The sequence below is a fragment of the Streptomyces sp. NPDC059718 genome, assembly GCF_042733315.1.
Taxonomy (GTDB): Bacteria; Actinomycetota; Actinomycetes; order Streptomycetales; family Streptomycetaceae; genus Actinacidiphila.
Genome location: NZ_JBHWGA010000020.1, coordinates 111,863 through 163,497, shown reverse-complemented (window position 1 = coordinate 163,497; position 51,635 = coordinate 111,863). Strand labels below are relative to the sequence as shown.

Genomic DNA, 51,635 nt, shown 5'->3' with positions numbered 1-51,635 from the left:
ATGGAACTCCTGCGCGCCGTCGTCCACAGCGAAGGCGTCACCGCCCTCGTCGCCACCCACGACCCCCAACTCCTCGCCCTCGCCGACCGCGTCCTGGAACTCCGCGACGGCCACATCCTCACCACCGACTGACCCACACCCCGGGGCCGCCGCGCGACCCGACGAGTTGGCCGCCTGGTACTGCGGCGCCGCCAGCCGTGGCGAACTGGCCTGCTCATCGTCACGTTCAGGCACGGGATCACCGTGATGGCACCCGCCGCCGACCGTGACCCACATGGCCTGGTGGGCCATGTCCCGGCCTCGATGCGTCGTTAACCGCGATACGTCCGTCGACGCGGCGCCGTCGTACGACTCGGGTTCACGGGTGGTCAGCCCGCGGAATGCTCCCTCAACGAACCGGGCCATCATGTCGGTGCGTTCTTCGAAGAACAGTCCGTGCACGGCGGCCTCTTTCGCTGCCCGGCTGCAGTCGATGCACTGCTCGAGCGTCCCGGCCTCGGGGACACGCTCCGGGTCCTCACTCCGTACAGGTGGCAGATCACGCTAAGGCGTGTATCGAAAGTATTTCCGGAGCGGTTGTCGTGTCGCTCCGCTACGGTGCGGCCATGGTGAACTTCGTGCTGGTTGCAGGTGCGCGGCTCGGATCGTGGGCGTGGGACGAGGTGGTGCCGTATCTGGCTGCGGCCAGCCACGGAGTCCACCTGTTGACGCTGTCCGGTCTCGCCGAGAAGCAAGGCGTGCCAGCCGGGCAGCAGACCCACGTCCAGGACATCGTCGGCGAGGTCGAGCACCAGGATCTGCGCGACGTCGTCCTGGTTGGTCACAGCTACTCGGGCATCCCGGTCGGTCAGGCCGCCGAGCAAATTGGCGACCGGCTGGTCCACGTGGTTTTCGTCGACGCCAGCGTTCCGACCGATGGCGAACCGTTCGTCTCCGCCTGGCCGGACGGCGGGGCGATGATGAGGGCATCGATCGCCAAGAACGGGGGATTCTGGCCGGTCGCGGCCGCGGCCCATTACGAGGGCCACGGTCTCATCGATGAGCAGATCGCACGGATCGTAGCCCGATCGACGCCGCATCCGGGCGCCACGCTGACTGAACCCGCCGCCCTGGCACGGCCACTCGGCGATCTCCCGGCGACTTACATCAAGTGCACGCTCGGTGACCCAGAGCCGAGCGACGACGTGGCCAAGCTGCTGACCAGCGAGCACTGGCGGCTGATCGAGATGGACACCGGCCACTGGCCGATGCTCTCCGAGCCACGTGAACTGGCGCAGATCCTCATGAACATAGCTACGGCATGACGGCAGATCCATGTTTGCGGACTCCTTGCCGACGTGCATCACGTGCGCTGGTCACAGCCACTCGTTGATGGCTGCGACGAGGACGGTCGCCTCGTAGCGGACCGCGAGCTTGTCGTACCGCGTGGCCACGGCCCGGTTCCTTTTGAGGCGGCTGATGCCGCACTCGACTGCGTGCCGCTCGTGGTAGTCCACCGGGCCGAACTTCGGCGGCCGGCCACCGGACGAGCCCCGTTTCTTGCGGTTGCGCGCTTGATCGGTCTTGTCCGGGATGGTGCAGCGGATGCCCCGCCTCCGCAGATAGACCTTGTTGCTCGTCGGGTTGGCGAGGTCGGTGAAGAGAAGTACGTGTTCCGCACCGGCGTTGCGGGCTGCTTGGGACACGGCTGCGGTGACGGCGGAGCCGTAGCCCCGGCCGCGATGTTCGGGCAGCGTGTAGACGGGGGTGAGGCGAGCCGTGCCGGCCACCACCGACGTCATGGCGGCCATGGCCACTGGTTCGTCCCCGACCGTCCACAACCGCCAGCCGCCCCGGCTCATCCGCTCGTCGATGAATGCGTCGAGATCCGCTCCGAGTGAGCCCACTTCCGTGACGAAACGGGTGCACCAGTCGTGGAGAAGAGCCCTGTCACCGTCGGTCGCCGTCCGCGGTGCCCCCGGCGGTGCGACGCCAGGGCTCACAAGCCGGCCAAGACGATGGAGGCGCAGGTGTGGTCCACTCTTCGGCGCGGAGCCGGTGGTCGTCCGCCACGCTTCGGCGAAGGCACGGACCGATGCGTCGTCGGCCAGGAGCTGTGTAAACGGCTGAGCTTGGGTGAACAGGAGCCTGCCAGGTGCGTTGCCGCCGCCTGGGAAAGGCGGCTCGCGGTCAGCAGGTGCGGTGGCATCCACACGAACGCGGCCGTCGTCGCTGCTTCATCCGGTTCCCGCCACCAACCCAGCACCGTGGGCGGGGTTTTACCCCCGGACCACAGCTGCTCGATCGTGTCGAGCCCGGACAGCAGCATGGTGTGCAGGTCGGGACGTGCAGCGAGAAATGGCCCCGCCTCGGAGCGAAACACTTCGGGCTTGTCCGTAATGAACCAGGTCACGAGAACGCATCTCCTGCTTGCCCACGAGAGCGGCAACCCGCGGAGCCGTGGGGAAGCGGTTGGGGGCCCGCCGGCCGTAGCAGACGCGGCTGGCGGGCAGTACGGACCGCCGGGCTCACGCTCCGGCGGGAGTCCGCGCCGACCGGCTCAGGGCAGGCTGAGTTCGTGCCTGATGAGCTGGGCGAGTGCGGAGGGCTGCGACAGGAAGGGCGAGTGCGAACTGTTCAGCCGCAGCGTCCTGTCGGCGCGCTTCGCGAAGAGTTCCTGGACGAAGGGCGGGATGGCGCCGTCTGCTTCGCAGATGATGTATGTGCTCGGAATCTTCTGCCAGGCGACCGCGGTCAGCTTCTGGGTGGTGGAGGCGTAGGACTGGTAACCCAGGGCTGCCGCCGCCTTCTCGGCAACGCTCCTGGCCACGTCGCCGTAGAACACGTCGACCGGGTTCGCGACGGTCAGGAAGTCACCGGCACCCTCCTGCTGGTGGAACTCCCACCAGAGTGCAGGGTCGCCGCCCGCGCTCGACAGCAGCGAGTCCCCGGCGTCGAGCTGGAACGCGGCGAGGTAGACGATGCTCTTGACGTTGGGCGCCTCGGCGAGTGCCTGGGTGGTGGGGACGCCGCCGTAAGAGTGCGCGACGACGACCACGGGCCCACCGATCGCCTCGACCGCGGCCCTGATGGCGGCCGCGTCGGAGTACATGTCGCCCAGCGCCTTGGGATCATCGCCACACGAGGTCAGGGCCACGGTGTGGACATCGATACCGGGCAGGTCATCGATGAGGAGTTGCAGATGCTCGGGCTTGTGCCACGCTCCGGGCACCAGCAACAGCGACGGCAGGGCCATTCGAACCTCATAGGGCAGGTGATGCGTTGGGCATGATGTGCGGGCCCATCATGTAGGCCCTCACTACACAGCGTCCACGTGATAGATGTCACCAATTATCTATAAGGCGGAATCCGGGCCCGCCTCCGCGAGAGGCAGTCCCCGCCGGCCCGCTTGCAGCGCGGGCGGACCCGGCGGCGTCGATCCAGGCCCGGCGCGACCACTTCGGCGCCCACACCTACCGTCGCACCGACCGCCCCGGCTCCTTCCACACCCGCCGGGACACCGATCGCACCAAAGAACCCATGCGCCGAGGGCGGTTCGCCGGCAGCACCTCATGCCGCAAGCGCCGAGGTGGGCAACCATGAGCCCTTTAGATTAAGCTCACTATCTAACGCGTGAAATCTACTGAGGAAAGAGGACGACCATGTCCACACAGAAGGTCGGGACGGCGCTCGTTACCGGCGCGACCGCAGGTCTGGGTGCCGCTTACGCCGAGGAGCTGGCGGCGCGGGGGCACAACCTGCTGCTCGTCGCCCGCGATCAGGCGCGGTTGGAATCTTCCGCAGCGAACCTTGCGGAGCGTTTCGGCATCGGAGTCTCGGTGCTGAGCGCCGACCTGGCCACGCCGAAGGGCATGCGGAGCGTCGAGGACCGACTGGCGGCCGACCCCTCGATCGACATGCTGGTGAACAACGCGGGCAGCGCCCTGTTCGGCCCCCTGTCCGCGGCAGACCCGGACCGGCTGGAGTGGCTGGTCACGTTCAACCTGACCTCCGTCACCAGGCTCGCGGCCGCCGCCGCGAAGGCGTTCTCCAGCCGGGGCTCGGGCACGATCGTCAATGTCTCGTCCGCCCTCGCCCTCAACATCCTGCCCGTAGGCGCCGTGTACAGCGGGACCAAGGCATATGCGATCGCGTTCACCCAAGCTCTGGCGGAGGAGTTCGCCGGTTCCGGTGTCCGCGTGCAGGTGGTGGTACCGGGAGCGCTGGAGACGGCGATCTGGGACGGCTCGGGCATCGAACTCGACCAGCTGCCCAAGGAGGCCGTCATGGCACCCCGCAATGCCGCGCGGGCCGCGCTCGCCGGTCTCGACGCCGGCGAGCTGGTCACGATCCCCTCGCTGCCGGAGTACGCCAGGTGGGAGGAGTACGAGAACGCCCGCCGGGAACTCATCCCGGGACTGTCCCTCACGCGCCCCGCCGAACGCTACGCCGGCTGACATCCGGGGCAAGCACGCTCTTCACCAGGGCCGGGGGCCAACCGCCCCCGGCCCGCCGCAACGGCGGCCGTTCCCGGGGCTGTCGCCTCCGCCGGGCCGCACGCACTGCCGGACCCGGGGCCGCCGCGCCCGACGGCGACGGAACCACGTCACGGCCAGGAGCAGCCGGGGAAGGGGTCATTCACCCGCCACCGGTCGCGATGACGGCCAAGCGCGGGCCCGCCGGGTCAGGGGCGGCGGGACAGGCCACGAGCTCAGGACGCCGTACCGCGGGTCGGCGCCGCGGGGCAGGCGGCGCGGGGCGCTGCGCATACGGCGCACCCACCCCTGCGGGGCGGCAAACGGTTCAGGACACTGGGGTGGCGTACACGTCAGCCGGTTGCCGGCTGACCACTGTCGGCAGCCCTCGCCACCGCTGCATGTGCCGCCTGCAGGATCTGCTCCGACAAAGGCGTCCCTGCGGTGGCACGGGCAAGAAGTATGCCGCCGACGAGCGTGGCATAGGCGGCCAGGCCGGCGTCGCCGGGCGCGATCCACTCCGCGAGTTCCTGGACGCCCCTGGAGTACGTCTCCCTGTGCTCGGGCTCACGCGCAATGTCGCCCGCGAAACCGGCGGCGGGACAACCGGTGCCAGGGTTGTCGCGATGCTCGACGGAGAAGTAGGACTCGAGCAGCGACTGCCACGCCGCCTGGTGCCCTCCAGCCTCGTGGTCGAGAGTCACAAGGTCTTGCAAATTGTCGGCGAACGCCTTGGTGGTCGCCTCGTCGACGAGCGCGGCTTTGGAGGCGAACTGCTTGTAGAAGCCGCCTTGAGTGAGTCCGATCGTCTTCATCACATCCGCGATGCCGACCTTGGCGACACCGTCCTCACGGAACAGCCGAGAGGCCGCGGCCACCGTTCGCTCCCGGTTGACCTTCGCTTCCGCTTGCGAGACGCGACTCATTTATCACCCTCCGTAATGCCGAATGGCCATCTTCCCCGTACCGGGCTGTTACGACGACCAGCGGGCTGGCACCCTGACTCTAAGATTATGCCTGCTGTCTATCGCTTGCCATAGCCGCCCGTCGGCCGCAATTCCGGCCGGCACGCCCGACCGGAGTCCCGCGGGCGGCGGCCGATCGGCGAGAGCGCGGACGGCGGCCCGCATGTAAGATGGTGTTCACAATCTAACATTCGCGTTGCCGTCGCCAGGCTCCCGGGCACCACCGACGACAAACACGGAGCCCTGGAGGCATCCCGCGGCCGCTCGGGCGGAACAGCCCTCACCCACGGGTCGTTCCGCCATCATGCCGCGGCGAAGAGGACCTCGTCACCGGAGGCACGGAAACGACGTTTCTCACCGCGGCCGCCCGGGGACGGTCTACCGTGCCATGCGTTCGGCCCGCACGACACCGAAGGCTGTTGCCCACAGGTGCCGTTGAGGCTGCCCGTCATCGTCGGCGTCCGGCCGGCCCGAGTCGCATGCGAAACCGCCATGGCCACACCAGCCCTCAAGGCGGCGCGACCCAACCCGTCACCCAACCTCGGCAGACCCTGGCGTCGCTCAATTGCCTTTCAAAATCCCCGCAGTGAAGCGTGATTGGATGCCAGGTCGCGCCTGCTGTGCCGGGCCGGACGAGAGGGAAACGGATCGCTTGACGTGCCGAACCGCACGTCGCACAGTTGAATCGCATGCCGGTAAATAACTTCCACTATGCGGAAAGCGAAGGGCGGCTGAGCTGTGATCCAAACAGGGCCGCACAAATACCGAAGACGTCACAGCACCGGCGTGGACCCTCACCCGGTCTGCCTGCCTGTCTGGGACACACACCAGCCCGACCTCTTGCGCGCTGCGAGTCGTAGTGAGCGGCCGACGCACCGGGGAGCCGCTGCCCGGGCTGTCCTGCCGGCCGGACTATCACCGGTTTAACCGCCGTCCCGCCAAAAGGGCCGCTCGCCGGGGGCGCACCACCGGCGAACTCACTGGGCCTCAACTCACCCCTCCACGCCGCGATGGCACGAAAGCCGCGCCATGTTGATACGACGCAGCCCTTCCAGGAAAACCAGGTCACTCCCCCGACTCGTGATGCACCTCTTCCCGCGCATTCCCGTCACCAGGCGCGCAACCGATGACGGGGCCTGCTTGCTCCGAGCATTCAGCCCCGAAGTCCCCAAGCGGCCGAAAGCACATGGCCGCGGCACCGGGCCCTTGGGTATGCGCGGCCACGCAGTACCTCCGCTCCTATTGATCGCGGCCATCACCTCGGGTGCGTCATTCGCCCCCCTTGCGGTTCACCTGTCCCCACTGCTCGTGGCGGCTCCCACGTGCACGGGAACGTTCGCACGAACACGCTTCACGGCCGTCGTCGCACTCATGGCAGCCGCGGCAGTGGTTCTCGTGGACCGTCACGACGGCCTGCTCCACTCACCGCTGCTGCCCATTCACATCGGCGCGGTGCTCATTGTCTCCGCGTTCGTCATCGCCTCCCGGGCGCTGCATGACCGCGACTTGCGGGAACTGGCCCAGGTACGGGCTGTCTCCGAAGCAGCCCAACGAGTGCTGCTTCGGCCGATCCCCCGGGAGCTGGGCCCTTTCCGCGTCGCCTCGATGTACCGCGCCGCGGCGGCACACGCGCTGGTGGGCGGTGATCTGTACGCAGCCGCCCGCACCGGCCACGCCACACGCGTCCTCATCGGAGACGTCCGCGGAAAAGGCCTCCCGGCCATCGACGACGCCTCCGCCGTCCTGGGTGCTTTCCGTGAGGCGGCCCAGCAGCACCGCACACTCCCAGAACTTGCGGCCTCCCTGGAACGCAGCGTCCGCAGGCACCTGGGCGAGCTGACCCGTATCGCCCCCGACAGCAACGAGCGGTTCATCACCGCCCTGCTGATCGAACTCCCCGACGATGAAGACATCGCCAGAGTGGTCAGTTGCGGGCACCCGGCACCTCTGCTGCGCCAGGGCAACCAGGTCACCCTGCTGCCCGTCACCCGGCCCGCCCCGCCGCTGGGGCTCGCAGCAGACACTCCCAGCGCCTTCTGCCTCGACACTGTCGCCTTCGGCCCCGGAGACACCCTGCTTCTCTACACCGACGGCCTGGCCGAGGCCCGCGACTCCGCCGGCGAGTTCTTCCCCGTCCTCGACCGTGCCGATACATGGACCTGGGACTGCCCCAGCCGCCTCGTACAGCACGTCAGCGTCGATGTGGACCGACACGCGGGCAAGAACCTCCAGGACGACCTGGCCCTTGTCGCTGTCCATCATCCAACGCACCCCGTCCACGCCGGACAAGCGCCACCGTGAACATCCACAGGCCGAAAACCCGCACGCCGCGCAAAGACCCCGACCCTTGCGCCACCAACATGCGCACCGTCTCGCAGGCACTGCGCACCACATCAGAAGGGACGGTGACGAGGATGGCCACACCCAGACCCCTCCTGCTCCGGCACCCGAGCGCACTGCTCGCCGTCTATCTCGCCGCGACCTGCGCACTGCAACTGGATGCCTCTGCGGTCGGCTTGGTCCGCTGGTCGGACTACTCGGTCCTGGCCCCGCTGATGGCGGCAGCCCTGCTACCCATCAGGCACACCTTGATCGTCGGAGCTTCCACGCTGGCGACCAGTGTGGCCATCTACGGTTTCGCGATTCCAGGCGTGTCGGAGGGAGGCCGGACGGTTGTCATCACCGCAGCTCTCCTGTCCCTGGTCATGAGCCTGCTCATCTGCCGAGTACGGCTCCGCCAGAAAGCCGGGTGCGTCTTCGCTGCACGCGCCAGAAACGGTGAAGAGACAGGCCGCCGCGTCCTCTCTGCACCACGTCAGGTCACCGGCGATCCATGCGCCTCCCTGGCGGGTGGACCGCCGCCCGGGCGCTTGCCGCAACCCGCCGCCGTGGAGCTCGCATACTGTCGGGCTGACGACAGAAGGCCGCAGGCCCATTGGCTGGACGCGATCCCGCTGTCCGGAGCCCGGGTGGCGCTGGTCGCCGGCAGCGTGGCCGAGGGCGGAGTCCCAGCCCCCACTCTGGTGCCCGAACTTCGCGCCGCGGTGCGGACGCTGGCGGACATCGACGTGCAACCGGACGAGGTGCTCAGCCATCTTCACGACGTCATTCGTCGGTTGCGGCCGGACGAGAGTGCCCGCGACGTTGTGGCAAGCTGCCTGTACGCCGTCTACGACCCCGTCACTGCAGAGTGCGCCCTCGCTTGCGCCGGGCATCCTGCGCCCACCGTCATCGCCCCCGATGGCGCGATCACTGCCGTCGACCTTCCTGCTGGAGTACCGCTTGGCCGCGCGCGAGCGAAGGTCGAGACCGCCGACATCCGGCTGCGAACAGGCAGCGTGCTCCTGCTGCACACGCACTCCACCAAGCCACCCGATTCCGAGACGAAGACCGACGGGCTCAAGGTGCCCGAACACATCATCGAGCCGGAATCCCCGCTCACAGACACCTGCCGTGCTGCTGTGGAGGCCCTTGTGGCAGCGGGAGCACCACGCCAGTTGCGCGTGCTCGCCGCCCGTACCCGCACGCTCGACGGCACCACCGTGGCGACCTGGAACCTCCCGGCCGACCCGGCGGCCGTCTCTGCCGCACGAAAGCACGTCACGGCCAAAATGACGACATGGGGCCTGGAAGGGGCCACCCCCACCACCGTCCTCATCGCCAGCGAGCTGGTCACCAACGCCATCCGCCATGCCCAGCCACCGGTACGTCTCCGCCTGATCCGCTGCGCCACGGGCCTGACCTGCGAGGTCACCGACGGCAGCACCACATCCCCGCACCTTCGACGCGCCCGCACCTTCGACGAAAGCGGCCGGGGACTGTTCATCGTTGCCCAGCTCACCCAGCGCTGGGGAACCCGCCATCACCCGCAAGGCAAGACCATCTGGGCCGAGCACTCCTATAAGGCCGACGAACTCATAGAGGAGGAAGGACAGGCCCTGCAGGCCGGGCTCGCGTGATGACCCCCGCCCACCAGGCGGCGGCATCGAACCCGCATCCACTTCAGGCACCCGCCTCCGCGGGGCAGGATGTGCTCCTGCGTGACGCGCTCCGCAGGAGCGGCCGGACCCCGGCGGGCAGCAGAGCTCGCGCCACTGCCTGCGCCTCGCCACCCCGCAGCACTCTTGAAGGGCCCGCCGGGACCCCTGGGGACCGGGCAGACGCGTCCGGCCCCCTGGCCCCGACACTGGTTCCGGTCCCGAAGGCCGAACGTCGTCAGCCGGGCAGGATGTTGTGGTTCACCCGGAACATGTTGGTCGGGTCGTATGCCTTCTTCGCGGCGGTCAGACGCCGGTAGCGCTCAGCGCCGTAGACCTCGCTCAACCGTTCGGGGTCGGTTGCCTCTTCGACGGAGAGGAAGTTGACCATCCTGCGCCTGTCCGCCCAGGGCTCCATCGCGTTCATCACCTCGTCGAGTGCGGCGCCGAGGAACTCGGCCCGATCCGGGGTGCCCACGCCGAAGCCGAAGAGGACGAAAGGCAGCCCCCGGAACCACCGACTCCTGGCGGGCACCCCGGGCCAGGCCGCCCCTGCGCAGGCAGAGCCGGGGCAGGACTCAATCGGTGACGCCCACGCCGGACCTCACACGGGTGTCACCGGTCGTACTTGTCGGTGTACTGCGGCCCGTCCGTCTCGGCCTTGCACCCCTCGCCGCCCGCGGGCATGCCATGGGAGAGCACGAGGGCGTAGGACTGCGGGACGAAGTCGCAGCCCTTGCCGGACCACTGGGACGCCAGGAAGGTCCAGCCGACGGCAGCGGCGGCGAGCGTGTACTTGGTCTTGACGTTCATACGAGATCGCGCCTCGGTTACGTAGGGTAATCGTGACCCGACTAGGGGTTTATGCGCAAGTATGACCGGATTGGGATCATGTGCGCGACTCCGCCTTGAGGGCAGCGCACCCGAGGGCAGTCAGGGCGCGGGGCTCGGAAAGTCATCGCTGCAGGTCAACCCACATGGCGCTACCCAGTGAGGACGCCACCGGGGATACGGGCGCGCAGGACTCCGCGGCCTTCAAGCTCGTAAACGATGAAGGGCCGCAGGCCGGGCCGGTGGGAGCGGTGCTCCCTGGTCGCAGGCTCCAGGCGAGTTGCTGCAGCGCCGACGGTGCGCACGGCAGGACCTCGCGCCGGCGACGACGGGTTCTCGGTCGGGCAGTGCCGCCGGCCGGCATCGGCTCGCGAGCTCGCAGCGGACCGGGTCGGCGATCTGATCGCGTGACACCGGGTTCTCGTGACGGAACACGGGCGGCTCGGCGTCCTGGGTGGTGTCACGGCACAACGCGCCCCCAGGAGGGCGCTCGGGGCGCCTTGGGCAGCGGCGAATCGGTTAGGGGGGCGTGGTCCCGGCCGAGATGGCGCTGGCATTCCGGTCTGCGGCAATGGCGTTCCGAGTCGGTCAGGGTCTTTCCCGCCGGCCCTGCCGCGGCAGGCTCGCCCGGGAGCAGCCCGATGTTCTCGCCGGACTCGGGATGTGCTGGTCGCCGTGGCGCGGCGGGGGCTCCGCGCGGCTGGGGGTGGCGGTTTCGACCAGGCCCTTGCGGCGGTGGACAGCAGGCCGGGGGGGGATCCCGTTCGGGAGGGCCCGGGTCTGTCGCCGGGTTCGGGTGTTCGGTGGCAGGCAGGGCTGGCGGTACGGGGTTCGTCGAGGTTTCGGCCGCCGGAGGCCAGGGTCGGATGTCCTGGCCCCGAATGCACACAAGAGGAAACACGGGGTTCCTGGTGGTCCCTGGCCTCTGACGGCCTGTGAGCCCCGTGTCAGCGGCCGCTTACGGTCGAGGGGTTGCGCCCAGAGGAGAAGACGAGACCCGGCCGGGCCCGCGTGCAGGCGGGCGGCACGGCCCGTCATGACCGCCGATGCGCCGTGGCGCAGGATCGCGTCACCGTGATGCATGACGCCCCGACACCGGCCGACCGGCCGCGGGGTGCCAGGTCACTGTGCCGCCTGCTGAGCGACTTGGTACGCGTCCCACAGCGGCTGCACGACCGTGCACTGGCGGGCAGCCCCGTCCCGGCACGTGGAGCACGAGGTCGCGTGGTCCAGCCACGCCCGGTACGCCGCCTGCACGGCCTGGTTCACCTGCGTCACACGAGCCCTTACCACGGCACCGGGCCCCGAGCCGGTCTCCAACCAGCGCTCCGTGAACCCGGACTCCCCCATGACCAAAAACTCCTCAACCCCGCCGGACCCTGCATCCGGCCCGCCCCAACAGCAGACCCCCAATGTATCCACACGCCGCACAGCACATCCCGAACTGCCACATCATCAGGACGACACCACCGACTTGGACACACAACTGGCCGGAACCATACGACCCGCAGCACCCGCGGCGACCGGGGAACCCAACGCCCGTCAGATGGTGGAGCCCGCGGCCCGCAGCTCCCGCACCAGAGCGCGTACGACGGTGGAGCCGGCGAGCTCCGGGGTGGTCACATAGCCGACACGGCGCGTCGGGCGCTCCGGACCAAGATCGGTGATCTCGATCGAGTCCGCTGCTCCGACCAGGGAGAGCGCGGGCATGATCGCCATTCCGTGCCCCCCACTCACGAGCGAGAGCACTGCTCCGTCGTCCTCGGCCTCGATCATGGCCCTCGGGATCCAGTCCTGCGCGCCCCACCAGGCGCGGGTGTACGAGCCGCAGTTCTCGACCCAGTCGACCAGCGGCAGCGAGCGCGGAGCCGGGTGTCCGGCCGGATGCACCAGGGAGTAGCTCTCTTCGAAGAGTGCGCTCGCCACCAGTCCCGCCGGCAGCTGCGCTCCGTCCAAGGTGGCAATGGCGAGATCCGACCGCCCGTCGGCCACCTCGCCCGCCGTGCCGCGCCCGAGCTCGCGGACGATCCGCACCTGCGGCTCGATCCCGGGATACCGCGCGCGCAGCCGCTGCAGGACCGGCGGCAGCAGGTGCAGCGCGGTGCTGCGGAAGGCCGCGATCCGCAGCGGGCCCTCCGGCCCCTGCGTCGCCTCGGACCGGGCGGCTTGCCGCGCCTCGGCGACGAGCACGTCCAGCAGCCGCAGGGTACGGCGCGCATGTGCCACAGCCTTCTCCCCCGCCGGAGTGGGTGTCGCACCGCTGCGACCGCGTTCGAACAGAACGGCGCCGATCTTGCGCTCGCTGCAGCGCACCGAGTGGGAGACCGCGGACTGTGTTATGCCGAGTGCCTCAGCCCCGGCCGAGAAGCCGCCGGCCTCCGCAACCGCCACCAGGATGCGCAGTTCGTGCGGAGCGAGATCGGTGTCGGTCGTGCGGGCCACAGGGCGCTCACCTCGAGGTATGAGAACTGCTCATGGAACCGGGCGTCCACATGAGCCCAACCGCCTGCCCGAGGGCTCCATTCCCGTCCTACGGTCGCGTCATGACCGAGAACGCGATCACCGTCCAGCAGACCGCCCGCCCCCACGGTTTCCCCACCACCAAGGATTTCGCCTTCGTCGAGTCCGCGATTCCCGATCCTGCGGTCGGCACCGCGCTCGTGGAGAACCTCTACTGGTCCGTCGACCCGTACCACCGCGAGATGATGGACGACGTGCCCGGCGGCTTCGCGCTCCACACACCGCTCGAGGGCCGTACCCTCGGGCGCGTCGTCGCCTCGCGGACGCCGGAACTGCCCGAGGGCGAGATCGTGTTCCACCGGCAGGGCTGGCGCACGCATTCCGTGGTCCGAGCCGAGGAGATCCGCAAACTCCCCCGCTTCGACGGGGTCCCCCTGACGGCCTACCTGAGCGTCCTCGGCGGCACCGGACTGACCGCCTACGTGGGCCTCACCCGCATCGCCCGACTCCGCGAGGGCGACGACCTCTTCGTCTCCGCCGCAGCCGGCGGCGTCGGTACGGCCACCGGACGGTTCGCCCGGTTGCTGGGCGCCGGCCGACTCGTGGGCAGCGCGGGCTCGGCGGCCAAGGTCCACCACCTGACCCGGGAGGTGGGCTACGACACGGCGTTCGACTACCGCGACGGCCCCGCCGCTGAACTACTCGCCAAGGCTGCACCGGACGGCATCGACGTCTTCGTCGACAACGTCGGCGGCGAGCAACTGGCCGCCGCGGTGGGCGCACTGCGCGAGTTCGGGCGCATCGTCCGGATCGGCACCATCAGCCGCTACAACACCCCGGACGAGCGCCCGCCGCACTTCAACTACTCGGACATCGTGGAGAAGAGCCTCCGCATGGAGGGCTTCCTGGTCAGCAACTACCGCGACCTGCAGGACGAGCTGTACGAGTTCGCGGTCCCCCATCTGCAGAGCGGCCGGCTAGCGCTGGACCAGACGCTGGTGGACGGATTCGAGCACATCGTGGACGCATTCCTGGGCATGCTGCACGGCAAGAACACCGGAAAGATCATCGTGCGGAACCACGCGTAGGCCTGGTCCGGCCGTCGCGCGCGTGCCGCATCACTTCGCCGGCCGCGCACCGAAGCCAGGCATGCCAGGTCAGATCAGAGCGGATTCCCGGACCCTGGTGGCGGGCTCGTCGACGGTCAGGCGGGCCGTATCGGCGTCCAGGCCGGTGCCGCGTAGAAGGTCGCCGAGCATCCGGGCGTGCCCTCCAGCGAGTCCTCGATGTCCTGCTGGCTCGGCTCGCGGTTCTTCCCGCCTGGCGCATACGTATCGGGGTGGAGCGACGTGCGCGCGGGTTCTCTTCCTGATGGGTCGCGTCCACATCTTCGGACCATCCGTGCTGGTCATCGCGCTTGAATCGGCTTGCACCCTTACCCTGCCGACCTTCGCCGTGCTTCGTGTCCCACCCGGCACCGACGACACGCCGGCCGTCACGGCGCCGGGGGTTCGGTGATCAGCGCCAGGAGACCGGCGATCTCGTGGTCGGACTCGGCCGGATGACGGAACATGGCGCCGGGAACGATCTCGTACCGGTTGCGCCGGCCCTCGCGGGACCGGACCAGGTATCCGCCCTCCTCAAGGTCGGAGACGATGCCCTGCACTGTGCGCTCCGTGAGGCCGCTGGCGGAGGCCACGTCACGGAGCCTGATGCCGGGGTCGCGGGCGATCATGATCAGGACCCGCGCGTGACTGGTGAGGAAGGTCCACTTCTGCTGGTCCCGGTCCTGTGCACCTTCGTCCATGCGCCCCATCATGCGCTCCCCGTTTCCGGATAATCAACCCACGAAAAATATTTCGTGATTCATTTGACGTACGTCGCCGGTCTGAGCATCATCACAGTTGACAGGAAGTCCCCCTGGTCGAGCAGCGGGAGCCCACGATGTCGCGGCCGGACCACACCCACGAAGACGACGGCACCGCCCCGGCCCCCTGGGCGCTGCCCGTCTATCTGCCTCCCGGAGGCACGCGGAGCTTCGCCGGCCGGGCCACGCTGAGCCTCGCCACCCGCGGAACGGACGGAGTGGTGGCGGTGATCACCGGGGAAGTGGACGCCGGGTGCGCCGCAGACCTGGAACGCTGCCTCATCGCGGCCATGCGGGCGCATCCCGAAGGCCTCGAGCTGGACCTGTCCGGGGTCACCTTTTTCGACTGCTCGGGCCTCAACGCGCTGCTGGAGGCCAGGACATTCGAGGGCCGCGGCGGCGGCAACCTGACGATCAGGGTCATGAGCCCGCGCGTCGCGCGCGTCCTCGACCTCACCGAGACCCGGGCACTGCTCACCCGCGGCAGCTGACATCGGTGGGCACGGTGCGTAGCGGACGTCGGCGGAAGCTGGTGTGCGGGGGCCCCGGTTGCCAAGCTCGAAGGTAACCAGGCTGGTCTGGTGAGCGACTCGCGTCGCCATCCGTCACCAATGCTGCCGGCGGAAGGTTTGGCCGGCCTCGCTCGGAGCTGGACCGGGAGGAGGGACCATGGGCGTCGCCCACCAACAGACCGCATACCACGTAGGCAGGCCGAATAATGCACAAGAGAGGGGCCTACCGCTCTGCAATGAAGCGCCGTGGAGCATTCCGGCGACGCCGTCTTGCCGGAGGATCCACACGGGCCAGCGCGGCGTGTCCACCCGTGCCGCGTAACCTGGCAGAGCCGCACTTCAGACGAGTTGGCTGCCGCGTCATTCGCCGGGGCCATGTCCTCATGGGATCCCGGACCAGGCATGCCGCCAGGTGGGGACGGGGGTAGGGCGGGCCGTGGAGGCAGTTGATTTCCAGGCCGAGATCAGTACGCGATCTCCGACCGGGCCGCGCTCGGGTTGGGGCGCCCTGCTCAAGGACCTCGACAAGGCTGAATGGGGGGCAAATGCTGTCGGATCTGGCCGACCGCCAGGCAGAGCGATGGGAGCCGGGGATGAGAAGTCAATCGCCTCGGAGGGTCTGGGCTGGCATCATCCCTGGCATGATCAAGAGAATCGAGTCCTCCGTCCACCGGTGAGCGCGACGACCGAGCGTGGTCCGCTCGGATCCCGGACGACACTGTTCGAGCACGCTCTGCGTCTGCATCGGCAGGATCCTGACAGTGCCCTACTGCGGGACGGCGAGCCCTATCCGGACCACGACCTCCACCGTCGCCGGCAACCGCCCCACCCGCCAAAAGATCAGCGCCTCAGGGGCGTCGAGGTCGCCGTCATTCTCGACGCGTACTTCTCCACGGCTGATGCACCACCCAGCCAACTCGCCGATGCCTTCCATGATGTCGACGTCCCGATCCACCGCAACGAGCACATCGCCGCTGCGGCGCTGCGCGCGGACAAGCAGCGGGTGCGACAGACCGGCCGGTGGCTCGTGCGGCACAGCACTGATCGATGCGCTGTCACCGTTGGTCTTGCACTGCTCGCCACGGGCCGGGCGGAGGAAGACATCCCGCTGATCCAGACCATAGGTCTGTTGTCGGACCAGTTCGGTGCGTTGGCCGCTGATGCGCTGCGACGTCGCCGCGGCGGCGAACGAGCATTGATGTGGCTCGCCCAGCGAGTTGCCGGCTGGGGCCGGGTCTACGTCATCGAGGCCCTCTGCCGACACCCGACGTTCGAATCCCGCCGGTGGCTGCTGCGCCATGCCTGCGACGGCGACTTCCTCAACGGCTACTTCGCCGGCCAGGTCGCCACCGCCGCTCACCTGCACGAAGCGATCGTGGGCACGGAGGTCGATGACGACCTGGTCGACCACACCGGTCGGCTCATGAGGTTGATGGCCGATTGCGGCGGCATGGGCATGACCCTGGAGCACTATCCGCCGGCGCCCATCGTGCTCGCCGCGCATGCCGCGAAGCTTGGTCGGCAGGCACCGACCGCGGGTAGATACGTCGACGCCGCAATCCTTGTCGACCACCTGACGGACAAGGCCCCGGAACGAGGCGGGTGCACCGCCGAACAACGTGACCGCATCGTGCAGCACTACCTTGCGGTACTCGACGGGCAGGACTGGTGTGACACGGTCCGCGAGAACCTCGACGCGGACAGCGACTTCTTCGGCTGGTTCACCAACAATGTGGCAGCACGGCTGCACCTGCGAGCGTTCGCTGACCTGACGGGTGGTGACGACCGATGAGTTCTGCGGACGATCAGCGCCTGATCGAGGCGGTGCGGGCCGGTGACGACGGGCGTACGCTGACCCCCGCCATGAGGGCGTTGGAGCGGCGGGAACAGGTCCCTGGTCCACGCCTCACCTCGGGGTAGGGGGTCCAGGTGACACTAACCGAACTGTTCCCTTACGCCGACGGCACGCTGGATGGTGATCCGTGGCCGCTCGTGCGGGAGTTGGCCGTGAGCGGTGATCGCTCGGCGGCAGCGTCCGTGCAGGTCGCGCTGGAAAGCTACGCGCGCAAGCGCAACTGGTACGGCCGGGGCCTGATGGCACATGTCTTGGCCGGACTCGCCGGGGCCGAAGCGTTCCCGCTGCTCCTGCGGGTCTTCGCCGGCGCACTGCGCAGCGAGGACGACGATGACGGGGAACAACTGGGCATGGCGTTGAGCGCTGTCATGCGAGCCGATCGGGCCGAGTGCCGGGCCGTCATCCTCCCGGTGCTCGCCGGTGACGATCCCGACGTGCGCAGAGCCGCGCTGTGGGCGCTCCGCGACGTGTTCGAGACGCCCGACATGGGGGTGCTGCGCGAGGCGCTGGCCGACCCCGATCCGACGATCCGGCGAACCGCCCTCAACTCACTGCCGAGCGTGAACAACAACCCGCAGACATATGAGCTTGTGGTCACGGCCTTGCAGGATCCGGACCCCTGGGTCCGGCACGATGCCGTGCTCCTGCTGGCCTGGTCCGCCCCTTCGGGGGCCGTCGATCACCTGGTTCCACTTACCTCCGATCCCGCCTGGTACGTCCGTTCGGTGCTGGGCGAAGCGGTCGGCCGCAGGGCCGCGAACTCCGATCGCGCCCCGGCCGCGACCGCAGCCCTGCGCGAACTGCTCGCCGACTCCGAACCGTCCGTGCGGGCCGGGGCGGCCCGCGGCCTCGGCATGCTGGGTGTGTCGCTCGATGCCCTGCAGTCCAGGACGGACGACCCGGACTGGTGGGTACGCGCCGCAGTCGCGGATGTCCTCGCCGCCAGCCTGCGGCACTGGCCGCCAGCGCGTCCGCTGCTAGCCCAACTAACCGACGACACAAATCCGACCGTGCGGGAAACAGCGGCAAGAGCACTCCGCGCCTTCGAATAACACCCGCCAGAACTCGGGCGTGTATCAAATGTGCTGGTCACAGCTATTCGCTGATGGCGACAACGAGGACGTCCCCCCGTAGCGGAGCGCGAGCCTGTCGTGGATCGTGCGCAGGGCCCCGGACCAACGCGGATTCCAGGTCCAGCCCAAGGCCACCGGCAGGCCCAGCGATGGGAGCCGCGGATGGAACGCCTGTGGTGGACAGCCGTCGAGATGGTGCTGGTGGAGTTTCTGCACACACCGCAGCACCTGAGCGACTTCCTGTGCGAGCCCGATCCCGCATACACACGGATCATCGAAGAAGGCTGCGAACATCTGCCATTTCCGGCCTCGGTGCCGTTCGCTTGACAGGCCGCGGCAGGCACCGGTAGCCCCGAGGCTATGAGGTATGCGCAGGGGGGCGGGCGACCCAGAGCCGCAAGAGCCGCGCGGGAGCGGTCACCTCCGGACCGCGGAAGGCTTCGAGGCGCTGGTGCGAGGAGACGCTGCCGGGGGTGCTCGTAGACCGGGGTTGCCGGGTGTTCAAGGTCGCGACCATCACGGGGACCACGCCCCGCGCTCTGTCGATGTCGAGGAGCTCCTTCCCGAACTGCCCACCTTCCGAGAGCCGACGACTCGAGTTCTGACTCAACTTCTGCGGTCCGTGACTGTGGGTGACCGGTTAGACCTCGAAGAGGACCTCCGCTTGCGGCGCGATCGGAGGGTCAAGGACGTCGCGAAGGCGGGTGACGTCCTGGCGCAACTTCGAGCCGTTCACAGCTTCAGCCCACAGCTCGGCGAGTTCGGACAGCTCGGAGAGCACGTGGTCCAGAGCGTCGACGGCGAGCGTTCGTAGGTCCGCGGGCAACTCCGGTAGCGGCTCTGATGGTCAGTAGTTCGAACACGCCGGCTCGCCGTCAGGGTGCTGTGCGACAACCAAGGCGGCCTCCGGCTCATGAGGACGCGACGAACCACCCGACGGCACGCTAGCCGGAGCCTTCACGGAATCGTCCCTGACTCTTCGGGAGAATCGAAGCCCCCGACGCCGACAACAGAGAAGAGAAGAGACGTGATGCACCGCCCGGCCAGTGGGACGTCGCTTCACCCCTGGTTCCGACAGGTGCGGAACTGCCGCGCCCCACGCCTGCGACTCATCTGCTTCCCGCACGCGGGAGGGTCGGCCGGCTTCTTCCGTTCCTGGGCCGGACTGGTTCCCGACGATGTCGAACTGCTGGCCGTCAGATACCCGGGACGGGAGGACCGCTTTGCCGAACCGCCGGCCCAGCGCATGGAGGAGCTCGCCGAGCCGATCGCCCAGGCATGCGCGAAGCTCGCCGGCAGTCCGCTGGTCCTCTTCGGCCACAGCATGGGCGCTTCCGTGGCATTCGAAGTCGCGGCACGCCTGACGGCGACTCCCGTCGCGACCGGACTGGAGGCATTGTTCGTCTCGGGTCGGCCCGGGCCGGAGAAGATGCGCTCGCGGAATCTCGCCGACGCGAGCGATGAGGAACTGGTCGAGGAACTGGTCGCCATGAGCGGCACCAACGCGGAGGTGCTCGCGAACCCGGAGCTCCGGGAGCTGTTCCTTCCGATGATCCGGGCCGACTACCGCCTCCTCGACGCGTACGAGGCCACGGTCCCGCCACCGACTCTGGCCGTTCCAGTCGTCGCCTACTACGGCGACCAGGACGAGCACGTCGACGAGGACGCGGTGAACGCCTGGTCCGCGGTGACCCGGTCGGGCTTCGCCACACGCTCCTTCCCCGGCGGGCACTTCTACCTCGAACAGCACGCGGCACCCCTGGTCGCCGATCTGTTCGCCCGCTTCGACACGAACGCACCGCACGCGGACCAGGGCTGACACGCCGAACAGGCACGCGGGCCTTGTCCACGCCTACCCACGGGCTCGGTTCCGGGCGGCGGTTCAGGCTGAGGAGTGCTGCGCCCAGTCCTGGTCCAGGCGCTCGGCCAGGCCCGCGGCGGTAAAGGCGGCCTCCAAGTCCTCGCGACCCTCGGTGAAGTGGGCCCAACTGTCGTGGTGAACCGGGACGACACGGCGGGCGTCGAGGATCCGGGTGGCCTCGGCGGCCTGCGCGCTGTCCAGGACGATCAGGTTGCCGTCGAAAAGCATGGGAAATCGAGGTGCGCCGGCAAACAGGATCGCGGTGTCCACCGGAGCGAAGCGCTCGGCGATCTCCTTGACGGCGTCGAGGGAGGCGTTGTCGCCGCTGACGTAGACCGTGGGAAGGCCCTCTCCGGTCAGCACGAAACCGACGACCTGGCCGGTGAAGGGCTCGACCTCCTCGCGCGGGCCGGGGCCGTGGATGGCGGGAACACCGGTGACGGTGACAGTGCCGCCGCCCGGGCGCTCCAACTCGACCGTCTCCCAGTCGGCCAAGCCCTTGGCCTTCTCCCCGAGGCGCTCGCCTCCGCTGGGGGTGGTCAGCGTGAGGGCGACGTCGGCGAGCAGGGCACGGCCGGAGGTGTCCAGATTGTCGGGGTGCTCGTCGTGCGAGAGCAGGACCACGTCGATGGGGCCGAGATCGCCAGGGGTGCCGGTGGAGGGGGCGGTCTTCGTCAGGACCGGGCGGCCGGGCCGGCCGTAGTCGCCGGGGCCGTCGAACGTCGGGTCGGTCAAAAACCGCAGGCCGCCGTACTCGAACAGGGCGGTCGGGCCGCCGTACGTGCGGACCGGGAACTGATCGGCATTGAGCTGGGACATCACGTCTCCCTGATTCCTCACGCAAAAAATCTGTGTTTAACGTGACACCAGGCTAGGCAGGCCTCACGGAAAAACGCAACCGCTACCATGAGAACCATGGACGACACCCTGGCCGCCGACACAGCGCAGATCGCTCTGCCCCCTGCTCCGGGTGCCGACCAGTACCGCTCCCTGGACTTCGCCGACACCGCCGCGACCCTGCCCGCGGGCCAGAGCTACGACCTGCTCGCCACCCCCGGATCCGCCATGCACTGGCTCGTCGCCCACGACCTGACCACCCCGGACGTGCAGCTGTACGAGGTGTGCGCACAGCGGATGCGCGCGCTTCGCGCACACGTACGCGCCCTGTTCGCCGCCCGCGTCGACAGCACCGCCCCGCCCGAAGACTCCCTGCGCGCGGTGAACGAGGCACTCACGGCCGTACCCACCGCACCCCTCCTCGCCTGGGACGGGGCCCAGGGACTGCGCCGCATCCAGGCTCACCCCACCGACCGGGCCGTCAACCACGCACTGGCGACCCTCGCCGCCGACGCCGCCGACCTGCTCACCGGTCCCGACGCCGGCATCCTCGCCGCCTGCGGCTCCGCCCCCTGCGACCGGTTCCTCATGCGCACCCACGGCCGGCGCCACTGGTGCTCCATCCGCTGCGGCGACCGCGCCCGCGCCGCCCGTGCCTACGCCCGGCGCAACGGCGCCTCGGGCTGACGCGTCGCCCAGGGCCCCACTCCGGGCTCGTGCCGGACCCTCATGCCGCCCCCCGCATCCGGAGCGGACGACATCGAGCCACCAGGATCCCTGGATCACGCCGGTGGTCGGCCCGAGTACGAGGGAATCGACGGCGCGGTCACCGGATACGTCATCGACGGCGACCTCCGCGTCGACGGCAACGTTCTCAACCTGGAGTACGGCCGCCCGTCACTCGCCGCCTCCCCCGCCGCAGAACGCGTGGCAAAGGGAGGAACGTGACGGCTGGCTGATGCTCGGCGAGGGGTTTCCGGTGTCGTACGTCACACGGTCAGCGGTTCGAGCAGACGGGCCGCATCGCAGGTGCCCGTCAGGCGTTCGTGCGGAGCGAGCAATCGCGGGCTGCGCTCGACCGGGCGAGTCACCCGTGGGGTCGGCCGTGGATCAGGAGTCGATGCGACTCCTGCAATCCCGGTGGCAGGTCGTTCGGCGCTACCCACTTGGCCTCCAGGACTTCAAACGGGTCGAGCTTCAGGGAGCCGCCGACGAGCTCGGCGGTATACGCCACCTCCACGCGCAGCTTGTAGCCGCTCTTGAGGTGGACCACCTCGCCGGCCTCGACGTCAAGGCCGGTCTCCTCACGTACCTCGCGGGCCACGGTGTCGCGGAAGTCCTCACCCGCTTTGGCGAAGCCGGTGGGCAGACCCCACTGGCGGTCTTCGGGCCAAAGGCGGTGGCGCAGCAACAGCACGCGGTCCTCGGCGTCGCGGACAACGCCGGTCACGCCGACCATGTATTTGCTGTTCGTCAGCCACAGGACCCGCCACTGCAGGGGCCCCCGGATGATCCGCCACAGTGCAGCGATGATGCGGTTCACGCCATGCCTTTCGGGAGCTGGGCCGCCAATGCGTCCCGCGGAAGAACCACGATCGCGCATGGGAGGGTGGCCTTCCAAACACGTGGCTACGTCGGCCGTGTACGCCGCAGTCCCCTTCCCGGCCCGGCCGCGTGTGCCGTGACGGCGCCCCTCGACAGAGGCCTGCCACGCCCCGGCAAACCCCTCAGTCAGCCATTTCGACCGGGTCCAGCGATCACCCTTGCCGCGGGTCGTATGCCTGAGCACCCCACCCCGGGGGTGCTCAGGCACACGAGGTGTCGCCGGCTACATCAGTCGACCGGCATCACCCACACGTCGGCGATCGAGGGGTCGTAGTCGGCGCCGGTGTCCTGGAAGCGGAGCCGCACGGTGCCGTCCGACGTGCCCGCGGAGGGGTCGACCACGAACTGGTGGGTGATGGTGCCCTGGCCGCCCTCGCTTCGCCTCAGGTCGACGCTGTGCACCACCTGGCCGTCGACCTGCACGTCATAGGTCTTGCGCCGGGCACCGTCGAAGGTCTCGACGATGCGGACCACGAAGCGGCCCTTGGTCGGTACGGCGGCGTCGAACTCCAACCAGCCGCCCGGGTAGGAGGAGTGGGTGTAGCGCCGTGTCAGCCCGGCCTCGATGTTCGTCCCCGAGTGCTCCGACGCCGTCAGCCGGTGGGCGGACTCCGACGGCCCGTCACCGAGGTCGACGTGGTCGCTCGACTGCGCGGGCGGGGTGGGCAGCGAGACCGCGATCGTGCCGGTGGCCTGCTCCGCGGTCGTCGAGCCGGTCGCCACGGTGACCGTGGCCTTCTGCTCGACGACGGTGAGCGGCACCCTCACGACGGCTTGGACCGTCCTCTTCTCCCCCGGGTTCAGTTGGTAGCCGACCGGGTTCGGCGTCGGCCAGCCCTCGGGGAGGTCGAGCGTGAGCTTGCCGGACTGCACCACATCGGTGCGGTTGGTCAGCACGGCGGCGACGGTGGCCTCCTCACCCGGGCCGGCCGGGTCAGGCGTGGTGGACACATCGCTGATGGCGACGCCGGGGGCGACCGGCAGGCCCGCCGAGACCGGTAGCGTCGCCGTTCCTGCCGCGTACTGGTAGGACACCGAGCCGGTGAGGTCGGCTATGGACGCCTGCGCGTCGGTCGCCACCGTGACGTCGTAGGCGTGCTTGAGCGTACTGCCCGCGCCTGTGGTGGACGCGTGCCGGCCCACAGGCTTCACCGTCCAGCCGCTGGGTGCGTGCAGGGACGAATCGACGCCGGTCAGCGGCCGCTTGCCGGTGTTCTTCAACGCCACGTTCACGCGGACGACATCGCCCGGGAGGATCTCGCCGGCCGGCACGTCCAGCGTGGCGACTGCGCCGACCAGGCGCGACGATGCCCGCGACAGGGTTTGCTCGATGCCGGTCAGCGCATCACGCAGCGCCGTGGCCGCCGTCTTGTCGATGGTGCCCTGCTCGGCGTACGTCCGCGTCCATCGGTCGAGGTCCGCCACGCCGGCGAGCGCACGGTGCACCGCCGCGGCGGTCAGCCGCTCGTCCGCACCCTGAGCCTGCAGGCGCCACGCGGCTGCGAGCTCGGTCCGCATCAGGGCGGTGCGCACCTGCAGGTGACCCTTGGCGATCTTGCCGGCACCACGCACCTGCAGCGCGTCGACATCGTCGGAGAACGACGCTGCCTGCGCCCGGGCCGCCCCCAGGTCCCCGAGCACCGGGTCGACCGCGAACGCGTAGTGCCCCGAGCCGACCTCCAGCACCACGTCCCCGTCGGCCTGCTCGACGTATCTCACGTCGTCGACCTCGCTGATCGGCGTGCCGCCCTCGGTGACCGCCCAGCGGTTCGCCGCCGGGATACGCACCTGGGCGGTGGTGTTCGCCGGCACGGTGACGTCGAGCTTCATCGTCCCGCTGGTCGTGCTCCACGCGCTGCGCACCGTGCCGTACGGCGTCTGGTGGCTGAAGTCGACGTGGTCGATGCCCTCACCGGGCTCGGGGGCGATGAGCACCTTGCGGTAGCCCGGCTCGGCAGCCGAGACGCCCGCCATGGTGCGGTACATCCACTCGCCGACCGCGCCGTACGCGTAGTGGTTGAACGAGTTCATCCCCACGTCGTTGAAGGTGCCGTCGGGGTTGATGGAGTTCCACCGCTCCCAGACCGTGGTAGCGCCCTTCCCGATCTCGTAGCCCCAGGACGGGTAGTCCTTGTGCTGCAGCAGCCGGTAGGCGATGTCGGAGCGGCCCGCCTCGGTGAGTGCCGGCAGCAGTCCGTCGACGCCGAGGAAGCCGGTCGACAGGTGGTAGTCGCGGCGCTCGAGGGTCTTGACGAACTTGGCGACGATCGCGTCGCGCCGGTCGGCGGGGGCGAGGTCGTTGGTCAGCGTCAGGATGTACGAGGTCTGGCTGTCGCCCTTCACGGTGCCGTCGGCGCCGATGAACGCCGCCTGGTACGCCGACCTGATCGCCTCGTAGCGCTGCTGGTACGCCGCCGCGTCGCCGTCCCGGCCGATGGCGGCCGCCATCTGCGCGAACTCACGGGTGCTCTTGGCGACGAACGCGGTGTCGAGCACGTCGGCCGGGGTCGCGTCGTCGAGGTTGAGCCAGTCGAGGTAGCCGCCGGCGGAGCGGATGTGACCGGTGGAGTCGGCGTCGAGGAAGTCGACGTAACCCTTCATCATGTCGTAGTTCTCGCGGATGACGTCGGTGTCTCCGTACGCCTGCCACACCGTCCACGGCACGTGCACGCCGGCGTCCATCCAGCCGGCCGACTCGTAGCCGCCGTCGAAGCGGCCCGGGACCACGGGGGCGACGCCGGGCAGGGAACCGTTGGGCCGCTGGGTGTCCCGCAGGTCCTGCAGCCACTTGGTCAGGAAGGACTGTGCGTCCATGTTGTAGACGGCGGTGCGGGCGAAGACGTTGATGTCGCCGGTCCAGCCCATCCGCTCGTCGCGCGCCGGGGTGTCCGTGGGGATCGACAGGAAGTTGCCGCGCATGCCCCAGACGATGTTGTTGTGCAGCTGGTCGACCAGGTCGGAGTTGGTGTCGAGGCTGCTGGTGAGGTCGCCGTCGGTGCCGACGACGACACCGGTCAGGTCCTTGGCCTCGGGGGCCTGGTCGACGCCGGATATCTCGACGTACCGGAAGCCGTGGAAGGTGAACGACGGCTCGAACGTCACTGGCTGGTCGGTGGCGAAGGTGTAGTAGTCGGTCGCCTTCGCGGTGCGCAGGTTCGCGGTGTAGAGCGTGCCGTCGGGGTTGAGCACCTCGCCGTGCCGGATCTTCACCGTCCGGCCCGGCTCGCCCTTGAGGGTGAGGCGTACGTGGCCGACCATGTTCTGCCCGAGGTCGTAGAGGTAGGTGCCGTCGGTCGGCGAGTCGATCCGCTTCGCGGTCCTGAGCTCCTGGGTGACCCGTACGTCGACCGCGGTCTGCGGTTCGAGTACGGTCGTCGGCTCGTCGCGGACGTCCGCCGTGGCCCAGTCCGCGGCGTCGAAGCCGGGCTCGTCCCAGCCGTCCACCTGCTTGGCCACCCGTGCGTCGTAGGACTCGCCGTCGAGCAGGTCGGCCTCGCGGGTCGGACCGCCGGTGGTGGTCCAGGTGCCGTCGGTACGGACGGTGGTACTGGTGCCGTCGGTGAACTCGACCAGCATCTCGGCGATCACCGAGGTGTCCTTGCCGTAGACGTCGGTGCCGAACATGGCGACCTTGCCGCTGTACCAGCCCGGTGCGACCTCGGCGCCGAGTACGTTGGCGCCGGCGCGGACCTGCCGGGTCACGTCGTAGGTCTGGTAGTCGATGTGCTTGTCGTACGCCGTCAAGCCGGGTGCGAGTTCGGCGCTGCCCACCCGCGCGCCGTTGAGGCGCAGTTCGTACACGCCGCGTGCCGATGCGTAGACGCGTGCCCGGGCGACCTTCTTGGCGCCGAGATCGAACTCCTTGCGCAGCAGCGGGACCGGCTCGTCGCGGCGCAGCCAGGCCTCGCCGCCCGCGCTGTCGACGCGCAGGCCGCCGGCGGTCAGGGTGCCGGACGCGAAGGTGCGGTCGCCCGCCGGGAAGGCGGTGTCGACCAGGACGGTGCCGTCGGCGCTGGTGACGGTGACGTCGCGGACCAGACCGCGCTCCGCGCCGCTGGTGCGGAAGCCCATCGTGCCGGGGCCGCCGAACGTCGCATCGGTGCGCTGGTCCAGTTGCTTGCCGTCGACGGTGGTGGTGATCGTGGCGCCGTCGACGGCGATCGCGTAGTCGTGCTCGGCGGCGAAGTCGAAGCCGGCCGGGAACGGAGTCGCCTTGAGGACCGAGTAGTTGCTGTTGCGTTTCACGTGCGGGCGCAGCGCGTCGTCAGCGTCGCTGATCTGCCACATGTAGGCGTTCTCGGTGTCCTGACCGCGGAAGTAGACGCCGAGCGCACCGTTGATGTCGGAGGCGGTGAACTTGATCGTGTAGTCGGTCCACTTGGCGCTCAGCGCCGGTGTGTCCGCACCGATCCACGCGGCGTTCCACGGCCGGTCGCCCAGTGCGGTGCCGAACGTGGCGGGCGCGCTCCACTGGGAGGCGATGCCCCGGTCGTCCCATACGCGGACGGACCAGACGTAGTCGGTCTGCGGCTTCAGCGCGGGGCCGCCGTAGCGGACGTCGACCGACTGACGGGAGGCGACCTTGCCGCTGTCCCAGACGTCGGGGTGGTCGAGGCGGTCGGCCGAAGTGGCGACGTGTACCTCGTAGGCCCGCTGCGTGACGCCGCGGCGCCCGGAGTCGAGCTGCCAGCCGAGGGTGGGCGCCGCCAACGGGATGCCGAGCGGGTCGTCAAGGGCGTTGACCGTCAGATCGCCGACGCTCGTTGCAGCGGCGGCGGGGGCGGTGGAGGCGGTGGGTGGACTCGCTGCCGTCGCCGTCGCGGGTGCCACCGCGACGAGGACTGATGCGGCGACCACCGCGGCGATCTGCTGACGCACGGGCGCTCCTCAAGAAGGGTACTGAAACGCTTCAATGACACCCTGGCGGCCTTCCACCCTCCCTGGCAACGAGTTGGACAGATTTGATGGAACAGATTCGGGAGATCAATGAATCGGTTTAAGTCGACGGGGCCATCACATCCACGTGGCAGCGGGGACCTTCTCCATCGGGGGATCAGCTGGGTGACGTCGTGGCGGTTGCCACTGTCAGCGAGACGGCGAGCGGAATGCCCTGTCGGTCGACGAGGACCTGGTGCTTGCTGCCCCGCCGTGCGCGGTCGACCGGGCCGGGCCCGCTTTGAGGCCCCCGGCGATCGATCCGTGCCGGCCGTGCTCTGCGTCGCTGCCCCGTGCCCATTGGGAAGTTCAGCGCGAAGACCCTGCGCCCGGAGGTGTGCGGTTCGCCGACGTGCGGCGTGTGGTCGTTCAGCGGTACGCGCGGAGGAACTCGGTGATGTCCTGGGAGAGGAGCTCGGGTTCCTCGTGGGCGGCGAAGTGCCCACCGCGTGGCATGCGGGTGTACCGGGTGACGTTGTAGATGCGCTCGGCCCAGCTGCGTGGCGGCTGGGTGAGGTCGGCGGGGAACAGGGCGACAGCGGTGGGCACGGTCACCCGTTCCACCCGGCGCGTCAGCCCCTGGGCGTACTCGTAGTAGGGACGGAACGAAGTGGAGATGGTCCCGGTGAACCAGTACAGCGACGCCTGGGTGAGGAGGAAGTCGTCGCTGAACCGGGCGGAGAGCCGGCCCGCGCAGTCACTCCATGCCCGGTACTTCTCCACCATCCAGGCCAGCAGTCCGGCCGGTGAGTCGGTCAGCGCGTAGGCCAGGGTCAGCGGCCGGGTGCTCTGCTGGTGCATGTACCCGCCTTCCGCGGCGGACCAGGCCGCGACGGAGTCGAGGTACGCCCGCTCCTCGGGGGTGACGGACGCCGTGTCGTAGCGGGCCGGGCTTGCGACCGCCGTGAGGTGGATGCCGACCACGGCTTCGGGATGGGACTCGGCCAGCCGGGAGGTGATCCCGGCGCCAAGGTCGCTGCCGTGTGCGGCGTAGCGGCTGAAGCCCAGTTCGTCCCGCATGAGCCGGTGCCAGATCTCGTGTGTCTGTGGCGGCAGTGCGAGCGAGGGCCGCTGCGGGGAGAACGTGAAACCGGGTAGCGACGGGACGATGACGGTGAACGCGTCGGCGGCATCGCCCCCGTACCGGGACGGGGTGGCCAGTCGGCGGGCCAAGGTGGTGAGTTCGAGGAAGGTGCTGGGCCAGCCGTTGGTGAGGATGATGGGCAGCGCGCCGGGGTGTTCCCCGTCGAATCGCAGGTAGTGCACGGGCGTGCCGTCGATCTCCGCGAACCGGGACGGCAGTGCGTTGACGGCCGCCTCGTGTACCCGCCAGTCGTAGCCGCCGGCCCAGTACGTCACAAGGCGACGCAGTTCACCGGGGTCGGTACCCGCCTCCCATCCGGTGCCGGGCCAGGGGGCCGGCCAGCGTGTGGCGAGCAACCGGGAGGTCAGGTCGTCCAGGTCGGTCCGGGGAACCGCGATCAGGGGCGGGTTGGTCACGGGAGGTACTCCTAGCCGGTGCTTTCAGAGGTGGGCGGGGTGCGGCGGTGGTGTAGGGCCGATCCGGCGCACCGCGGCATGAGTACCCGGCCGAGTCGCCGTCCGACGGTCGCGGCGTGCACGGTCATCGCGACATCCCAACAGCCAGTCGCCGGGCCGAGCATGAACAGCCCGACGACCATCAGCGGCGGGCAGAAGGTGTAGCCGAACGCGATGGCGCCCAGACCCGTGCCAACGAGCGGCGCCACGACGGTGACGGCGCGCCGTGGCCCGACGCGGGCGACCATCGGACCCGACAACGGCAGTACGAGGACGCCGCCGACCCCGACGGTGAGCAGCAGCAACCCGAGCGCTGCCGGGCCAGGCTGCAGGTGGGCACGGACCCGAGGGAGCCGGGAGGACCATGTTGCGCCGGCCAGGCCGAGCCCGGCGAAAGCCGTGTCCGTCGGCCTCGTCGCGGCGGCCATTTCCGGCACGGTACGGTCTGCGCGCCAGGCCGGGGCCTGCGGGGCGGCGGTGCGGGTCATGTTCCGGCTGTGCCGAGTGTCGCGACGATCGCGGTGCGGGTCGTCTCGCGCGGCTCCGGCGCGGTCGTCAGCAGGGCGTTCATGATCATGCCCTCCAGCGTGGCGTCCAGACGGGCGGCGGCCTCCGGGCCGGTGAAGCGTGCCAGCACACTGCGGCTGTCGCTGGTCCACGCCTGCGTCAGGGCGCGCAACCGCGGATCGCGCAGCGCCGCCAGATGGAGTTCGAAGCCGAGGACCGCGCTCCGATGCCGGGCAGGGCCGCCGTGGACGAGGCCGACCAAGGCCTCGACGAACTCTTCCCGATCCGTGACGCCCTCGAACAGCGTGGCGAAGACCGCCGACTGCGACTCGACGTGCCGGGCGAACGCCTGCGTCAGGAGTTCGGCCAGGCTGCTGAAGTGGTACGTGACGGATCCCAGCGGCACGTCCCCCTGGGCGGCAACCCGCCGGTGCGTCGTCCCGGCCACACCGTGCTCCGCGATGACGTCGAGGGCGGCGTCGAGGATGCGTGCCTTGCGCTCGGGGTCGTTGCGCCGGGTCCGCCGGCGATCGGCCGCGGGGCGTGCCAGGTCACGTTCCATGCGTACAAATGTACACAGCATAAGAACGGATGTACACATGCAGCGCATGCCCTGGAACCCCCGGCGGTAAATCCCTGCGCGTCCGCGCCAAAGGGACGTAAGCTGAGTGCACCGACGCGGGGTGGAGCAGCTCGGTAGCTCGCTGGGCTCATAACCCAGAGGTCGCGTGGTTCAAATCCCGCCCCCGCTACCAAGAACCGGCCCCTGCCCGACTTTCTGTCGGGCAGGGGCCGGAGCCGTGTGTAGCCGGCCGCAGTCGTCACCGCCGAGGGCGGGATCGCTGCCGGCCTCGGAGACATGGCCGCCGGGCGGAGGAGTCCGGCCGCACCTCCACGACCGGGCCCGGCGGGCCTGCGGCGCCGTGCCGGTTCCCGCCACGACCCGGGCGTGTCAGTGAGCTCCTCTACGGTGCGCGGTATGAGGCACTGGATAGACCAACCGCTCCCCCACCACGAGGAGACCAACGTCGTCTTCTTCCGGGGCATGTCCCTGGACGCCCTCACCCGCGGACTCCTCGCGGCGCAGCGGATGCCGCTCGCATACGGCAAGGGCACCGAGTGGGGGGTGACGATGCACCACATGCTCAGCTGGCAGGCCGGCGACTACGACCTCGCCCACTATGAGCCGCTGTGCCAGGACGGCGGAGAACTCGTCGTCTTCGCCACCGAACCCTGCCTCGCCAAGGCCTTCGGTCCCGACTTCGCGTACTACCGCGATGGACGCCTGGTCACCTCCTTCAGCTTCGAGACTCCGGACTACCGATTCGGCGACGAACCCGACCTACTGCACCCGGCTCTCACCGCGGCGAAGCTGGCCGGCCCGGACGCGGACCTGGCCGACGACGACATCGAGGAACGGATCGTGCAGGCCATCACGGAATTCCTCGCACTGCCCGAACTCGACCTGCCCGAAATCGGCCTGCCCTGACCCCAGGCCCCGGACACCGAAGCACCCCGCCCCCAGCAGGGGGGCGGGGCGGGGGCCCGCAATCGTGCCTGCTGCCTCAAGGCGAGCCCGGCCACGGGGCGGTTCGCGGCGGGCGGCGATACGGACCGGCCGGGTCCGGCAGCAAAAGCGCGAGGTGACCACGGGTGAGGAGCCGTGGCCGACAGACCCGGCACGCGAGGGAACTGCAGCGCCCGCGCCTCGCAGGCGGGAAGGGGGCGTTGTCCACTGTGTCGCTGACGCGGCGGACGCCCACGCCGCTGCACTGTCAGTCCCCCGCACTACACTCACCGCGCGTGGCTCCCCTTGCGAACCGCGCTGCCGCGGAAGACGACACATCCCTGAACAGGCTGTATACCCCCGTCGTGGGGAGCCAGAGGCCTCTGGGATCTTGTCCGGGGGCGGCGACGTCACACGAGGCGCCCACCACTAACGCCATATGACGTGTAGTCACCATCGGGTGCGCCCGACGGGGCTACACGAAGAAAGGGAAAGACTGTGAACACCAGCAAGGTTACGGCCCGGCGTTTGACGGCCGAGGAGGTCTCAGAACTGGGCCTCAAGGACGAGATCTTCGTCTCGGCAGCCATGGATGATCTCCCCCTCGGCTGCTACGCGCCGGCATCTCTCACGAAGTCGGGCAAGAACTTCGAGGGCGGGTCCTTCACCGCAAGGACGGTTTTCGGCCAGGAAGTCCATGTTCTCCCCGACGATGCCGAGCAGGCCGGGATATGGGTTGCCGACGAGGCAGGGGAGGAAATCGAGGTCCTGGCCAGTGCCGGCGTCCTGCTGAACCTCGCCCTCTTCGTGCCCGGCGGCAACACCGAATCCCTGGAGTCGCTCTACACCGCCGCGAGGGAGGCGTTCGGCGCGGGAATCGTCCAGCGCTGGGACGAGGAAGTCGTCGCGGTGCCGGACGTCAAGGTCGACCTGTTCGAGGAGCCGGCCCGCGGACGCAAGAGCCCGACCGGCCAGAACCGGGACCGCCGCGCCCTGGACATCTACCCCACCCGGGTACGGTTCATGGAAGCCAGCGCCGGCTGGAAGTTCGTCCTCGAACTCCACCAGGAACACGTCGACGAGACACCGACGATCTGAACCGGCGACGACCCACCCCGCACGCCGGCGGCACCACGCCCCCTCCACACCGGAGGGGGCCCTGCCGCATCCAACACGCGGGGCGCCGCGCCCATCCCGGTTTCAGATGGGACCAGGGCCTGCCCTCCCGGCCCGCGCCGGGAACAGGGCACGTGCCGTGCGGGGCGGTCCGGACGGCCGGGCCGCCCCGAAGGCTCACGGGGTGAGGGCCGCGGGCCTGGGCAGTAGGGCGCCGTCGACGTACAGGTCGACGTGCTCGTTGTAGAACGCGACCAGGCCCGCGATGCGGTTGGCCTGAATGGTCGGGAAGTCGTACGCCCAGGCGATGTCCGGCTGCGGGTCACCGTCGCTGTCGAAGGACCAGTAGCCGCTCGTGGTCCCCTTGTAGGGGCATCGCGACACCGTGTCCGAGGCCTGCAGCCGGGCCCAGTCGACGTACATGCGCTCCACGTAGTAGCGGGTCGGCAGGCCGGTCTCGAACAACTTCACGCAATTGGGCGCCTCGGCCAGCACCACCCCGTCGAGCTCCACGCGCACACTGCTGGACGAACGCAGAGCGTCCACCCGCGAATACGGACTCCGCGGGTGCACGAAGACCTGCTCGTCCTCCTCGAACCAGGAGTCCAGCGCCTCCCACTCAAACCGCACCGTGTCGCGCAACGGCCCGGGGCTACCCTCGTCCCACATCCACGCCGCACCCTCGCGGACCTGCGACCCCACCCGCAGCGCATGTCGGCGTGCGGGGCCGGCGCCGTGATGCTCCGTGTGATGCTCATCGACGAGCACGCCGTCGACCAGGTCCTCCACGGGGATGCTGAACTGCGGGTAGGCCCGCCACTCCCACACATACAGCGCACGACGCGTGTCGAACACCACGCGGTTTCCCACCACGCCCCGGACCCTGCGCGGCACCGGCTCCACATGCCCTACCGGGACAATCAGGCTCGGATGCGCAACACTCTCACTTGCCATAGTGCCGACCTCGGTTCTCTCGTTCGTCTTGCATGCCACCCGCCGCTCGCCGCCCGCGGCGGACGCCGCCCGGCACGGTGCCCGTATCCGCCGGAGCGGGCAGAGGCCGGACCGGCCCCGCCCACAGGCGGCGCAACCGCCCTCCGGACAAGCGGCAGCCACGCGCGTCCTCTCGAGGACAGACCAGCGCTGCGCTGCAAACGTGACAAGTCCCCGGAGGGGCTGGCTCGAAGCGGCAGGTGTGGGGTGCGGAGCCGTGCACAGCTGACCACCCAGAGGGCTGTCTACCCCTGGTCCGGACGCGGCGGGACGGCGTCGTTCGAGCTGGTGCCGGGCTTGGTGTGAAGGACCTCGCGGGCCTGCTCGGCAGCACGGGTGATGCTTTCGCTGATGAAGTCCAGGAAACGGGCGATGTTCTCCAGCCGGGCAGCGGCAGGCGTGTCAGAGCCGAGCACGGCAACACCCTGACGTGCGGTCGCCACCAGCTGGTCGTTGGCCCGGGCGCTGGCGATCGTCGCCTGGTAGAAGAGCTCGTCATCGACGACGTAGCGGTCCCGGCGGCGCTCGTCGCGCTCCCTGCGCACCAGGCTCTGGCTCTCCAGGAACGCGATCGCCTTGGAGATGGACGCCGGACTGACCTGCAGGCGCTGCGCGAGTTCCGACGCGGTCAGGCTGCCCGCATCAGTGGTGAACAGACACGTCAGCACCCGGGCCGACATCTTGCTCAGGCCCGAACCCATCAGCACGGTGGTGAACGTCTCCTCATACTCCGCCACCGCCTCCGCGTCCCGCCCGTGCGGCTGAAGACCCGGCTGCGCCCCCCGCGCCGAGGCGGGCCTGCGCCGGTGGGCACGGCGCTCGGTGGCCCGGTGCGCCAGGTCGGCGCGGTAGGCGGTGGGGCCGCCGTTGCGCATCACTTCCCGCGTGACCGTCGACGTCGGACGGTCCAGTCGCCGGGCGATTTCCGCGTAGGGGAGGCTGTCGGCCAGTCCCAGCGCGATCTGCTGACGTTCGGTCTGGGTGAGCCTGCCGCCCGGCATCGCGGTCTCCCTCGGTGATCCTGCGTGGTGGTCCCTGACACCCGCCACTATAGCGTTCACTTCACAGCCATTGCAATGATCGCAGCAGCGGACGTTGCGTTCCCTGCAGGGCGGTTGCAACAGTTTCCAGGCATCTACCTGTGACTATACGGGTTTTTCGCAACGAGCTTGTTGCCACGGATTGGAAAGCAACGTAGCGTTTCCGTTGTCAGAAACCATGAGCGAACACGGGAGAACACGATGCGCACCTTCGACACCCCCGCCCCGATCTCCGCCGTCCTGGACATCCCCGCCGGACGCATCCAGTTCCTCGCCGCCGACCGCACCGACACCACCGTCGAGGTCCTGCCCGCCAACCCCGCCAAGAAGAGCGACGTCCAGGCCGCCGAGCAGACCACCGTCACCTACACCGACGGCGTCCTGCAGATCCGCAGCCCCCAGGCCGGCAACCGGCTCCTCGGGCCCTCCGGGTCCCTGGAGGTCACCGTCCAACTGCCCGCCGGCTCCCGCATCCAGGCCAAGGCCGCAAGCGCCGAACTGCGCGGCGTCGGACGCCTCGGCGACGTCGACTTCGACGGCGCCTACCGCCAGATCAAGATCGACGAGGCCGCCGGCGTCCGCCTCACCGCCACCGACGGCGACATCGAGATCGGCCGGCTCACCGGCCCCGCCGAGATCAGCACCCAGCGCGGCGACATCCGCATCGCCTCGGCCCTGCGCGGCACCGTCGAACTGCACACCCAGTCCGGCGACATCACCGTCGCAGCCGCCGCCGGCGTCTCGGCCACCCTGGACGCCGGCACCACCCACGGCCGCATCAGCAACGCCCTGAAGAACAACGGCACCCCCGACCTCGACATCCACGCCACCACCCCCCACGGCAACATCACCGCCCGCAGCCTGTAAGCGGCGCAGCACCCTGCGACCCACGTCGCGGGCCCCCAAAAAGGCCACACCCCACGCCCTCACACCCCCAAGGCGGAAAAGACATGACCAGGAACAGCACTTCCCCGGCCGGCTCCCCGTGGAGCGGCATGGTGCCCGTCGACGACACCGCCCTGGCCGTCACCGACAGCGGCGGCCCCGGCGTCCCCGTCCTCTACCTCAACGGCCAGTTCGCCACCCAGGGCTACTGGCGCCGGGTCATCACCGAACTCGGCTCCGGATGGCGGCACATCACCTACGACGAACGCGCCCGCGGCAGACGATCGAAGCGCTCGGCGGACTACTCCTTCGAAGCCGCCGTCCGTGACGTCGACGCCGTCCTCGCCGCCAGGAACGTGGACCAGGCAGTGCTGGTGGGCTGGTCCTACGGAGCAGTCGTCGCCGCCCACTGGGCCCACCGCAACCCCGACCGCTCCCTGGGCGCGGTCCTCGTCGACGGCGCATTCCCCCACGACTGGCTGGATGAGGCCATGGAACACCGCATCCGCACCCTGTTCCGCCGCATGAGCTGGATCACCCCGCTACTGCGCCCCACCGGCCTGACCCCCCGCATGACCGCCCACCAGATGGCCGACAGCAACATCGAACTCGGCCGGCTCTCCCGCGAGCGCGAACTCGGCCCCGTCCTGGACGCCATCACCGTCCCCGTCCGCTATGTCGTCGCCTCCGGAACCTCTCTGGGAAGCCGCGGGGACGAGCAGGAACGCATACGCGCCGGCCTCGAGGCCGTCACCACCCGCAACCCCGACATCCGCATCAGTGCGAAGGTCGCCAGCAACCACGGCGCCATCCTCAAGAAGGACGCCCCCGCCATCGCCCACGCCGTACACGAAGCCACCGGCCTGAACCGCGCCGAACACTGACCACACACCGCCGCGAACCCACGCACCCACGCTGCGGCGGCAACAGCGAAGCAGGCAGGCCGGCCGCCTGCTTCGCTGTTCCATTGCGTTCGGTGCGCTCAACGCGGCGTGACCGCCGGGGTGTCGTACTGGGACACCTGCGTGCCTGCGTGATCGGGCCGGCCCTCGACGTGCAGTTCGGGCATACGGCGGTCGAGCCGGCGGGGTATCCACCAGGTGCGCCGACCGAGAAGGTGCATGGTCGCTGGCACCAGCACCAGCCGGACAACGGTCGCGTCGAGAAGGATGGCCGAGGCCATGCCGACGCCGATGAGCTTGAGGATGATCTCGGTGCTCGGCACGAACGCGAGGAACACGGCGATCATGATGGCCGCGGCAGCCGTGATCACGCGCCCCGTGCCGGCCAGACCCTCGGTGACCGCCTTCGCGTTGTCCCCGTGACGCAGCCAGGACTCCCGCACGCGGCTGAGCAGGAAGACCTCGTAGTCCATCGACAGGCCGAACAGGACGGCGAACATCAGGACGGTGACGAACGGGGGCAGGGGCGTCGGCGTGTCGATGCCGATGAGTTGTCCGGCCCAGCCGCCCTGCAGGACGAGGGCGACGACGCCGTAGGACGCGGCGACCGACAGCAGGTTCATGGCCGCGGCCTTGAGCGGTATGGCGATGCTGCGGAAGGCGAGGAGCAGCAGGAGCATCGACAGCACGATGACTCCGGTGATCAGGTACGGGATGCGCCGGGCCAGGTCGGTGGTGCTGTCGATCGACTGGGCGCTCGCGCCGCCTACGTGGACGCGTGCGCCGGTACCGGCGATTGCCCTTGGGACGGTGCTGTCCCGGAGGCGGCCGACCAGCTCCCGGGTCGCGTCGTCCTGTGGCCCTGTGGTCGGTGTGATGGTCAGGACCGCGGTGTCGCGGCCGGGGTTGAGCTGTGCCGGCGTGACGGATGCGACCCCGGTCGTGTCGGCCGTCGCGGTACGCAGACGGGGTAGGACGGAATCGTCGCCGTCGGGCAGCTCCACGACCAGGAGCAACGGTGCGTTGGCGCCGGTTCCAAATCCGGCGGCGACGGCGTCGTACGCCTGCCGGGTCGTGCTGCCCTGCCGGTTGTTGCCCGCGTCGGGGAAACCGAAGCGCACGCCGAGGAACGGCGCCGCGAGGGTCAGCATGATCGCTGTGCCCGCCACTGCCGCGGCGATTCGGTGACGTTGGACGAGCCCGCTCCACCACAGCCAGCCCCGGCCGGGCGCGATTCGGTCGTCGGCCGACGTCTGCTGCCGGGCGCTGCGATGTGGTTGCGGCAGTGGCAGCCGCAGGCGGTCGATCCGGGTTCCGAGGTAACCCAGGAGCGCGGGCAGAAGCGTGGTCGCGGCCAGGAGGACGATCAGGACGCCGACGATCGCCACGAGGGACGCGCCGCGCATGTAGGACAGGCCCATGGCGAACAGCCCCAGGAGACTGACGATGACCGTGACACCGGCGATGAGTACGGACCGGCCGGCCGTGTCCACGGTTGCCGCCGTCGCGTCCTCCGGGGCCAGGCCGGCCGCCCGCGCTTCACGGAAGCGGGTCACCATCAGCAGGACGTAGTCGATGCCGATGCCGATGCCGAGCATGGCGGCCAGTGACGTCGACCAGTCCGGGGCGTCGACGACCCGGATGACCAGGGTGGTTGCCAGTCCGCTGACCGCGAGACCGGCGAGGGCGACGATGAGCGGCAGCCCGGCGGCGACCACGGATCCGAACGTCAGCAGAAGGATGACCGCGGCGATGGCGAGTCCGATGGCTTCGGAGCCGATCGGTCCTCCCTCGGCGAGGGAGACGGCTTGGCCGCCCAGGAAGACATGGAATCCGTCTGCGGTGTGCCGCTGGGCGATGTCCATGAGCCGGGTGGTGTCCTTGACCGGCATGTCGGCCGCATTGCCCACGTCGAGGCGGAGGCTCGTCAGCAGGGTCTTGCCGTCGGTGCTGACCGCGCCGGGTGTGGTGTACGGGTCGTCGACGCCGGTGACGTGCGGTGCGGAGCGCAATGCGCTCACCAGGTCGGACACGGTGCCGCGGACCGCCTGTACTCCTTCGTCGGCCTGCACGACGACGCTGACCACCGCCCCCGACCGGCTGGTGAAGCGTTGCTCCAGCAGCTTCTGGGCTTGTTTGGATTCCGATCCCGGTGCCGCGTAGTCGGCGGTGAAGTCGCCGCCGAACGCACGCGACAGGGCCAGCACGGCGAGCAGTCCGGCGAGCCACGCCAGCAGGACGGTTCCGCGGCGGCGGTAGGCCCCTCGGCCGACCCGGCCCAGCGGGCCTTCCGCAGGCCTCGGCCGGTTGTCGGTGGTAGTCACTCTGTCTCTCCTTCGGTGGATGTTCCGCTGGTCAGCGCAGTGGGCGGCGGCAGTGGTAGACGAGCGCGGGCGGCAGGTTGGCCCACACCGTGCGCCCGACGACGACTTCGTCGAACTGCGATCGCAGCGACCGGATCAAGCGCCGGGCGGGGCCGGTCCATCGGGCGTGGACGTAGGCGAAGGTGGTGAAGGCGCCGTGGGCCGGCAGCGTCGAGGTCACGGCGGCGAGCACGTCGCGCTGGTCCCGGGAGGCGAAGGCCGCCCACGGCAGACCGCTGACGATGACGTCGGGCGCGTCGAGCCCGCGTGCGGCGAGGACCGATGCGAGATCGCGTGCGTCGGCCCGTGCGACGTCCACGCCGGGATGCGTGAGGGCGAGCCGCTCGGCGAATCGTTCGTTGAGCTCCACCGCCAGGTGGCGGCCGCGACCCGCGAGTCTTCGCTGGATCGTGGTGGTGAACGCGCCGGTGCCCGGGCCGAGTTCGACCACCACGGGGTGGCCGGCGCTCGGCACGGGCGCGGTCACCACCTGGGCCAGGGAGCGGCCGCTGGGCGCCACCGCCCCTACGGTCAGGGGGCTGCGCAGGAATTCCCACAGGAAGGACACCGGTTGCGGACCTCTCTCGTCCAGGTCGGGTCGAGCGACGGCGCTGGCCGTCGGCGGGCAGGACCGCCGGGCTGCCCCACTTTGCGGGCCTGTCGCGGTCGCACCGCCGACGCTAGGTCCGCTGCGATGGGCCGATCTTCATGCGCGAAGCCGGACCGGCGGCCGGAAGGAGGAGAGGAGGTGGCCGATGGGAGGGGGCGACCGCCGTCCGGCCGGACGTAGGGTGATGCGGTGAGCGCATATCAGGGGCGCCGGTTGGGGCTCGACATCTTGATCGCCGTCACGGCGGCCTGTGTCGGCGCGGCGACCATCGTCCTGGGGCCGTCTTCCGGACGGCCCGTGGTGGAGTGGGTGCTGGTCGAGGCGGCGGTAGTGGCGTTGGCACTCGCTCGCTACGCGCCCGTGGTCACGCTCGTCGTCGAGGTCGTCCTGATCGTCGTGACCGATGTGGTGCTGCCCGGTACCAGCCATGTGGCGCCGCTGGCAGCAGCTCTGGCACTCGGCGTGGTCGCCTACCGCTGCGGCACTGTCGTCACCGCCGTGTCCTGGACCGCCACCCTGACCGCCGTGCTCGTCAGCGTGGGCCGGGACGCGGGCGGACTGCTGTCCGGGGCCGACGGCGTCATCCGCATCCTGTCGACGGCGCTGGCGGTTGCCGCACCCGTGGCTTTCGGCCGTTACCTCGCCGCGCTGCGCCAGGCCGCCGACGTGGCCGAGGAACGTGCCCGCGACGCCGAGGAACGCCGTGAGGCGGAGACGCGCGCCGCGCGGATGACGGAACGCGCCCGTATCGCCGGTGACCTGCACGACATGGTGGCCCACCACGTGTCGGCGATCGCGCTGACGGCCGGATCGGCGCAGTACGCCGCGACGCATGCCGCCGACCGGCAGCAGCGGCTGGACGCCGCGCTCGGCGGGATCGAGTCGATCCATGTGAGCGCCCGCCAGGCACTCGTGGACTTGCGGGGCCTGCTGCACATTCTGCGCGACCCCACCTCTCCCGATGCGGTCGTCAACCCGGAGCAGATGATCAACGACGCGGTCGAGCGCAGCCGGGCAGCGGGTCTCCGCGTCACCCTCACGCACGACGAGCGCGCCGCAGGTGCGTCGCTCGCGCTGCGTGTGACGGCCGCCCGCGTGGTGCAGGAGGCGCTCACCAACGCCCTCAAGCACGCCGGCCCCGGCTCGGACGTGTCGGCCACCGTCGTCGTCACCGACGACCAGTTCCTCGTCGACGTCGCCAACACGGTGCAGCGCGAACGCTCCCCGTCCTTGCCCTCCTCGGGCCACGGCCTCACCGGGATGCGTGAACGCGTCGAGGTGCTCGGTGGGACCCTCGCCGCGGGTCCCACCGGCAACGGCTGGCATCTGTGCGCGGCGCTGCCCCTGGCGGTGGGTCGGTGATCCGCGTCCTCGTCGTCGACGACCAGGCGCTCGTACGGGCCGGTGTCACACTGTTGCTCCGCACGGCCGGGGAGGACGTGGTGGGGGAGGCCGCGGACGGGCTGGAGGCGATCCGGCTCGCGGAACGACTGCGCCCCGACGTGGTCCTCATGGACCTGCGGATGCCGCGTCTGGACGGCATCGAAGCCACCCGCCGGATCCTCGCGGCCCTGCCCGCGACCCATGTCGTGATGCTGACGACGTTCGGCGACGATGCCGAGGTGTACGGCGCGTTGCGGGCCGGCGCGGTCGGGTACCTCCTCAAGGACGCCGCCCCGGAAGCGATGATCGATGCCGTGCACCGGGCCGCCCGTGGTGAGCCACTGCTGGCACCCGCCGTCCTGGCCCGCGTCCTGGCCCGCGCCGTCCAGGCCCACCAGGACACCGTGACGGAGGGCGACAGCGGCGTGGGCACAACCGAGCTCGCCGCCCTGACACCACGAGAGCGCGAGGTCCTCGCCTTCGTGGGGGCCGGCTACTCGAACGCGGAGATCGGCGAGGCCCTGTACCTGGGGGTGACCACGGTGAAGTCACACGTCGCCGCGGTCACCCAGAAGCTGCGGCTGCGCAACCGGATCCAGGCCGCAGTGGTGGCCCACCGCCTCGGCCTGGTGGACGACGGCTTCCAGCCCGTCGGCCGCCACTCCTGACCGACGGCACCTTTCGGCGCGTGCGGGCTCCCCGGCACCCGCCCTCGCTCGCACTCTTGGCGACGTCACCGGCGATTCATGCGGAGGCTTGCACCGTCGTCCTGGGCTTCTTGGGCCTGCTGCGGTCCGTTTGTCAGATGCGCTTCTACTCGCTTCAGGTCGCCCACCGCATCGCCCAAGTCATTGCCATCTCCCGCTCGAAGCGCCCCCGGGCGTGTCGGCGGCCGAACTCTTCCAGATCGCGTCGCGACGTCGAGATCCTGGCTGGGCCGGTCAACGAGGCCATGTGCCCGGACCGCATAGCCTCCGGTAAGCACCAGCGGATAAGGGGGGCCGAGGGCGATGACGTCGGCCAGGAGCCGCCTGTGCGGCTCCGGCATGTCAGTCATATGGTGCCTCGGGCGCGGGCGGCCAGCCAGACGGTGCGTGACAGTCACGGCCCATGGGTCAGATCCGTGCCGCCGCTGGCCTTGATCAGCCAGGACAGCGAACCGCTGCCGAACGGCCAGCCGGTGGTGGCTACCTGAACCCAGCCGCCACCCGACGCATCGACTCCCGCGTGCCACCACCACCAACTGCGATCGTCACCCGCCCCTTCCTCGGTCGGGTCGAAGCAGTACAGCCAATCCGACAGCGTCCACGGCCCCTGGCCGGCGGTCACCTTCTGCTCCGGCGTCATTGCCCGCCACTCCCGCAGCCATGCCTCGGCATCGAAGGGCTCGCCAGGCTCTGGCTCCATGGGCTCCGGTGCGCACCGTCGGATGAACCACGCCGGCAGCAGGTGCGACCACTGCTCAAACGCGGGCCAGTCGCCCATCCGCTCGATCACGCGCGTCAGCACCGCACGTGCATCGGCGATGACTTGGGCAGGATCTTCGGCGGTGAACCGGACCCGTACGAGAAACGGCCGCTGCCGGCCGTCCTCGGCACCGAGTCCGGACCGAAGACGCCGTAGCTCGCTCTCCACGATCTCCACGGCGAAGAAGTGTGCACCACTACGGGCCCAGCGGTGGCGGTACCCGAATCTCAGCCGCCCCACCGGCAAGCTCACGATCTACGGCTGGAGTACCAGGGCTACCCACGCGCGCCGGTGCGGGCCGGCCCGAGGGCGGCCCGCACCGGCGCGGTGTCGGCTCGCGGACTATCCGGCCGGCCAGTGCGGCCAGGCCGGGGCGTAGCCACACCACTGCTCCGGGCAGCCGACACGGTAGGCCCGGGTGACCGTCTCCGTCACCGACGTGCCGGAGCGGTCCGCGGCGGTCACCTGCAGCGAGACCCAGCCGGTGCCCATCGCGGGCACGGTCACCCGCCGGTCGCCGTCCCGGCCCCGGACCTCCGCCGCGTGCCAGGTGGCTCCGTCGTCCGTGGAGTACCGCACCGACACCTGCCCGATGCCGGCGCCGCCGCTCACCCCGGCCTGCCGGCCGATGCCCAGGCCGAAGGTGAACTCCCGGTTCTCCGCTACCGAGTTGTCGCCGTCGAGACCCGCCATGTCGTAGCGCGTGTCCAGCAGCGGCAGCGGCAGCTCGCCACCGGTGTGCTCCGAGCGGAACCGCCAGGTGTCCGAGATGTGCGTGCCCAGCTTCCACTCCGGGCTGTCGTGGTGCGCGGAGGAGGTCATCTCGTACCACTGGCCGCGTGCGGGCACGTCGAAGACGCCCTGCCCCGGCTCGTCGTTACGGGCGATCACCTTGCCCGATCCGTCGCGCAGCACCGTCTCGCCGGACTCCAGATTCCGCAGGGGCTCCGACCGGTGGCCCGCCGCGTCCGAGAACATGGGCAGCGCGAGACGCAGCTTGTCCCCCGCGCGGGTGGCCTGCGCCCGGCCGTCGGGTCCGTTCACCGACAGCGACGGGTTGAAGGGCGCGGTGAGCCAGTTGTCCGAGACGGTGCGTCCCTGACGGAGGACCGTCGGGTTGGTGTACTGCACACCCAGCGGTCCGTCGTCCAGCGCGTACTCGAACGTGGCCGTCGTCCACGGCACTTCGGGCGTGTAGTACGCCGTCATCCGCTGCGGTGCGCGGAACAGCGTCGACTGCTGGGCGAGATTGAGCCCGCGGTAGGTCACCCAGCCGTAGATCCCCTTGGGGTCGTTGGGGAACCCGGTGGTGCGGAAGCTGTGGTCCACGCGGGCCAGGTCCCGGCGCCGGTCCTGCCAGTTCGCACCCGCCGGCACCCCGTCGTCGTGGGCGTGGAACGTGAAGTAGGTGCGTTCTCCGTTGCGCTCCCCCTTGATCCGCAGGGTCACCTCGCCCTTGGCGAGCCGCTCGCGCAGCAGGGCCACACCGTGGTCGTCGGTGCCCAGCGTGGGGTCGTCCGCGCCGATCGACGCCGACCCGGCGAGCAGGATCGCGGCCGGCCGCTGCGCCTTGACCGCCTGGTAGCGCCGGTCCAGCTCCTCCCAGGGCAGGCTCCAGTCCGACTCCAGGAGCACGATCCGGTCCTCGATCTCAAGACCCGTCAGGTCCGCGCCGACTCCCGCGTCGGTGACCCGCTTCTCCAGGTCCCACTCCAGCCGCTGCGTCATCAGCGAGACCGGCACGTCGACCGGGGTGCCGGAGCCCCCGGCGGACGTCGCGAGGACGGACGGCTGCTCCCATGCGGCGGCGGAGAAGTACGTCAGTCCGGGCATCTTCGCGCTGCCCACGGCATAGGACCGGTACGCGCCGGAGTAGAGCGGCGCTATCAGGCCCTCAGGGACGCCCGCGCCGGCCGACGAGACCAGCCCGGTCGCCGACCCCCACTCGTTGATCCGCATCTTCGGGTCGTCGATGCCCATGGTGACCGGCTTCGCGCCGGACAGGTCGGTCCTCAGCGTCCGGTCGCCGGTGAGGGTGAGGTGCCGGGCGACGGCGACGGACGTCTCGGGCACGCTCGCCCTGCCGTACCGGACGTACTCCCACACGCCGCCGAACACCCGGTAGTCGCCGATCGGCAGCCGGAGCTCCTCGGACCCCTCGGTGAGGCTGACCAGCCGGGCCTCGCCGGTCCGCTCGTTCTGCACCACCAGGTTGGTGTACGCCGTCTCGACCCCTTGCCGCAGTGCGGCGGCTTCGAGGGTGAGCGTGGCGGCCGGGCCCTCCGCGTCGACGCCGACGGGGGTGCGCGCCGTGCTGCCGTCACTGCCGCGTGCGGTGATCCAGGCACTGTGGGCGCCGCCGGACGCCCGGGCGATGTCGATCCGCACGGTCGCCTCGGCGGTGCCGCCCGCCGGGACGGTCAGCCGGCGGGCGACGAGCGAGACCGGTGCCTTACCGGTCAGGGACAGCTCCAGCCGGATGTCCTGGGCCCCGCTGTTGCGGTACGTCACCGTGCGGGTCGGGTTGCCGCTGTACGGCCAGGTCAGCTCGGCGGAGACCGCGGCCGGGGAGGCGGTGACCGACGACGAGAGCGCGCCGGGCACGTCCACGCTGCCCGCGCCCTGCTCGTACACGCCGGCGCCGTCGACCGGGTCGGCGGCGCCGACGAGCGCCGCCTTGAGCCGCCGCGCGTCCCAGTCCGGGTGCCGCTGCTTGAGGATGGCGGCCGCCCCGGAGACGTGCGGGGTCGCCATGGAGGTACCGCTGATCGTCGCGTAGAACTCGCTGTTGGCGGCGCCGTCCAGCGTGCCCGCGGCCCGGGCGGCGGTGATCGCGCTGCCGGGCGCGGTGATCTCGGGCTTGACGCCTCCGTCGGTCACCGCCGGTCCCTGGGAGGAGAACGACGACATCGCACCCTCCTTGGTGATCGACCCGACGGTCAGCGCGCTCGGCGCCGCGGCCGGAGTGCCGATGCTGCCCGGCGTGCCCTCGTTGCCGGCCGCGACGACGAACAGCGGTCCGCCGTCCCCGGACAGGGTCTCGACCGCCTGGGAGATCGGGTCGCTGCCGTCGCTCGGCAGGTTGGAGCCGAGGCTCATCGAGACGATGTCGGCGTCCTGGGCGGCCGCCCATTCCATGCCTTCCAGGATTCCGCTGAAACTGCCGGACCCGCTGCCGTCGAGCACCTTGCCGATCAGTAGATCGGCCCCCGGCGCGACGCCCTTGTAGCGGCCCTGCGAGGCGGCGCCGCTTCCGGCGACGGTCGAGGCGACGTGCGTACCGTGGCCGTTGAGGTCAGTGACGTCCTCGTCCCAGGTGAAGTTCCTCTCCGCGACGACCTTGTTCTTCAGGTCGGGGTGGGCCGGGTCGTACCCGGTGTCCAGTACGGCGACGCGCACGCCCTTGCCGTCGAGACCCTTGCGCCATGCCTGGGGTGCGCCGGTCATGGCGACGGACCGGTCGAGGCTCGCCTCGACCTCGGCGTCCAGCCAGACTTTCCCGGGCGCGGCGGCGCGGGACGTCCCGTCCGCGGCGGCAAGGAAGCCCCGCCAGGCCGTGGCCGCCTCGGACTTGGCGACCGTACGGGCCGCCATCCCCAGCTCGGGGAAGGTGTCCCGCTGCGTGGACCCGCGCAGCGCGGGGCCCGCCTGGGCCGTCGTGATCAGCGGAATGGACGCCCGGGTGGCGTCGTCGAGCCCTTGCGCGGCGAGTGCGGTGACGTCGAAGAGCTGCCGGTCCACCCGCCCTTCGGCCAGCGGCTGCGTGGCGTCGACGGGGATCACGTACTCGTGGTCGTTGATCCTCGCCCGGGTGAACGCGATGTGGCCCCGGCCCTTGCCCGGGGTCACCCCGCTGACTTGGAGCCCGCTGCCGCTGCCGGTGAAGCCGACCCGGTCGCCGCTGATCAATGTGACGGTGTGCTGCGCGGGCGGCACCGGTGGTGCGGCCGGACGGCCGGTCCCGGCGACTGGCTCCGGCCCGGCCGCCGCCGGCAGCCCGGTGGCGAGCAGCGCCACCGCGGTGGCCGCGACCACGGCCGCGGCCTTCGATCTGGATCGCATAACCTTGTACCAACTCCCCTGAGATCGCCCGATGAACGAGCGTCACCGGCGTGTGTCCGGCCACAGTCAGGCCAGGAGTTGACGCCGTGCCAGGTGGAAGGGCTGGCGCATAGACGCCATGTCACCTGTTCGCCAGTCGGCCGCCCTGCGATCGGTGGCGTGACCGGCGAGGGCCAGGTGCTCGGGAGTTGTCGCGTTCCGCCATCGGTCCCGAACACGCCAGGCGCTCTTCAGTGGCCAACTGCCGGCCGGCAACGGCGAGCTCGCAAGACCGAATCTTCAACTGGTGCACGGCAGCTACGTCATCCGGGACCGGGAGGCGAGGTGGTCCGGCAGCCGGGCGATGGCAGCCGCGAAGGAGCCGGATGCGGCGCCACTCGCGGCAGCGCGGCGCAGTTGCCGGCGCTTCCCTCCCACCCCGGCGCGGTCCGGATGTCGGCGGTGCGGCGACCGCAACCGGATGGATCATTCGTTCGTCCGCAGTGACGAGACCAGTCCCCCATCGAGAGGCAGCTATGACCCGGCCCGCGGATCCCCTCGTCGAGTACTGCTTCATCATCACCTTCAGCCATCGTGATCAGGATCTGAAGACCTTCTCCGGTACGTACACACCGGCGCCGGGGATGACCAGGCACGATGTCTACAACACGATCCGCGCCGACCATGCGCGGCAGCTGCCTTCGCTGATCCAGGACTACTGCCAGGTGAGCTTCTTCTCGCTGGAACGCAATCAGCTGCTCTGACGGGCTGTTCCGCCGGACGGGAACGCGCCGCTCCTGGAGCCGGTGTGCGAGCACTGCCGGCCCCGGGGAGTTGGTGGCGGCCACCGTGCCGCGGGCCGGCGCGGGCGCGCACGGCCCGCGGCGTGCGGTCCGAGGCTCGATGTCTCTTCGGGGGCGCGGCAGGATCGCCCTCAGGCGTTGTAGCCGCCGTGGGCATCCAGCACAGCCCCTGTGACGTACGACGCGGCGGGGCTCGCCAGGAAGGCGATCGCCGCGGCGATCTCCTCGGGGCGCCCCATGCGCTGGAGGGAAAGGGAGCCGACCAGGGCCTTGAGGGTCTCGGGGTCCGGCGGTTCCATGCCGCTCTCCATCAGTCCGGCCTCCACGACGTTGGCCGTGATGCCCCGGTGCCCGAGGTCCCGCGCGACGCCCATGGTGTACCTCTCGATCCCCGACTTGGTGGCCGAGTAGTCGGCCAGGCCGGGAAGGCCGACACGGGAACCGAGTCCGGAGCTCACGGTGATGATGCGGCCGTCCGCGCGCAGCACCCGGGAGGCGGCCCGGATGACGGCGATCACACCGAGGTAGTTGGTGGCGTGCATGCGGTCGAGTGCGGCAGTGTCGGCGTCCGGATCGTCCACCGTGCGGCCTTGTTCCACCGATATCGCCGCGTTGTTGACGAGGATGTCCAGACCGCCGAGGGAGGCGACCACTTCGTCGATCAGCGCCGGAGCCCGGCTCGTGTCCCCCTGGTCGGTCTGGATGGCGACGGCCGTCGCTCCCTTGCCGCGCACCTCGTCGACGACGGCCTGCGCCCGCTCCGCGGAGCTGACGTAGGTGAACGCGACATCGGCACCCTGCTCGGCCAGGAGCCGTACGGTGGCGGCCCCCAGTCCGCGGGATCCCCCGGTGACCAGGGCGACCTTGCCCGTGAGTGGCTTGCTCATAGTTCCCACCTCGTTGAATCGGTCCCTGCCGCCTGTCGCAACAATGATGGTTACGACAACGATCGCAACTATACTCGTTACGACTGCGTAGTCGTAACAGAAAATGTTTCCACTGGGAGGAGGGTCACATGAGCGCCAACAGCAGGCTGACGATCGCCGCTCACGCGCTGGCCTGGATCGGCCTCTACCAGCGCCAGGGCCATGAGGTCGCCACCTCCGAGCAGATCGCGACCAGCGCGAACACCAATCCGGTGGTGATCAGACGCCTGCTGGGCGAACTGCGCCGAGCCGGTCTGGTGGAGTCCCGGCGAGGCGCGGGCGCGGGCTGGTCGCTGGCACGTGAGCTGGGATCGATCACCTTGCTCGACGTGTACGAGGCCGTGGAACCCGGACCGCTCTTCGCGCTGCACCGGACCACCCCTGACCAGGGATGTGTGGTCGGTCACGGCATCCAGCCGGCGATGCAAGGTGTCTACGAGGGCATCGAGGAGACCGTACGACGCGATCTGTCCCGCGTCTCGCTCGAGGACGTGCTGCGGGACGTCCTCGCGGCACCTCGCTGACGGCAGGCACGGCCCAGGCGCGCGGACCGGTCACGCCGACCTCGGCTGACGGAGAGGTCTCTGCCGTCACGGTCAACATCGAGTAGCAGGGCTCACGGCCGCGTGACAACAGCGACGTCAGCGACCCTCGCGGTGGGTACGTGCCGCGATCCGGAGCAGTTCCTCGACCGCGCCGGTCAACGGGCGGTCCTTCGGCCACACGGCGCGCAGCCGGCGGCGCAGGTCGGCCCCGGTCACCGGGACCTCCACGATGCGCTCCTCGGCCAGGTCGTCCCGGACACTGACCGCGCTGAGCACCGCCGGGCCCACGCCTTCGGCGACGGCCTTTCGTACCGCGACGTTGGCGTCCAGCACCATCAGGGGTCTGGCCGGCTCGGCTCCCGCGCCGGCGAGCACACGCTCGATGGTCTCCCGCGTGCCTGAACCCGGTTCGCGGACGATCAGGCGGGTCCGGGCCAGCTCGGTCAGATCCACCGGCTCCCGCCGTCGTGCCCAGGCATGCTGCGGCGCGACCACGACGACCAGCCGGTCGGTACCCACCTGTCGTGAGCTGAGGCCGGACGGAACGGTGGGCGCCTCGATGAACCCCAGACTGATCCGGCCGTTCGCCGCGAGCGTGGCGACCTGTTCGGAATTGGTCACTTTGAGGCTGACGTATACGTCGGGCGATCCCCGCTGCAGCGTGCCGATCCACCGCGGCACGAAGTGTTCGGCCAGCGTCATGCTGGCCGCCAGGTGCAGGTCGAGTGCGTGGTCACCGCGCAGCGCCGCGACGCCCACCATCAGAGAGTCCACTTCGGCCAGCACCCGCCCCGCCCATTGGCACACCGCCTTGCCCTCGACGGTCAGGGCGGAGCCGCGGGTGTCGCGGTTCACCAGCCTCAGCCCCAGGCGCCGCTCGAGCTGGGTCAGGCGCTTGCTCGCGGCGGGCTGGCTGATCCCCATCCGCTCGGCGGCCTGCCCCAGGCTGCCGAGCTCGGCCACCAATGTCAGCAACAGGAGACTGCTGAGATCGGGAGGCGACCTGCTCATAACCACAGTGTATGACGGCATTCCCGATGTGTCGGTACCAGGCTGCCGCCCGCTCGGCGAGGATGAAACAGTCCGGAAAAACGCCCGGCACCCATTCCTCGAAGAAAAGCCGAGAGAATTGAGGACCGACCATGTCGCACCATCTCGACACTCCGCTGGCGGCCCAGAACGGCCAGCTGTTCATCGACGACCTGTACGTCTTTCCCGGTGAACGCAGCACGGTGTTTGTCATGGACGTCAACTCCGACATCACCGGCGTCTACGCCGAGCCCGGGTTCCACCCGGAAGCACGCTACGAATTCAAGGTTCACTTCGACGGCGCCGAATTCGAGACCTTGACCTATCGGGTCTCCTTCGACGAACCCGGCCCCGACGGCAGGCAAACCCTGCGCCTGCACGTCCTGACCGGAAACGAGGCGCGCGAGGACTCCGCTGACGGCGACCTGGTGCTGGAAGGCCGCACCGGTGAGACGGCCGACGCGGATGGCACCCGCGTCTGGGCCGGGCGCATCTCCGACTCCTTCTACATCGACCTGTCCCTGCTGGCCGTCGTCAACGGGGCGGTGGCCAAGGGGACTGCGGTGGACCTCTCGGACTGGCGCCCGCAGGAGGCGCAGAACAGCTTCGCCGGCACCACCGTGGAATCGATCGTGCTGGAGGTTCCGCACGAGCACGCGCAGCTGCGCCCCGGGGCCCGCACGGGCGTCTGGTGCGCGACCAAGCTGGCCACCGACGCCGGCGGATGGCGGCAGATCAACCGCGGCGGGCACCCGATGATGTGGCCGATCTTCTGGCCCGGCGACACCGACTTCAGCAACCCGGCCAACACCCGGCACCCCTCGCAGGACCGTGCCGCCGTCGGCGAGTTCATCGCGGGCCAGGTCGCGGCTGTCGTCGCGGCCACCGGGACGTGCGCCGACCCGGAGGGCTACGGCCGGACCGTGGCCGGGCAGCTGTTCCCCGACGTGCTGCCCTACGTCGTCGGAACGCCCGCCACGTACGGCTTCGCCGCCCGCAACGGCCGCACCCGGGCCGACAACGCGCCTGAGGCGATGCTCTCACTCGTGAGCAACACGGCCGTGCCGGCCGGACTCAAGCCGTCCGTCGCCCAGCACCTGCGGAACGACCGCTTCCCGTACGTCGTGCCCGTATGACCACCCCGGTCACCCGTGCCCTCCGCGTCGAGATCGTCGCGGAGGGCTTCGGCGGCCGGATTTCCGGCGCGGCCAGGGTCTTGCGCGGATGCGTTCTCGGCTGACACGCCCTGCCGCAGCCGATGATGCGTGTCGGCCTCACCTCGCCTGCGAGACCATCCCCGGTATGGCTCAGCCTGCCGAAGGCTCCGTTCCGACCGGGCCGAACTGCGCCGGTGCCGCATGACCGATCTTGACGCCGTGGCGCCAGGCAAGGACGAGACGCTGCTCATCTCCGGCGCCACAGGCGGCGTCGGCGCCTTGGCCCTGCAGATCGCCGCCGCCCGCCCCGGCGCCGAGGCCGGCTTCGTCACCTGCGGCTGACCCCGCCTTTCCGCGGTCCGTCACCCAGGCTGCGAACCGTACCCGACCGCGGTCGGCCCGGGCCGGTGCGGGGCGGAGCCGACATCCGCGCGAGGTCAGCGACGGGTTGCGACGCGCCCGCCTGGCCGGCGCTCTCATGCTGCGTCCGCGATGGCCGGTGTGCGACGAGATGACCGCGATGCTCCGCACGTCGACGACCGCCGCGCTCGTCCCCGTCGTCGAGGGGGTATCGCGAGAACACCGGTACCACGCTCCTGACTGCCGTTCACAACGAGAGCCCGTTGTTCCGTTGGTGCGCCCGCACCGTCCGCCGGGAGGCGCGTCAAAGGGGTGGGCGGATCGGGGCGGTTGAACGGGAGGTAGACAACAAACACATCACATGTTGTGACACCATGCGTTGCACATCCAACGGAGACTCGACCAAGGACTCGTGTGCGACCACATCTTCCGGCCCGGCAGGGCCTGCCCATCCTGGCGGCGGTCACCGCGCTGCTGACGGTGGTCCCCCCGGCGACAGCCGCCGACCACGCCCCCGCCGCGACCAAGGGCGTCACCATAGCCGACGGCGGTTCACTCGGATCCACTGCGCGGACCGTCACCCTCATCTCCGGTGACCGCGTCACCGTCACCCCCGACGGCTCCGGCCCCGCCACCGTCACCGTGGCCGCACCGAACGGAGACCGGGCGGACGTACGCGTCAGCAGCAGGGACGGGGACGTCTACGTCGTGCCCGCCGCGGCGGAACGGTACGTGGCCGCCGGTCTCCTCGACGAGAGCCTGTTCAACGTCACCCGACTCGTCGCCGACGGATACGACGACTCGCGCTCCCGTGGGCTGCCCCTCATCCTGAGCTATTCCTCGGACTCACTCCGCAAGCAGGACCTGACGTCCCTGCCGGAGGGCGCCACCGGCGCACGGACGTTGACCAGCATCGACAGCACTGCCGTCACCCAGAGCCACAGCCGGGCGGCGGACTTCTGGGCCGAGCTCACCCAGGCGACGTCCGGGGCACGCGGCACCACCGCGGGCGAGCCGGCGCTGAACGGCGGCGTCCGCAAGGTCTGGCTGGACGGCAAGGTCAAGGCGACGCTCGAGTCGAGCGTCGCACAGATCGGCGCCCCCGACGCCTGGGCGCGCGGCAACACCGGCAAGGGCGTCGACGTGGCCGTCCTCGACACCGGATACGACACCGAGCACCCGGATCTCGCAGGCGTCGTCGCCTCGTCCCGGAGCTTCATCCCGTACGAG

General features: G+C 70.0%; 48 protein-coding genes, 1 tRNA gene and 2 pseudogenes (1 of these 51 cut by a window edge). 26 read left to right on the top strand and 25 right to left on the bottom strand.

What is annotated here, in order from left to right; genetic code table 11:
* Nucleotides 1–132, top strand: a pseudogene (locus ACFV3E_RS23300) (ABC transporter ATP-binding protein); the annotation flags it as partial.
* Between the two features lie 473 nt (nucleotides 133–605).
* Entirely contained in the window at nucleotides 606–1,304 is a 699-nt protein-coding gene (locus ACFV3E_RS23295; protein WP_500536369.1) for an alpha/beta fold hydrolase, read from the top strand.
* Between the two features lie 51 nt (nucleotides 1,305–1,355).
* On the opposite strand, the gene ACFV3E_RS23290 is transcribed toward ACFV3E_RS23295, so the two are convergent.
* From ACFV3E_RS23290 to ACFV3E_RS23280, 3 genes are all read right to left on the bottom strand, one after another.
* Complete coding sequence (locus tag ACFV3E_RS23290; RefSeq protein ID WP_500536373.1) at nucleotides 1,356–1,841, bottom strand: GNAT family N-acetyltransferase; 486 nt, start codon at nucleotides 1,839–1,841, stop codon at nucleotides 1,356–1,358.
* 137 nt (nucleotides 1,842–1,978) lie between these two features.
* Nucleotides 1,979–2,392, bottom strand: coding sequence for a hypothetical protein (locus ACFV3E_RS23285; protein WP_500536368.1), 414 nt, complete (start codon nucleotides 2,390–2,392; stop codon nucleotides 1,979–1,981).
* 147 nt (nucleotides 2,393–2,539) lie between these two features.
* Nucleotides 2,540–3,235, bottom strand: a complete 696-nt coding sequence (locus ACFV3E_RS23280; RefSeq protein WP_500536367.1) for an alpha/beta hydrolase — start codon at nucleotides 3,233–3,235, stop codon at nucleotides 2,540–2,542.
* Nucleotides 3,236–3,336: 101 nt separating this feature from the next.
* Here ACFV3E_RS23280 and ACFV3E_RS23275 point away from each other — a divergent pair, with 101 nt between their 5' ends.
* Both ACFV3E_RS23275 and ACFV3E_RS23270 read left to right on the top strand, forming a co-directional pair.
* Entirely contained in the window at nucleotides 3,337–3,582 is a 246-nt protein-coding gene (locus tag ACFV3E_RS23275; protein ID WP_500536372.1) for a hypothetical protein, read from the top strand.
* 59 nt (nucleotides 3,583–3,641) lie between these two features.
* The gene (locus ACFV3E_RS23270) at nucleotides 3,642–4,436 is read left to right on the top strand and encodes an SDR family NAD(P)-dependent oxidoreductase (protein WP_500536366.1); all 795 of its coding nucleotides are present in this window, start codon (nucleotides 3,642–3,644) and stop codon (nucleotides 4,434–4,436) included.
* A 371-nt stretch (nucleotides 4,437–4,807) separates the two neighbouring features.
* On the opposite strand, the gene ACFV3E_RS23265 is transcribed toward ACFV3E_RS23270, so the two are convergent.
* Complete coding sequence (locus ACFV3E_RS23265) at nucleotides 4,808–5,380, bottom strand: TetR/AcrR family transcriptional regulator (protein ID WP_500536365.1); 573 nt, start codon at nucleotides 5,378–5,380, stop codon at nucleotides 4,808–4,810.
* Between the two features lie 1,410 nt (nucleotides 5,381–6,790).
* Here ACFV3E_RS23265 and ACFV3E_RS23260 point away from each other — a divergent pair.
* On the top strand, nucleotides 6,791–7,720 hold the full coding sequence (locus tag ACFV3E_RS23260) for a PP2C family protein-serine/threonine phosphatase (RefSeq protein ID WP_500536364.1): 930 nt from the start codon (nucleotides 6,791–6,793) through the stop codon (nucleotides 7,718–7,720).
* The gene (locus ACFV3E_RS23255) at nucleotides 7,717–9,378 is read left to right on the top strand and encodes a fused response regulator/phosphatase (protein ID WP_500536363.1); all 1,662 of its coding nucleotides are present in this window, start codon (nucleotides 7,717–7,719) and stop codon (nucleotides 9,376–9,378) included. Before ACFV3E_RS23260 ends, ACFV3E_RS23255 begins: the two co-directional genes overlap by 4 nt.
* Nucleotides 9,379–9,634: 256 nt before the next feature.
* Here ACFV3E_RS23255 and ACFV3E_RS23250 read toward each other — a convergent pair whose 3' ends face one another.
* The 4 genes from ACFV3E_RS23250 to ACFV3E_RS23235 all read right to left on the bottom strand — a co-directional run bounded on the left by ACFV3E_RS23250 (nucleotide 9,635) and on the right by ACFV3E_RS23235 (nucleotide 12,669).
* Nucleotides 9,635–9,931, bottom strand: coding sequence for a BBE domain-containing protein (locus ACFV3E_RS23250; protein WP_500536362.1), 297 nt, complete (start codon nucleotides 9,929–9,931; stop codon nucleotides 9,635–9,637).
* A gap of 80 nt (nucleotides 9,932–10,011) precedes the next feature.
* On the bottom strand, nucleotides 10,012–10,209 hold the full coding sequence (locus ACFV3E_RS23245; protein WP_500536361.1) for a hypothetical protein: 198 nt from the start codon (nucleotides 10,207–10,209) through the stop codon (nucleotides 10,012–10,014).
* A 1,140-nt stretch (nucleotides 10,210–11,349) separates the two neighbouring features.
* Nucleotides 11,350–11,577 carry a hypothetical protein gene (locus ACFV3E_RS23240; protein ID WP_500536360.1) on the bottom strand — a complete coding sequence of 76 codons (228 nt, stop codon included), beginning with the start codon at nucleotides 11,575–11,577 and terminating at the stop codon, nucleotides 11,350–11,352.
* A gap of 192 nt (nucleotides 11,578–11,769) precedes the next feature.
* The gene (locus ACFV3E_RS23235; protein WP_500536359.1) at nucleotides 11,770–12,669 is read right to left on the bottom strand and encodes a LysR family transcriptional regulator; all 900 of its coding nucleotides are present in this window, start codon (nucleotides 12,667–12,669) and stop codon (nucleotides 11,770–11,772) included.
* 101 nt (nucleotides 12,670–12,770) lie between these two features.
* Between ACFV3E_RS23235 and ACFV3E_RS23230 the strand changes: the two genes are divergently transcribed.
* On the top strand, nucleotides 12,771–13,775 hold the full coding sequence (locus tag ACFV3E_RS23230) for an NADP-dependent oxidoreductase (RefSeq protein ID WP_500536358.1): 1,005 nt from the start codon (nucleotides 12,771–12,773) through the stop codon (nucleotides 13,773–13,775).
* A gap of 407 nt (nucleotides 13,776–14,182) precedes the next feature.
* Here ACFV3E_RS23230 and ACFV3E_RS23225 read toward each other — a convergent pair whose 3' ends face one another.
* Nucleotides 14,183–14,494 carry a helix-turn-helix transcriptional regulator gene (locus ACFV3E_RS23225; protein WP_500536357.1) on the bottom strand — a complete coding sequence of 104 codons (312 nt, stop codon included), beginning with the start codon at nucleotides 14,492–14,494 and terminating at the stop codon, nucleotides 14,183–14,185.
* A 137-nt stretch (nucleotides 14,495–14,631) separates the two neighbouring features.
* Here ACFV3E_RS23225 and ACFV3E_RS23220 point away from each other — a divergent pair, with 137 nt between their 5' ends.
* From ACFV3E_RS23220 to ACFV3E_RS23205, 4 genes are all read left to right on the top strand, one after another.
* Nucleotides 14,632–15,045, top strand: a complete 414-nt coding sequence (locus ACFV3E_RS23220) for an STAS domain-containing protein (protein WP_500536356.1) — start codon at nucleotides 14,632–14,634, stop codon at nucleotides 15,043–15,045.
* A 694-nt stretch (nucleotides 15,046–15,739) separates the two neighbouring features.
* On the top strand, nucleotides 15,740–16,858 hold the full coding sequence (locus tag ACFV3E_RS23215) for a hypothetical protein (RefSeq protein ID WP_500536355.1): 1,119 nt from the start codon (nucleotides 15,740–15,742) through the stop codon (nucleotides 16,856–16,858).
* A gap of 137 nt (nucleotides 16,859–16,995) precedes the next feature.
* The gene (locus ACFV3E_RS23210; protein ID WP_500536354.1) at nucleotides 16,996–17,973 is read left to right on the top strand and encodes a HEAT repeat domain-containing protein; all 978 of its coding nucleotides are present in this window, start codon (nucleotides 16,996–16,998) and stop codon (nucleotides 17,971–17,973) included.
* A 183-nt stretch (nucleotides 17,974–18,156) separates the two neighbouring features.
* Nucleotides 18,157–18,321: a hypothetical protein gene (locus ACFV3E_RS23205; protein WP_500536353.1), complete on the top strand. Its 165-nt coding sequence runs from the start codon at nucleotides 18,157–18,159 to the stop codon at nucleotides 18,319–18,321.
* A gap of 313 nt (nucleotides 18,322–18,634) precedes the next feature.
* On the opposite strand, the gene ACFV3E_RS23200 is transcribed toward ACFV3E_RS23205, so the two are convergent.
* Nucleotides 18,635–18,820 carry a DUF4259 domain-containing protein gene (locus ACFV3E_RS23200; RefSeq protein WP_500536352.1) on the bottom strand — a complete coding sequence of 62 codons (186 nt, stop codon included), beginning with the start codon at nucleotides 18,818–18,820 and terminating at the stop codon, nucleotides 18,635–18,637.
* A 252-nt stretch (nucleotides 18,821–19,072) separates the two neighbouring features.
* On the opposite strand from ACFV3E_RS23200, the gene ACFV3E_RS23195 reads away from it, so the two are divergent.
* The gene (locus ACFV3E_RS23195; protein WP_500536351.1) at nucleotides 19,073–19,813 is read left to right on the top strand and encodes a thioesterase II family protein; all 741 of its coding nucleotides are present in this window, start codon (nucleotides 19,073–19,075) and stop codon (nucleotides 19,811–19,813) included.
* A 63-nt stretch (nucleotides 19,814–19,876) separates the two neighbouring features.
* Here the strand turns inward: ACFV3E_RS23195 and ACFV3E_RS23190 are convergent, their stop codons facing one another.
* Nucleotides 19,877–20,674, bottom strand: a complete 798-nt coding sequence (locus tag ACFV3E_RS23190) for an MBL fold metallo-hydrolase (RefSeq protein WP_500536350.1) — start codon at nucleotides 20,672–20,674, stop codon at nucleotides 19,877–19,879.
* Nucleotides 20,675–20,761: 87 nt separating this feature from the next.
* Between ACFV3E_RS23190 and ACFV3E_RS23185 the strand changes: the two genes are divergently transcribed.
* Both ACFV3E_RS23185 and ACFV3E_RS23180 read left to right on the top strand, forming a co-directional pair.
* The gene (locus ACFV3E_RS23185) at nucleotides 20,762–21,379 is read left to right on the top strand and encodes an ABATE domain-containing protein (RefSeq protein WP_500536349.1); all 618 of its coding nucleotides are present in this window, start codon (nucleotides 20,762–20,764) and stop codon (nucleotides 21,377–21,379) included.
* 42 nt (nucleotides 21,380–21,421) lie between these two features.
* A complete protein-coding gene (locus ACFV3E_RS23180; protein ID WP_500536348.1) occupies nucleotides 21,422–21,640 on the top strand; it encodes a hypothetical protein in 219 nt (72 codons plus the stop codon).
* 139 nt (nucleotides 21,641–21,779) lie between these two features.
* On the opposite strand, the gene ACFV3E_RS23175 is transcribed toward ACFV3E_RS23180, so the two are convergent.
* The 6 genes and pseudogenes from ACFV3E_RS23175 to ACFV3E_RS23150 all read right to left on the bottom strand — a co-directional run bounded on the left by ACFV3E_RS23175 (nucleotide 21,780) and on the right by ACFV3E_RS23150 (nucleotide 29,840).
* A complete protein-coding gene (locus ACFV3E_RS23175; protein WP_500536347.1) occupies nucleotides 21,780–22,235 on the bottom strand; it encodes an NUDIX domain-containing protein in 456 nt (151 codons plus the stop codon).
* A gap of 290 nt (nucleotides 22,236–22,525) precedes the next feature.
* A complete protein-coding gene (locus tag ACFV3E_RS23170; RefSeq protein WP_500536346.1) occupies nucleotides 22,526–27,175 on the bottom strand; it encodes a family 78 glycoside hydrolase catalytic domain in 4,650 nt (1,549 codons plus the stop codon).
* Between the two features lie 131 nt (nucleotides 27,176–27,306).
* Nucleotides 27,307–27,488 (bottom strand): annotated as a pseudogene (locus ACFV3E_RS23165) (transposase); the annotation flags it as partial.
* A 113-nt stretch (nucleotides 27,489–27,601) separates the two neighbouring features.
* A complete protein-coding gene (locus ACFV3E_RS23160; protein WP_500536345.1) occupies nucleotides 27,602–28,732 on the bottom strand; it encodes an epoxide hydrolase family protein in 1,131 nt (376 codons plus the stop codon).
* A gap of 11 nt (nucleotides 28,733–28,743) precedes the next feature.
* Complete coding sequence (locus tag ACFV3E_RS23155; protein WP_500536344.1) at nucleotides 28,744–29,259, bottom strand: hypothetical protein; 516 nt, start codon at nucleotides 29,257–29,259, stop codon at nucleotides 28,744–28,746.
* Complete coding sequence (locus ACFV3E_RS23150; protein WP_500536343.1) at nucleotides 29,256–29,840, bottom strand: TetR/AcrR family transcriptional regulator; 585 nt, start codon at nucleotides 29,838–29,840, stop codon at nucleotides 29,256–29,258. The genes ACFV3E_RS23155 and ACFV3E_RS23150 overlap by 4 nt, the downstream gene beginning before the upstream one ends.
* A gap of 115 nt (nucleotides 29,841–29,955) precedes the next feature.
* Between ACFV3E_RS23150 and ACFV3E_RS23145 the strand changes: the two genes are divergently transcribed.
* From ACFV3E_RS23145 to ACFV3E_RS23135, 3 genes are all read left to right on the top strand, one after another.
* Nucleotides 29,956–30,033: transfer RNA gene (locus ACFV3E_RS23145), tRNA-Met, on the top strand.
* A gap of 224 nt (nucleotides 30,034–30,257) precedes the next feature.
* Nucleotides 30,258–30,767, top strand: coding sequence for a DUF6461 domain-containing protein (locus ACFV3E_RS23140; protein WP_500536342.1), 510 nt, complete (start codon nucleotides 30,258–30,260; stop codon nucleotides 30,765–30,767).
* A 516-nt stretch (nucleotides 30,768–31,283) separates the two neighbouring features.
* A complete protein-coding gene (locus ACFV3E_RS23135; RefSeq protein ID WP_500536341.1) occupies nucleotides 31,284–31,883 on the top strand; it encodes a hypothetical protein in 600 nt (199 codons plus the stop codon).
* A 195-nt stretch (nucleotides 31,884–32,078) separates the two neighbouring features.
* Here ACFV3E_RS23135 and ACFV3E_RS23130 read toward each other — a convergent pair whose 3' ends face one another.
* A complete protein-coding gene (locus ACFV3E_RS23130) occupies nucleotides 32,079–32,855 on the bottom strand; it encodes a DUF427 domain-containing protein (protein WP_500536340.1) in 777 nt (258 codons plus the stop codon).
* A 284-nt stretch (nucleotides 32,856–33,139) separates the two neighbouring features.
* On the bottom strand, nucleotides 33,140–33,895 hold the full coding sequence (locus ACFV3E_RS23125) for a helix-turn-helix domain-containing protein (RefSeq protein ID WP_500536339.1): 756 nt from the start codon (nucleotides 33,893–33,895) through the stop codon (nucleotides 33,140–33,142).
* Between the two features lie 240 nt (nucleotides 33,896–34,135).
* On the opposite strand from ACFV3E_RS23125, the gene ACFV3E_RS23120 reads away from it, so the two are divergent.
* Both ACFV3E_RS23120 and ACFV3E_RS23115 read left to right on the top strand, forming a co-directional pair.
* Nucleotides 34,136–34,801, top strand: coding sequence for a DUF4097 family beta strand repeat-containing protein (locus tag ACFV3E_RS23120; RefSeq protein ID WP_500536338.1), 666 nt, complete (start codon nucleotides 34,136–34,138; stop codon nucleotides 34,799–34,801).
* Nucleotides 34,802–34,884: 83 nt separating this feature from the next.
* A complete protein-coding gene (locus ACFV3E_RS23115) occupies nucleotides 34,885–35,703 on the top strand; it encodes an alpha/beta fold hydrolase (RefSeq protein WP_500536337.1) in 819 nt (272 codons plus the stop codon).
* A 98-nt stretch (nucleotides 35,704–35,801) separates the two neighbouring features.
* Here ACFV3E_RS23115 and ACFV3E_RS23110 read toward each other — a convergent pair whose 3' ends face one another.
* Nucleotides 35,802–38,045: an MMPL family transporter gene (locus tag ACFV3E_RS23110; RefSeq protein WP_500536336.1), complete on the bottom strand. Its 2,244-nt coding sequence runs from the start codon at nucleotides 38,043–38,045 to the stop codon at nucleotides 35,802–35,804.
* A 31-nt stretch (nucleotides 38,046–38,076) separates the two neighbouring features.
* The gene (locus ACFV3E_RS23105; protein ID WP_500536335.1) at nucleotides 38,077–38,652 is read right to left on the bottom strand and encodes a class I SAM-dependent methyltransferase; all 576 of its coding nucleotides are present in this window, start codon (nucleotides 38,650–38,652) and stop codon (nucleotides 38,077–38,079) included.
* A gap of 231 nt (nucleotides 38,653–38,883) precedes the next feature.
* On the opposite strand from ACFV3E_RS23105, the gene ACFV3E_RS23100 reads away from it, so the two are divergent.
* Together ACFV3E_RS23100 and ACFV3E_RS23095 are read left to right on the top strand one after the other, a co-directional pair.
* Nucleotides 38,884–40,056: a sensor histidine kinase gene (locus tag ACFV3E_RS23100; RefSeq protein WP_500536334.1), complete on the top strand. Its 1,173-nt coding sequence runs from the start codon at nucleotides 38,884–38,886 to the stop codon at nucleotides 40,054–40,056.
* Complete coding sequence (locus ACFV3E_RS23095; RefSeq protein ID WP_500536333.1) at nucleotides 40,053–40,745, top strand: response regulator; 693 nt, start codon at nucleotides 40,053–40,055, stop codon at nucleotides 40,743–40,745. The genes ACFV3E_RS23100 and ACFV3E_RS23095 overlap by 4 nt, the downstream gene beginning before the upstream one ends.
* Before the next feature lie 433 nt (nucleotides 40,746–41,178).
* On the opposite strand, the gene ACFV3E_RS23090 is transcribed toward ACFV3E_RS23095, so the two are convergent.
* Together ACFV3E_RS23090 and ACFV3E_RS23085 are read right to left on the bottom strand one after the other, a co-directional pair.
* Nucleotides 41,179–41,721, bottom strand: coding sequence for a hypothetical protein (locus ACFV3E_RS23090; protein ID WP_500536332.1), 543 nt, complete (start codon nucleotides 41,719–41,721; stop codon nucleotides 41,179–41,181).
* A 165-nt stretch (nucleotides 41,722–41,886) separates the two neighbouring features.
* Nucleotides 41,887–45,606, bottom strand: a complete 3,720-nt coding sequence (locus ACFV3E_RS23085) for a S8 family serine peptidase (RefSeq protein WP_500536331.1) — start codon at nucleotides 45,604–45,606, stop codon at nucleotides 41,887–41,889.
* 515 nt (nucleotides 45,607–46,121) lie between these two features.
* Between ACFV3E_RS23085 and ACFV3E_RS23080 the strand changes: the two genes are divergently transcribed.
* Nucleotides 46,122–46,349 (top strand): hypothetical protein, encoded by a 228-nt coding sequence (locus tag ACFV3E_RS23080; RefSeq protein WP_500536330.1) that lies wholly within the window; start codon nucleotides 46,122–46,124, stop codon nucleotides 46,347–46,349.
* A gap of 170 nt (nucleotides 46,350–46,519) precedes the next feature.
* Here ACFV3E_RS23080 and ACFV3E_RS23075 read toward each other — a convergent pair whose 3' ends face one another.
* Nucleotides 46,520–47,275, bottom strand: coding sequence for an SDR family NAD(P)-dependent oxidoreductase (locus ACFV3E_RS23075; protein WP_500536329.1), 756 nt, complete (start codon nucleotides 47,273–47,275; stop codon nucleotides 46,520–46,522).
* A gap of 128 nt (nucleotides 47,276–47,403) precedes the next feature.
* On the opposite strand from ACFV3E_RS23075, the gene ACFV3E_RS23070 reads away from it, so the two are divergent.
* The gene (locus ACFV3E_RS23070; protein ID WP_500536328.1) at nucleotides 47,404–47,838 is read left to right on the top strand and encodes an Rrf2 family transcriptional regulator; all 435 of its coding nucleotides are present in this window, start codon (nucleotides 47,404–47,406) and stop codon (nucleotides 47,836–47,838) included.
* A gap of 117 nt (nucleotides 47,839–47,955) precedes the next feature.
* Here the strand turns inward: ACFV3E_RS23070 and ACFV3E_RS23065 are convergent, their stop codons facing one another.
* The gene (locus ACFV3E_RS23065; protein ID WP_500536327.1) at nucleotides 47,956–48,870 is read right to left on the bottom strand and encodes a LysR family transcriptional regulator; all 915 of its coding nucleotides are present in this window, start codon (nucleotides 48,868–48,870) and stop codon (nucleotides 47,956–47,958) included.
* Between the two features lie 131 nt (nucleotides 48,871–49,001).
* On the opposite strand from ACFV3E_RS23065, the gene ACFV3E_RS23060 reads away from it, so the two are divergent.
* The 3 genes from ACFV3E_RS23060 to ACFV3E_RS23050 all read left to right on the top strand — a co-directional run.
* Nucleotides 49,002–50,024 carry a DUF4331 family protein gene (locus ACFV3E_RS23060; RefSeq protein ID WP_500536326.1) on the top strand — a complete coding sequence of 341 codons (1,023 nt, stop codon included), beginning with the start codon at nucleotides 49,002–49,004 and terminating at the stop codon, nucleotides 50,022–50,024.
* A gap of 222 nt (nucleotides 50,025–50,246) precedes the next feature.
* A complete protein-coding gene (locus tag ACFV3E_RS23055) occupies nucleotides 50,247–50,387 on the top strand; it encodes a hypothetical protein (RefSeq protein WP_500536325.1) in 141 nt (46 codons plus the stop codon).
* A gap of 432 nt (nucleotides 50,388–50,819) precedes the next feature.
* A protein-coding gene (locus ACFV3E_RS23050; protein ID WP_500536324.1) for a S8 family serine peptidase crosses the window boundary here: on the top strand, nucleotides 50,820–51,635 show its beginning. Its footprint extends 2,949 nt past the window's final position; the window shows 816 of its 3,765 coding nt (coding positions 1–816); its start codon is at nucleotides 50,820–50,822; its stop codon lies beyond the right edge, outside the window.

Excerpts from the sequence above, each read along its gene's own strand:
- ACFV3E_RS23265 (WP_500536365.1), bottom strand. The coding sequence starts at position 5,380 with ATGAGTCGCGTCTCGCAAGCGGAAGCGAAGGTCAACCGGGAGCGAACG.
- ACFV3E_RS23085 (WP_500536331.1), bottom strand. The coding sequence starts at position 45,606 with ATGCGATCCAGATCGAAGGCCGCGGCCGTGGTCGCGGCCACCGCGGTG.
- ACFV3E_RS23065 (WP_500536327.1), bottom strand. The coding sequence starts at position 48,870 with ATGAGCAGGTCGCCTCCCGATCTCAGCAGTCTCCTGTTGCTGACATTG.
- ACFV3E_RS23055 (WP_500536325.1), top strand. The coding sequence starts at position 50,247 with ATGACCGATCTTGACGCCGTGGCGCCAGGCAAGGACGAGACGCTGCTC.
- ACFV3E_RS23180 (WP_500536348.1), top strand. The coding sequence starts at position 21,422 with ATGCCGCCCCCCGCATCCGGAGCGGACGACATCGAGCCACCAGGATCC.
- ACFV3E_RS23220 (WP_500536356.1), top strand. The coding sequence starts at position 14,632 with ATGTCGCGGCCGGACCACACCCACGAAGACGACGGCACCGCCCCGGCC.
- ACFV3E_RS23185 (WP_500536349.1), top strand. The coding sequence starts at position 20,762 with ATGAGAACCATGGACGACACCCTGGCCGCCGACACAGCGCAGATCGCT.
- ACFV3E_RS23125 (WP_500536339.1), bottom strand. The coding sequence starts at position 33,895 with ATGCCGGGCGGCAGGCTCACCCAGACCGAACGTCAGCAGATCGCGCTG.
- ACFV3E_RS23130 (WP_500536340.1), bottom strand. The coding sequence starts at position 32,855 with ATGGCAAGTGAGAGTGTTGCGCATCCGAGCCTGATTGTCCCGGTAGGG.
- ACFV3E_RS23140 (WP_500536342.1), top strand. The coding sequence starts at position 30,258 with ATGAGGCACTGGATAGACCAACCGCTCCCCCACCACGAGGAGACCAAC.
- ACFV3E_RS23190 (WP_500536350.1), bottom strand. The coding sequence starts at position 20,674 with ATGTCCCAGCTCAATGCCGATCAGTTCCCGGTCCGCACGTACGGCGGC.
- ACFV3E_RS23115 (WP_500536337.1), top strand. The coding sequence starts at position 34,885 with ATGACCAGGAACAGCACTTCCCCGGCCGGCTCCCCGTGGAGCGGCATG.
- ACFV3E_RS23295 (WP_500536369.1), top strand. The coding sequence starts at position 606 with ATGGTGAACTTCGTGCTGGTTGCAGGTGCGCGGCTCGGATCGTGGGCG.
- ACFV3E_RS23120 (WP_500536338.1), top strand. The coding sequence starts at position 34,136 with ATGCGCACCTTCGACACCCCCGCCCCGATCTCCGCCGTCCTGGACATC.
- ACFV3E_RS23290 (WP_500536373.1), bottom strand. The coding sequence starts at position 1,841 with ATGAGCCGGGGCGGCTGGCGGTTGTGGACGGTCGGGGACGAACCAGTG.
- ACFV3E_RS23080 (WP_500536330.1), top strand. The coding sequence starts at position 46,122 with ATGACCCGGCCCGCGGATCCCCTCGTCGAGTACTGCTTCATCATCACC.
- ACFV3E_RS23230 (WP_500536358.1), top strand. The coding sequence starts at position 12,771 with ATGACCGAGAACGCGATCACCGTCCAGCAGACCGCCCGCCCCCACGGT.
- ACFV3E_RS23150 (WP_500536343.1), bottom strand. The coding sequence starts at position 29,840 with ATGGAACGTGACCTGGCACGCCCCGCGGCCGATCGCCGGCGGACCCGG.
- ACFV3E_RS23245 (WP_500536361.1), bottom strand. The coding sequence starts at position 10,209 with ATGAACGTCAAGACCAAGTACACGCTCGCCGCCGCTGCCGTCGGCTGG.
- ACFV3E_RS23155 (WP_500536344.1), bottom strand. The coding sequence starts at position 29,259 with ATGACCCGCACCGCCGCCCCGCAGGCCCCGGCCTGGCGCGCAGACCGT.
- ACFV3E_RS23205 (WP_500536353.1), top strand. The coding sequence starts at position 18,157 with ATGGAACGCCTGTGGTGGACAGCCGTCGAGATGGTGCTGGTGGAGTTT.
- ACFV3E_RS23260 (WP_500536364.1), top strand. The coding sequence starts at position 6,791 with ATGGCAGCCGCGGCAGTGGTTCTCGTGGACCGTCACGACGGCCTGCTC.
- ACFV3E_RS23280 (WP_500536367.1), bottom strand. The coding sequence starts at position 3,235 with ATGGCCCTGCCGTCGCTGTTGCTGGTGCCCGGAGCGTGGCACAAGCCC.
- ACFV3E_RS23075 (WP_500536329.1), bottom strand. The coding sequence starts at position 47,275 with ATGAGCAAGCCACTCACGGGCAAGGTCGCCCTGGTCACCGGGGGATCC.
- ACFV3E_RS23270 (WP_500536366.1), top strand. The coding sequence starts at position 3,642 with ATGTCCACACAGAAGGTCGGGACGGCGCTCGTTACCGGCGCGACCGCA.
- ACFV3E_RS23060 (WP_500536326.1), top strand. The coding sequence starts at position 49,002 with ATGTCGCACCATCTCGACACTCCGCTGGCGGCCCAGAACGGCCAGCTG.
- ACFV3E_RS23225 (WP_500536357.1), bottom strand. The coding sequence starts at position 14,494 with ATGGACGAAGGTGCACAGGACCGGGACCAGCAGAAGTGGACCTTCCTC.
- ACFV3E_RS23240 (WP_500536360.1), bottom strand. The coding sequence starts at position 11,577 with ATGGGGGAGTCCGGGTTCACGGAGCGCTGGTTGGAGACCGGCTCGGGG.
- ACFV3E_RS23070 (WP_500536328.1), top strand. The coding sequence starts at position 47,404 with ATGAGCGCCAACAGCAGGCTGACGATCGCCGCTCACGCGCTGGCCTGG.